Raw genomic sequence first — 55737 nt, forward strand, 5'->3', positions numbered from 1 at the left:
CTCCGCGGATCAGCCCCAAGAAGACCTGGGAGGGTTTCGCCGGTGCGGTCGTCGCCTCGCTGACCGCAGGTGTGTTGCTCGCGATGTACCTGCTCGAACTGCCGTGGTGGGGTGGGATCGTCTTCGGTGCCGCCATCCTGCTGTCGGCGACACTGGGCGATCTCGGTGAGTCGATGCTCAAGCGCGATCTCGGGATCAAGGACATGAGCTCCTGGCTTCCGGGGCACGGCGGTCTGCTCGATCGGCTCGACAGCATCCTGCCGTCGACGGTCCCCGCCCTCTGCCTCTACTTCCTCCTCTCTCCCTGGGTGGTGCTGTCATGAACGACCAGAAGACCGAAGAGCAACAGCCCTCCCGTGCGGCCTTCGCCGTCGCCTCGGGGCGCACCAAGGGATATCACCCCGCGGCCGTCGACACCTTCCTCGCCTCGGCGCGCGCCGCCTTCGAGCACGGGGGAGATCTCGGTGCGGCGGATGTCCGCACGGCCTCGTTCCCGCTCGTGAAGGGCGGCTACGTGGTCGCTGACGTCGACGCCGCGCTGAGCCGTGTCGAGGACGCGTTCGCGGCGCGCGAGCGCGATCGGGCCGTGCGTTCCGAGGGAGCGGGCGTCTGGGTCGAGCAGGCACGCGACGAGGCTCAGGTGATCCTCGACCATCTCGCGCGTCCGCGCCGTCACCGCTTCGCCCGCACGGGTGCACTCACCTTCGGATACCGCGTCGACGAGGTCGACCACGTGGCGACGCGCATCGTGCGCTACCTTCGCGACGGCGATGCGTTGAGCGCGGAACAGCTCCGTTCGGCGGCCTTCCGTATGCAGCGCGGCGGTTATCGCGAAGAGCAGGTGGACGCCCTGCTCGACGCGGCGATCGACGTGATCCTCGCCGTCCGCTGACCTTCTCATGGCCGTCCCAGGCAGTCTTGCGTAGACTGTCGACCATCGTGAACTCCCGAAACGACATGACACCCGCACGACGTGACGCCTCGCCGGTACCTGTGGCGACGGCGAATTCCGCGCATCGTGGTACTCGTCGATGGTCGCGTCGCCGCGGTGTGGTCGCGGCGTTCGCATCGCTCGCGGTCGTCGGTTTCGCGGCCGCGATGGTCGCACCGACCGCCGTCGCTCTCGCGGATCCGCCCGAGCAGGAGACGCCGGACAGCGCGTACTCCGTCGCACTCGAAGACACCCAGAATCTGACGGTGACGGTCGAAGGTGCCGAGATCGCTCCGGTCGAGCGCGGATCCTTCGAGGTCTACGTGACGCCGAAGCCGACTCCCACGCCCACGCCGACGACGGCCTCCAAATCGAACTCGGGAGGGACGGCCCCCGCGGCCCCGCTCTTCTACACCGGTGGCGGTGCGCCGGCGGACTGGATGGCTGCCGCGGGAATCGCCGAAGCCGACTGGGGCTACGTCGATTACGTCGTGTCGCGCGAGAGCGGGTGGAACCCGAACGCCACGAACAGCAGTTCGGGTGCCTGCGGCCTCGTGCAGGCTCTGCCCTGCAGCAAGGTGCCGGGCAACGGGTACGACCCGGTGGACAACCTGCGCTGGGCGAGCGGCTACGCGACCGGGCGCTACGGCAGTTGGGCCGGTGCCTACAACTTCTGGATCAACAACCACTGGTGGTGAGCAGGCACGATGCCCCGCTCCCGCAGGCGGCCTCCTTCGCGATCTGAGGCCGACGAGTCCTTCGAACGCCTCCTCGCGGGGTGGAAGCGTACCGAGACCCGTCGCGGTGCGGAGTGGACCGTGCAGCCCGTTTCGGCGATCCAGGCTCAGAAGTCCTACGTGTGCCCCGGTTGCTCCCGCACGATCGAACCGGGCACCGCTCATCTCGTCGCCTGGCGCGCCGATGGAGTCCTCGGCGATGCCGCCGACCTCGCCGCACGCAGGCACTGGCACACACACTGTTGGAGGCAATCGTGACCATCGAGATCCGCGGACCGCTCGAACTGCCCGCACAGCGGGACGACATCGAGCTGCGTACGGCCGACGGCCTCACTCTCGTCGGTGAACTCGCGCTCCCCGAAGCGGCCGATCCCGTCGCGACCCTCGTGACTCTGCACCCGCTCCCCACCGCGGGAGGGTTCATGGACTCGCACATCCTGCGCAAGGCCGCGGCGCGCCTCCCTGCCCTCGCGAACCTCGCCGTCCTGCGGTTCAACACGCGGGGGACGACGTCGCCGCGTGGCACGAGCGAAGGGGCGTTCGACGGGGGAGAAGCGGAACAGTTCGATGTGGCCGCCGCGATGGAGTTCGTCCACGAGCGCGAGCTGCCGCGCCCCTGGCTCCTCGGATGGTCGTTCGGCACGGAGCTGGCCCTCAAATACGGGCGGGATCACGACATCGCGGGCGTCATCCTGCTCTCTCCGCCCCTGCATCGCGCATCGGACGCCGAGGTCGCTGCGTGGGCGCAGTTCGATCGGCCGGTCGTGATCCTCGTCCCCGAGTTCGACGACTACCTCCGGCCCGAGCAGGCGCGTGAGCGCTTCGCCTCGATCCCGCATGCGACGCTGATCGCCGTCGACGGCGGCAAGCACCTCTGGGTGGGGGAGTCGCAGACGCGCCGTGTGCTCACCGAGATCGTCGCGGCCGTCCACCCGGCGGCCCTCCCGCTGCCGACAGAGTGGCCGGCATCGCGCTGAGCGGCGTCAGAGCTCGTTCATGCGGGGGATGAGCACCTGGCGGTAGATGATCAGAATGCTCGCGGCGACGGGGATCGCGATGAGCGCTCCGAGCAGTCCGAGCAGGCTGCCGCCGGCGAGGGCGGCGACCACGACGACCGCACCCGGTACCGACACGGCGCGGCTCATGATGCGCGGAGAGATCACGTACGCCTCGATCTGCATGTAGATCAGGTAGTAGATGCCGGCGGCGATCGCGGTCGCGGGGGATCCGAGACCCGGGATCAGGCAGATGAGCACGATGAGCGTGGAGCCGGTGAGCGTACCCACGAGCGGGATGAGCGAGAAGAAGAACGCGATGACCGCGAGCACGGCAGGGAAGGGCGCCTGGATGATCGAGAGGAAGATCGCGCTCAGCACGCCGTTGATCACGCCGAGCGAGACCTGTCCCATCACGTAGTACCCGACCGAGTCGGTGATCTGGTCGGCCAGGTCGATGAAGCGCTCCCGCTTCGAGGCCGGCGCGAGCTGGTAGACGGCGCGCTTGAGTGAGGGAGTGGATGCCGTGAGGTACACCGTGAGGATCAGCACGATGAAAGCGCCGAACAGGCCGGTGATGATCGAGGTGCCGACCACGATCACGCTCTCGGTTATCGTTCCCCAGTTCTCAAGCAGCCAGTCGGTCGCACGCGTGAACGTGTCATCGATGAACGAGGGCTGCAGGCCCGGGAAGACATCGCTGATCCAGTCCTTCACGTCGCCGATGTAGGTGCTCTGCAGGAACAGCGTGATGCGCCGGACGAGCTGGCTGATCTGATCGACCAGGATGGGGAGCACCATCAGGACGATGCCCGCGAAGACGCCCAGCACTCCGAGGATGGTGACGAGCACCGCGAGCCAGCGGGGGAGCTTGCGGCGTTCGAGGAATGCGACCACCGGGTCGAGTCCGAGGCTGAGGAACAGCGCGGTGCCGACGTACAGCAGGACGGTGGAGAGGTTCTGCAGGCTTCCGATCAGGAGGATGCCGAGGCCCACTCCGAGCGTCGCCACCAGGGCGGTGCGGAAGGGATTGTGGATCTTCATCTCGACTCCTCGTGTCGGGGTGCTGCCAGGCTACCGATCGTGCCACGCGCAGCCCGCGCGACGTGCCGTTCCACACCGGGGGAATCACCCTTGTGGGCAACACACAGGTGGTTTCGCTAGTCTGAAATGTCGAGTGTTGCGTCCCGGCCGATCGTGCGGGATGCGTGAGGAGACTATTCGTGCGTTTCGTATGGGCCGTCGTGGCCTTCGTCCTGGCCGCGGCCCTGATCGGTGCCGGCATCGCTCAGCGCACCATCTTCATGGGGCCGGATTCGGTGCAGGAGAAGGTGCAGATCGAAGAGCCTGCGCCGTTCATCCTGCTCGACGGGGATGTGCTGCGTGCCCACCCCGGCGCGCAGACGCTGCTGATCAGCGGCAACGGCGACATCTTCTCCGCTTACGGACGCACGGCCGACATGGAGGCGTGGCTCGCCGACTCCGACTACAACCAGGTGACCGTCGACGACGACGGATCCTTCCAGGTCGAACACATCGCCGCGCCTGCGGCCGAGGATGACGCGGTCGATTCGGGAGATGCCGCGACGGAGGAGCCGACCGCCGAGGACGACCCCGCTGCAGACAGCGGACGCAACCCCGTCGGATCCGACCTGTGGCTGAACTCCTTCAGCGACACCGACTCGCTGTCGCTCGACAATCTCCGTCTCCCTGAGGGAGTCAGCGTGCTCGTCGCCTACGACGGGACCGAGAACGCGCCCGACGACATCGTGGCGTCCTGGCCGCTCGACACGTCCACCCCGGCCGCAGGTCCGCTCATGGCAGGCGGCGGTGTGCTGTTGCTGGTGGGGCTGATCCTCTACGTGCTCGGCATCCGTCATCAGCGTCGCGGTCGTGGTCCGCGTCGCAAGGGCCCGGGTCCGCTCCCGGTGACCGAGCCCATCGACCTCGCCTCCCTACCCGCGGGCGAACGCGCAGCGATAGAGAGCGGAGCGACCCAGGCGAAGCCGCAGGCCACCGAGGACGACGTCCAGGACGCCGAGATCGTCGATGAGCCCGCTGTGCCCGCAGACGAGAAGCCCGGCGAGAAGACGGACGAGAAAACCGAGGGGAAGTCGACGATGAAGGCCGCAGATCCCGCTCGCCGGCGTCGCCGTCTCCTCGTCGTACCGATCCTCGGGCTCACCGCGGTGCTCGCGGCCGGTTGCTCGTCCGATTCGTGGCCGCAACTGGGCGCTCCCGAGGCGACTCCGTCGCCCACTCCGACGGTGATTGCCCCCGAGAACCAGAAGCCGCCGGCCGTCACCGAGGGTCAGGCCGAACGCATCCTCGGCGAGATCTCCACCACACTCGTGGAAGCCGATACGAACCGCGATCTCGATCTCGCCAAGACGCGGCTCGACGGACCGGCGCTGACGGCTCGCACGACGGATTACGCCCTGCGCACCGCGATCGCCGATTCTCCCGTTCCCGCCGCGATCCCCACCGACGACGTGGAGGTCGTGCTCCCCGAGGCGACCGATCGCTGGCCCCGCACGACGCTCCTGCTCTCCAAGAGCGCGGATGACGAGACCGTCCCGCCCGTGCTGCTCACCATGACGCAGCAGGATCCGTGGTCGAACTACAAGGTGACGAACATCGCGGAGATGTCGGCGGACGCGGTGTTCCCGGACGTCGCCGCCGCCTGGCTCGGCACCGCGCTGGTCCCGGATGACTCCGCCTTCCTCAGCATCGCTCCCGGCGAACTCGCCGCCGCGTTCGCGGACGTCGTCGACACGGGGGAGAAGAGCGCCTCCAACGGGCTCTTCGACGATCTCTCGCAGAAGCTCGCGACCTCGATCCGCGACAGTCGGCAGACGGTGGTCCAGAACCTCATCGACAACGGTGCGGCCGAGACGTCCGAGGTCAGTTTCGACATGGCGCCGACCGATACCCCCGCCGTCTCGATGACGACCCTCGACAGCGGAGCGATCGTCGGCATCACGCTGACCGACGCCGAGACCGTGAAGCCGACGTCCGCCGACGCCGTCATCCGCTTCGGGGACAACGCGAAGGCCAATGCTCTCACCGGCGTCTCGGAGTCCGCGAAGGGCGTCGTGACGACCTATGAGTTCCAGCTCTTCTTCTCGGTCCCCGCGCAGGGATCCACCGAGCAGATCAAACTCCTGGCATCGCGTCAGGATCTCGTCTCCGTAGAGGTGATCAAGTGACCGAGTTGTCTCCTGCGGCGCTGCGTGGTGCCGTCGACCTGTCGAGCCTGCGCAACCGGCCGGCCGCTCCCGCGCCCGGCGCCCCGGCGGCGCCCGCCGCGGGCACCCCCTTCGCCGATCTCGTGATCGATGCGACCGACGAGACGTTCGGCCAGGTGCTCGAGCTGTCGCGCACGGTGCCCGTCGTCGTCGACCTCTGGGCAGAGTGGTGCGGGCCGTGCAAGCAGCTCAGCCCCATCATCGAGAAGGTCACCCGCGAGCTGGGCGGGCGTGTGCTGCTGGCGAAGGTCGATGTCGATGCGAATCCGCAGCTGGCGCAGAGCTTCCGTGCGCAGTCCATCCCGATGGTGGTCGCCCTGATCGCCGGACAGCCCGTGCCGATGTTCAACGGCGCCGTTCCCGAGGAGCAGGTGCGCGCGGTCTTCGCGCAGCTGCTGCAGCTCGCCGCGCAGAACGGCGTGACCGGTTCGCTGGCGGTCGATGGCGCGCCGGTCGGCGAGGAGGCTGCGGCTCCCGAGGAGCCCGCACTGCCGCCGCTTCACGCCGAGGCCTTCGCTGCGATCGAGGCGGGCGACTACGCCGCCGCCATTATCGCGTACGAGAAGGCGCTCGCGGAGAACCCCCGCGACGAGGACGCGATCGCCGGGCTCGGACAGGTGCGGTTGCTCGATCGCGTGCAGTCGCTCGATCTGCAGACCGCTCGTGCCGCCGCTGCGGCGGCACCGCTCGACATCGCGGCACAGTTCGACGTCGCCGACCTCGATCTCGCGGGTGGGCACGTCGACGATGCCTTCGGACGCCTCCTCGATCTGTTCGCACAGCTCCCGTCGGATGAGCGCACACCGGTGCGCGAGCGTCTCGTCGAGCTCTTCGGACTCATCGGTGCCGGCGACCCTCGCGTCGTCTCGGCGCGGAACCGCCTGACCTCGCTCCTGTTCTGATCACCGCTTCCGGCTCGGGTCGCCCTAGCCGCGAGTGACGCTCGGAACGTGGGGGTCGGTCTGGTACCGGAGCCACAGTGTCGACAGCGCCGGGAGGGTGATCGTCGCCGTCGCCGGACCGCCGTCCTCCGCGTGGGCGACGACGACACCGAGATTGCCCGATCCGCGGCCTCCGAACGCCGAGGCATCCGTGTTGAGGATCTCCTCCCACACGCCGGCACGGGGGAGTTCGAGGCGGTAGCCGACGTGCTCGATGCCGGAGAAGTTGCTGATCACGACGACGCGTCCACCGTGACCGTCGCGGCGCTCGAACGCGATCACGGTCGGATCCCAGCTCGGCGCTCCCAGACGCGAGAACGACGAGGCATCGCTGTCGCGAGCCCACAGCGGCGCCTGCACGCGATACGCCGCGTTGAGAGAAGCGACGAAGTCCTGCAGTTGGGCGTGGGACGGCTGGTCGAGGAGCCACCAGTCCAACTCACGTGACTCCGACCATTCGGCGAGCTGACCGAACTCCTGGCCCATGAAGAGCAGCTTCTTGCCGGGGTGGCCCCACATGTAGCCGAGGTAAGCGCGCACATTGGCGAGCTTGTGCCAGTGGTCGCCGGGCATCTTGGTCACGAGGCTGCCCTTGCCGTGGACGACCTCGTCATGGCTGATGGGCAGCAGGTAGTTCTCGCCGAAGGCGTACACGAACGAGAACGTCATTTCGCCTTCGTGGTGCGCGCGGTACATCGGGTCGCGGGCGATGTACTGGAGCGAGTCGTTCATCCAGCCCATGTTCCACTTGAAGCCGAATCCGAGGCCGGCATGGTCGGTCGGTGCGGTCACTCCGGGGAAGCTCGTCGACTCCTCGGCGATCATCATGATCCCGGGGTGCAGCCGATACGACGTCGCGTTGACCTCCTGCAGGAACCGGATGGCCTCGAGGTTCTCGCGACCTCCGTGGATGTTCGGCTCCCACTCGCCCTCGTTGCGCGAGTAGTCGAGGTAGAGCATCGATGCGACGGCGTCGACGCGGAGGCCGTCGACGTGGAACTCGTCGAGCCAATACAGCGCGTTGGCCACGAGGAATCCCCGCACCTCGGGACGGCCGTAGTCGAAGATGAGGGTTCCCCAGTCCTGGTGCTCGCCGCGACGCGGGTCCGGGTGCTCGTAGAGGGGCTGGCCGTCGAAGCGGGCCAGCGCGAAGGCATCCTTCGGGAAGTGGCCCGGAACCCAGTCCATGATCACGCCGATGCCCGCCTGGTGCAGACGATCGATGAGATACCGCAGATCGTCGGGGGTCCCGAACCGGCTGGTGGGCGCGTAGTACCCGCTGACCTGATAGCCCCAGGATCCGCCGAACGGATGCTCGGCCACCGGCATGAACTCGACGTGGGTGAACCCCGTCGTCGTCACGTGCTCGATCAACGGCTCGGCGAGGTCCCGATAACCGAGACCGCCCCGCCAGGAGCCGATGTGGACCTCGTAGACGGAGAGAGGCTGCGCGACGGCATGCGTGGCGGCGCGTCGGGTCATCCACGCACCGTCGCTCCAGACGTACGACGATGCCGTGACGACCGACGCCGTGTCCGGCGGTACCTCGGCCCACTGCGCCATCGGGTCGGCCTTGAGGATCCATTCCCCGGAGCGCGTACGGATCTGATACTTGTAGCGGGTGCCGACCGCGAGATCGGGCACGAACAGCTCCCAGACGCCGCTGGCGCCCATGGAGCGCATGGCGTGGGACTCCCCGCTCCATCCGTTGTGGTCGCCGATCACGCGCACGGCCGTGGCGTTGGGCGCCCACACGGCGAACGCGACCCCCGTCTCTCCGCCGACGTCGCCGGAATGCGCCCCGAGCACGTGCCAGAGGCGTTCGTGCCGGCCCTCGGCGATCAGATGGATGTCGACGTCGCCGAGGGTGGGCGCGTGGCGATAGGGGTCGCCGACGACGGTCTCCTCGTCGTCTCCATAGGCCGTCGCGAGACGGTAGGGCACGGGCGGGCCGTCGTGCTGCGCCTCCCAGATCCCCTGAGCGACGTGGGCGAGGTCGAGCCGCTGGCCGTTGCCGAAGACGGCGGCGACCGACGAGGCGAGCGGTCGGCGCGCACGGATCACCGTGACGGTGCGGTCGGCACCATCCTTGTGCGGGTGGGCGCCGAGGACGGCGTGCGGGTCGTGGTGGGTGCCCGAGGACACCGCCTGCCATTCGGCGGATGCCGTCAGGTCGTCGATGGAAGTCATGGGCGGTGCCTCACCTTCAGGATGTGCACGGGCTCGGCGAAGGCGTCGAGGCGCACGTAGTTGTGATCCGACCAGGTCCACACCGCTCCCGTGAGCAGATCCTCGACCTCGAACTGCTCACCGAGGGGGACCCCCCAGCGCGAGGTGTCGAGGTGCACGGTGGTCTCGCGGACGGAATGCGGGTCGACGTTGGCGACGACGATCAGCGTGTCGGGGGAGCCGGTTCCGGTGAAAGCAGCATCCAGGTGCTTGCTGTAGACCAGCACGTGGTCGTCGTCGCTCCAGTGCACGTCGAAGTTGCGGAGCTGACGCAGCGCGGGATGCTGTCGGCGGATCTCGTTCAGTCGGCGCAACAGCGGAGCCAGGGACTCGCCGCGGGCCTCGGCGCCCTCCCAATCGCGGAACTTGAACTCGTATTTCTCGTTGTCGATGTTCTCCTCGGACCCGGGACGGGCGACGTTCTCGAGGAGCTCGTAACCGGCGTACACGCCCCACAGCGGTGCGGCGGTCGCGGCGATGCAGGCTCGTACCCGGTATGCCGCGCGCCCGCCGAACTGCAGGTACTCGGTGAGGATGTCGTGCGTGTTCACGAAGAGGTTGGGGCGCATGTAGTCGCTGGTCTCGTGCGACACCGAGGTCAGGAACTCCTCGAGCTCGGCCTTGGTGTTGCGCCACGTGAAGTAGCTGTAGCTCTGCTGGAAGCCCACGGCGGCGAGCGCGCGCATGACGGCGGGGCGGGTGAAAGCCTCGGCCAGGAAGATGACGTCGGGGTCCTGGGCGTTCACGGTCGCAATGAGCCACTCCCAGAACTGCAGGGGCTTGGTGTGCGGATTGTCGACCCGGAAGATCTTCACGCCCTGCGCGACCCAGTGCTGCACGATCCGGAGCATCTCGGCGTAGATGCCCGCCGGGTCGTTGTCGAAGTTCAGCGGGTAGATGTCCTGGTACTTCTTCGGCGGGTTCTCGGCGTACGCGATCGTGCCGTCGGGCAGCGTGGTGAACCATTCGGGGTGCGCGGCGACCCACGGGTGATCGGGAGACGCCTGGAGGGCGAGATCGAGCGCGACCTCGAGCCCCTCCTTCTTCGCCGCGCGGACGAATGCACGGAAGTCGGCGGCGGTGCCGAGCTCGGGATGGATGGCGTCGTGCCCTCCCTCGGCCGCGCCGATCGCGTAGGGCGACCCCGGGTCGCCGGGCTCGGTGGTCAGCGTGTTGTTGCGTCCCTTGCGATTCGTCGTACCGATGGGATGGATCGGCACGAGGTAGAGCACATCGAAGCCCATGGCCGCGACACCGGGCAGTCGCTTCGTCGCGCTGCGGAACGTGCCGCTCTTCACCGTTCCGTCCTTGAGGCGCTTGGCGCCTTCGGAGCGGGGGAAGAACTCGTACCAGGACGCGACGCCGGCGGCGGTGCGGTCGACCACGAGCCGATGGTCCGGCGTCGCGGAACGGAGGGTGGTGACGGGTCGATCGGCGAACGCGCGCGCGAGGTCGGCATCCGTCGACAGCGCCGAGGTCGTTGCGGCATCCCCGGTGGCGAGGGAGGCCGCCGCTGCGGTCAGCCGCTTGCGCTCCGCCGCCGGACGATCGCGCTCCGCCGCCGCGCGCTGGAGGATCTCGGCACCGAGCGCTGCCATCACCGGGACGTCGACCCCGGCGGCGACCTTGAGCTCCGCGGCGTGCGCCCACGTCGCGAAATCATCGGAGAACGCCTCGAAACGGTACGTCCACGATCCCTGGGCATCGAGCGCGATCTCCGCCGCCCAGGTGTCGGTGCCGTCCTGGCGGGGAGCGAGTCGGTGCAGGCTCTCGGCGCCGTCCGGTGCGGTGAGCCGGAGATGGACCCCGATGATGTCGTGACCCTCACGGAACGAGACCACGCTGAACGGGACGACCTCGCCGACGAACGCCTTGGGCGGGAACCCACCGGGAACGGAGGGCTGCACGTTCGTGAGCGGGAGTCTTCCGGTGGTCACCCCCTCGGCGATCGGTTCGTCCGTGCGGGGACGCAGGGGGATCTGGGCGGGGCTCCGAAGAGCCGAGGGAGAACTTCCGACGCGTGCAGCCACATCCCGAATGTACCGCTCCGGTCAGACCTCCGATACCGGGTGGACAAGCGCGTCGCGACCCGACATCATTCGACCAGGAAAAGTCGCATCGACGTGCCGGCGACGGGGAGGACGTCACCGGGGGCGAACACCTCGCGGTCGTCCGACGGACGCTCGTCGGCGCTGGACCAGAGCGACACGAAGCGGGTGGCGCCCTCGATCTCCTCCGGCAGCCGTACGTCGATCGGGGACTCGGTGCCGTGCACGATCAGAAGGATGCGATTCGCGTCCTCGGCATCCGGCGTGGATGCCGCGACGTACTGGAGCGTGCGGTTGCCCGGATCCGTCCACTGATCGCTCTCCATCGTCTCGCCGTTCTGGTCGAACCAGTCCATCACCGAGGCGTTCGGGATGTGCTCGCCGAGGCGCGCGTACCGGCTCGGGCGCAGCGCGGGGTTCTGCGAGCGCAGCTCGATCAGGCGTGCGACGTGCGCCTGCAGGTCGAGCTGCCACGGTTCGTAGTCCCAGGCCAGCCACGTGAGGGCGGAGTCCTGTGCGTAGGCGTTGTTGTTGCCCCGCTGCGTGCGACCGACCTCATCGCCCGCGGTGAGCATGGGGATACCGGCCGAGAGCAGCAGCGTGCCGAGGAGATTGCGCATCGCCTTGCGCCGGGCGGAGAGGATCGCGGCATCGTCGGTCGGTCCCTCGACACCGTGGTTGAAGGCGCGGTTCGTGTCCGCGCCGTCGCGATTGTGCTCGCCGTTGGCCTCGTTGTGCTTGACGTCGTACGAAACGAGATCGTGCAGGGTGAAGCCGTCGTGGGCGGTGACGAAGTTGACGCTCGCGAGCGGCCCGCGCTTCTCATCGAACGTGTTCGACGATCCGGCGAGTCGCGTCGCGAATCCGCCGATGCCGACCGGCGCCGACGCCCGACGCGCGTAGTCGATGTCGCTCAGCCAGAAGTTGCGCACGCGGTCGCGGTAGCGGTCGTTCCACTCGTGCCACCCCGCCGGGAAGTTGCCGGTCTGCCATCCGCCGAGCCCCACGTCCCACGGCTCGGCGATCAGTTTGGTGTCGCGCAGCACCGGATCGTTCGCGATCGCCGTCAGGAGCGGATGCTCGGGGGAGTAGGTGTGGTCCGCGTCGCGGGCGATCGACGTCGCGAGGTCGAAGCGGAACCCGTCGATCTGCATCTCCTGCGCCCAGTAGCGCAGGGAGTCGAGCACGAGGCGCGCACCGGCATCCGTCGACGTGTTCAGGGTGTTGCCGCAACCGGTCGTGTCGATGTACGCGCCACTCGCGTCCTGGCGGTAGTAGTTCGCGTTGTCGAGACCGCGCAGGCTGGAGCGGGGGCCGCCGATGCCCTCTTCCGACGTGTGGTTGTAGACGACGTCGAGGATGACTTCGAGCCCGGCTTCGTGGAGCAGACGCACCATCCCCTTGAACTCCGCGAGGACCGCTTCGGGTCCCTCCTTGCGTGCATCCTCCGAGGCGTAGGCGGTGTGCGGGGTGAAGAAGTTCAGCGTGTTGTAGCCCCAGTAGTTCGTGAGCCCGCGCTCGAGCAGGCGCGGCTCCGGGACGAACGCGTGCACGGGCAGGAGTTCGATCGAGGTAATCCCGAGCGTGTGGAAGTACTCGATCATCGCCGGGTGGGCGAGCCCGGCGTAGGTGCCGTGAAGGGCGGGCGGCACATCGGGCTGTCGCTTGGTGAGGCCCTTGAGGTGGCCCTCGTAGATGATCGTGCGGTCGAGCGGGACACGCGGCTTACGGGATTCCCCCCAGTCGAAACCGTCGACGATCACGACCGACCGCCACTCCTCGTACCCGCCGCCCTGGGCGAGGCCACGGGCGTAGGGATCGAGGAGCAGCGTCTCGGGGTTGAACGTATTGCCCGGTCCGTGCGGGCCACCGACGCGGATCGCGTACCGGGTTCCGGCCTGGAGGAGCGGTGTCGTGACCTCCCACACCCCGCCCGGAAGGCGCTCGAGGGAGACCTGGTCGGTCGCCCAGTCGAGATCGGTGGCGTCGAACACCACGAGTTCGACGGAGGACGCATTCTGCGACCAGACGCGCAGCGTGCCGACCCCGTCGTGCAAACGCACGCCGAGATCGTCGAGGGTGGTGCCGCCGGGCGCGGCGAAGACTCGGGTCTCGGGCATGAATACACCCTAGAGTGCTGCGCTCGGGTGTCGGACCAGTGAGAAGCGGGTTCCGTGCGCCGATGCACGTCGGAATGAGGGAGAGTGGAGAGATGCACTATCTCGACCACGCCGCGACGACTCCGCTGCGCCCGGAGGCGCGCGATGCCTGGCTCGCCGCGAGCGAGACGATCGGCAATGCATCGTCGACGCACGGCGCCGGACAGGATGCCCGTCGGCTCCTCGAGGAGTCGCGTGAACGGGTGGCCGAGGTGCTCGACGCCGACCCGATCGAGATCGTCTTCACCTCGGGCGGCACCGAGTCGATCAATCTCGCGCTCCAGGGGAGCTGGCGCGCCCGCGCTCAGGGACGCGACGCGATCGTCCTGCCCGACGGTGAGCACCACGCGACCATGGACACCGTGGAATCCCTCCAGAGCGAGGGGGCGGTCGTGCGCCCCGTCGCCCTGACCTCGACGGCGCTCATCGATCCGGTGCGCTTCGCCGCGGCACTCCCCGGAGCCGCCCTCGCCACCGCACTGGTCGCGAACAACGAAGCGGGCACGGTGAACTCCGCCGCAGAGCTGGCCTCCACTGCGGCGGAGGCCGGCGTGCCCCTGCACCTGGATGCCGTCGCCGCGCTCGGCCATCTGCCGCTGTCGTTCCGGCGACTCCGCGGTGACGCCGGAACGGGGGTCGGGCTCGTGGCCCTCAGCCTCGCCGGGCACAAGATCGGAGCGCCGGTCGGCGTCGGTGCGCTGATCGTCGCCCGGACCGCGCGCATGGCTCCGTTGCTCCGGGGCGGGGCGCAGCAGCGCGGCCTCCGCGCCGGTACCCAGGACGTCCCGGGTGCCGCCGCCTTCGCCACGGCTCTCGAGCTCGCCGAGCGTGAGCGTCCCGCCGAAGCGATCCGACTCGGCGCGCTGCGGGACCGGTTGGTCGCCGGCATCCGAGCGCGGGTGCCCGAGGCCGTGCTGCTCGGCGACCCGGTCGATCGGCTCCCGGGCAACGCGCACCTCCTCTTTCCTGGTGCGGTGGGGGAGAGTCTGCTCTTCCTGCTCGACACCGCGGGCGTCGCCGCCTCGACCGGGTCCGCGTGTCAGGCGGGGGTCGCGGAGCCCTCGCACGTGGTGCGGGCGATGGGGCGGAGCGAGCAGGATGCGCGGAGCGTCCTGCGGTTCAGCCTGGGACGAACGTCGACGGATGACGACGTCACCGCCGTCGTGGAGGTGATCGGAGACGCCTATCTCCGCGCATCCGGCTCCGGCTCAGCCGCACGATCGTAGACTGGATCCATGCGAATCCTGGCGGCGATGAGTGGCGGAGTGGACTCCGCCGTTGCCGCGGCGCGCGCGGTCGAGGCCGGCCACGAGGTCGTGGGGGTGCATCTCGCGCTCTCTCGTGCCGGTGGCACTCTCCGCACCGGCAGCCGCGGATGTTGCACGATCGAGGACGCCATGGACGCGCGCCGCGCGGCGGACCGGCTCGGCATCCCTTTCTACGTGTGGGACTTCTCGGAGCGGTTCCGCGACGACGTGATCGATGACTTCATCTCGGAGTACCAGGCGGGTCGCACCCCCAACCCGTGCATGCGCTGCAACGAGAAGATCAAGTTCGCGGCCCTGTTGGAGCGGGCGATCGAACTGGGCTTCGATGCGGTCTGCACGGGGCACTACGCCACACTCGTGGACGGCGAGGGCGGGCTCGAGCTGCATCGCGCATCCGACAACGCGAAGGATCAGTCCTATGTGCTGGGAGTGCTCACGGCCGAGCAGCTCGCACACACGTACTTCCCGCTGGGGACGACGCCGTCCAAGGCTCTGGTGCGCGCGGAGGCCGCGGAGCGCGGCCTGAGCGTCGCGCAGAAGCCCGACAGCCATGACATCTGCTTCATCCCCGACGGCGACACGCGCGGCTGGCTGGCCGAGAAGGTCGGCACCGCGACCGGCGAGATCGTCGACCGCAGCGGCGCCGTCGTGGGCTCGCACGAGGGGGCGCACGGTTATACGGTCGGACAGCGCAGAGGCCTGAAGCTCGGCATCCCGGCCGCCGACGGCAAGCCGCGCTTCGTGCTCGAGGTCCGTCCCGTGTCGAACACGGTCGTCGTCGGCCCCAAGGAGGCGCTCGCGATCCGCGAGATCTCGGGTGCGAGATTCAGCTGGGCGGGGGCAGCGCCGACGGCATCCGACTTCGACTGCCACGTACAGATCCGCGCCCACGCCGAGCCGGTCGAGGCGACCGCTTCTGTCGATGCAGACGGCGTGAGGGTGGTGCCGGTCGTGCCGCTCGACGGCGTCGCCCCCGGACAGACCGCGGTGCTCTACGTCGGTACGCGCGTGCTCGGCCAGTTCACCATCGACCGGACGGTCTCGGCGGTTCCGGTCGACGCCTGAGCGGAACCGCCGAATGTCGGTGCCCGCTCGTAGACTTGCCGGGTGCCCGACATCATCTCGCTCGAAGACGCCCGCATCGAGGCCGAGGAGCTGACCACCCGCATCCTCGAAGCGAAGGATGCCTACTACGGTCGCGATACCTCGCTGGTCGACGACGCGACCTACGACGGGTGGATGCATCGGCTCGAAGAACTCGAGCGTCTGCATCCCGAGCTGCAGGGTCAGGATTCGCCCACGCAGATGGTCGGCGCGGCCGAGACGACCGGGCTCGCGACGATCGAGCACGCCGAGCGCATGCTCAGCCTCGACAACGTGTTCTCCCTCGACGAGCTCCGGGAGTGGGCGGCGAAGACCCGCGCCTCCGCCGGTCGTGATGTCGCGTGGCTCACCGAGCTGAAGATCGACGGCCTCGCGATCAATCTCCGCTACGAGAACGGCGTCCTCACTTCCGCGGCCACGCGCGGCGACGGACGGGTCGGCGAGATCGTGACCGAGAACGCGCTGCGGCTGCCGGAGATCCCCGAGCGTCTCGACGGCGAAGGGCATCCCGCGATCGTCGAGGTGCGCGGCGAGGTCTTCATCCCGGTGGCCGCGTTCGAGCGACTCAACGCTGCGCAGGCGTCCTTCCGGGAACGCGCCTACTCCGATGCGCTCGCGCGCTGGGAGGCCCGCACCGGTGCGAAGCGCCCGTTCGACGAGGAGAAGGCGCGTACGGCGGCCGCTCGTCGTTTCCCCTCGTTCGCCAACCCCCGCAATGCCGCCAGTGGCGGGCTGCGCCAGCAGATCGACAAGAAGGACGGCCTCGAGCTCGAGGCGGGACTGTTGCGCATAGAATCCCTCGCTCTCTACGTGCACGGCATCGGCGCCTGGCAGAACCTGCCGGTCGCGGCTCAGAGCGAGGTGTACGAGCTTCTCTCGACCTGGGGCCTCCCGACGAGCCCGCACACGAAGGTCTGCGCGAGCATCGACGAGGTCACCGACTTCGTGGAGTACTTCGGCGAGCATCGTCACGACATCGAACACGAGCTCGACGGCATCGTGGTCAAGGTCGACGAGCTCGAACTCCACGACGAGCTCGGCGCGACGAGTCGGGCGCCCCGGTGGGCGATCGCCTACAAGTACCCGCCCGAGGAGGTGCAGACGAAGCTGCTCGACATCGTCGTCTCGGTCGGGCGCACCGGGCGCGCCACACCCTTCGCGGTGATGGCCCCGGCGCAGGTGGCGGGTTCCGTCGTGCGCCAGGCCACGCTGCACAACAAGGACGTGGTCAAGGCGAAGGGCGTGCTGATCGGAGACACGGTCGTGCTCCGCAAGGCCGGCGACGTGATCCCCGAGGTGTTGGGTCCTGTCGTCGAGCGTCGCGACGGGTCGGAACGCGAGTTCGTGATGCCGGAGGTCTGCCCCGAGTGCGGCACGGAGCTGCGGGCGATGAAGGAGGGCGACATCGATCTGCGTTGCCCCAACGCTCGCTCGTGCCCCGCCCAGGTGCGCGGTCGTGTCGAGCACATCGGTTCGCGTGGTGCGCTCGATGTCGAGGCGCTCGGTGAGGTGACGGCGGCCGCGCTCACTCAGCCGACGTCACCGGCGGAGCCCCCGCTCGTGACCGAGGCCGGTCTGTTCGACCTCTCGTTGGAGCAGCTGGTCCCGATCGAGCTGTTCGTGCGCGACGCCGAGACCGGCCTGCCCAAGCAGGACGACGACGGCATCGTCAAGACCCGTGCGCCGTTCCGTCGCAACCCGACGGCAGCCGAGAAGAAGTCGGGTGTCGAAGGTCCTCAACCGTCGTCCCAAGCCGTGACGCTGCTGGCGGAGCTGGAGAAGGCGAAGACCAAGGAACTCTGGCGCCTGCTGGTCTCGCTCAACATCCGTCACGTCGGACCGGTCGCGGCGCGCGCACTGGCCCAGTGGTTCGGCTCGCTCGATGCGATCCGTGGGGCGTCTCGCGAGGAGCTGGCGGCCGTCGAAGGAGTGGGCGGGATCATCGCCGACTCCCTTCTGGCATGGTTCGACGTGGATTGGCACGTCGCGATCGTCGATCAGTGGGCGGCGGCGGGAGTGCAATGGGCGACCCCCGGACACCCCGGCCCCGGAGCCGCCGTCTCGGCCGGAGGCGTGCTCGAGGGTCTCACGATCGTGGCCACGGGGTCGCTCGACGGGTACACGCGTGAAGGCGCCCAGGAGGCGATCATCCAGGCCGGCGGAAAAGCGGCCTCGAGCGTCTCGAAGAAGACCGACTTCGTCGCCGCAGGACCGGGGGCCGGATCCAAGCTCGGCAAGGCCGAGGAACTCGGCATCCGCATCCTCGACGCCGCGCAGTTCCACCTGCTGGTGACGGAGGGACCCGAGGCGCTCGGCGAGGTGTCTTCGGCGGAATGAGGCGTTACGGTCCGCTCATCGTCGCCGAGGGCGCGCTCGTCGTGGGTGACCCGGGGCGCGGCCACCTCCGCCTCACGGAAGACGTCGTCGTGCACCGGCACGGGGCCGGAGCAGGCCGGGTGTTCGCGTGGGAGCACCTCTCGTCGGTGCGGCTCGACGTTCCGACGACGGGATTCCGTTACCCGGGGCTGGCAAGCACGATCGGGCTGGGAATCCTCGCTGCGGCGGCGCAGGAGGATGTCGGTATCGGACCGGATGACGGTTCGGTGGAGCTCATCGTCCGCGGCGAGGTGCAGCGCCTCGATCTCGGACGCCACCACGTCGGAGGGTACTGGCGCCCGACGGTCGTCGGCGCTCAACTGCTGCTCGACCAGTTGATCGGTCACCCTGAGCAGCGCCTTCTGCTGGCGCGACCCGAGGTGCTGGTCGATCTCGCGGCGAAGCTCGCGCGGCGCGAGGCCGGCTAGCTCCGCCGCGAGCGCTCAGTTCTTGTGCCGCGGCTTGCGGAACGGCTTCTCCTCGCGGTCGCCACGCGGCGGACGGCTGTCGTCGTTGCGGCGCGGACGATCGTCACGGTCGCGCCGGTCGAAGCGAGCGCCGCCCTCACGCGGCCCGCCGCGTCGCGCACCCGGTCCACGATCCGGCTTGATCTCGATGAGCTGGCCCGAGATGCGTGTGCTGCTCAGCTTCTCGAGAACGGCCGGGTCGAGGTTCGCGGGAAGCTCGACGATCGAGAAGTCGGGGCGGATGTTGATCGCCCCGAAGTCGTCGCGTCCGAGGCCGCCCTCGTTCGCCAGCGCGCCGACGATCTGTCGCGGCTCGACACGGTGGCGCCGACCGACCTCGATGCGGTAGGCGGCGTAGTCGCCACGCCCGCGGCGCTCGGTGCGGGGCTCGCGGGTATCGCGCGCGTTGCGCTCGCGCGGCGGGCGGTTGTCGGCGGCGACGGCCTTCGCGAGAGGGTCGTCCGCCGGGTCGAGCAGCAGGGGAGTGTCCCCCTGGGCGACGATCGCGAGGGCCGCGGCGACATCGCCCTCGGGGACGTCGTGGTTGCGGACGTAGTGGGCGACCACATCGCGGAACGACTCGATCCGGGCGGCGTCTCCGAGAGCGGCCGTGATCGCGTCGTCGAACCGGGTGAGGCGCGTGGTGTTGACGTCTTCCGTGGTCGGGAGCTGCATCTGCGTCGGCTCCTGACGCGTCGCCTTCTCGATGTGCTTGAGGAGGTAGCGCTCACGCGGAGTGATGAAGCTGATCGCGTCACCGGTGCGACCGGCGCGGCCGGTGCGACCGATGCGGTGCACGTACGATTCCGTGTCGGTCGGGATGTCGAAGTTGATGACGTGGCTGATGCGCTCGACGTCGAGGCCGCGGGCGGCGACATCGGTGGCGACGAGGATGTCGAGCTTGCCGTCCTTGAGCTGGTTGACGCTGCGCTCGCGCTGCACCTGCGGCACGTCGCCGTTGATCGCCGCGGCCGAGTACCCGCGCGCACGTAGCTTCTCGGCGAGCGTCTCGGTCTCGTTCTTGGTGCGGACGAAGACGATCATGCCGTCGAAGTTCTCGACCTCGAGGATGCGGGTCAGCGCATCGACCTTCTGCGCATAGGACACCACCAGGTATCGCTGGGTGATGTTCGTGCCGGTCGCGGTCTTCGACTTGATGCTGATCTCTTCGGGATCGCGCAGGTACTTCTGCGCCAGACGGCGGATCTGCGGCGGCATCGTGGCTGAGAAGAGGGCGACCTGCTTCTCTTCGGGCGTCTGCGCGAGGATCTGCTCGACGTCTTCCGCGAAGCCCATCTTGAGCATCTCGTCGGCCTCGTCGAGCACGAGGTACTGCAGCTCGGAGAGGTCGAGCGTGCCCTTGGCGAGGTGGTCCATGATGCGGCCGGGGGTACCGACCACCACGTGCACGCCGCGGCGGAGAGCCGACAACTGGACGCCGTAGCCCTGGCCGCCGTAGACGGGCAGCACGTGGACGCCCTTCATCTTCGAGGCGTACGACTCGAACGCCTCGCACACCTGGAGCGCGAGTTCGCGGGTCGGGGCGAGCACGAGGGCCTGCGGCGTCTTCTGCGAGACGTCGAGACGCTCGAGGACGGGCAGCGCGAAGGCCGCGGTCTTTCCCGTGCCGGTCTGCGCCATGCCGACGACGTCGCGACCCGCGAGGAGCGTCGGGATGGTGGCCGCCTGGATGGGCGACGGGGTCTCGTAGCCGAGGTCACGGATGGCTTTGAGGACGGGCCCGGTGATGCCGAGATCCTCGAATCCGGGGGTCGCGGGGGAGTCCTCGGGGGCGTCGGTCAGCACTGCATCTTCAGGGGTCACTTCCCAAGGGTAGCGCCCCGCGGATGTTGCGCGCCTGTGAGGGCGTCCTCAGGAACCGCTGGTGAGTGCGAGAAGACGCTCCTTGACCTGCCGCCGGAGCACCTTTCCGATGAGGGATTTCGGCAGTTCGTCGACCACGAACAGCCGGCGCGGAACCTTGTAAGGGGTGAGGATCCCCCGCACGAACTCGCGGATCGCTTCGACGTCGACGTCGACACCGCCGTCGACGACGATCGCTGCGGCGACCTCTTCGCCGGAGTGCGCGCTCGGAAGGCCGATGACCGCGGCATCGACGATCTGCGGATGCTGCCGCAGCGCGTTCTCGACCTCGGTGGGGGCGACGTTGAACCCGCCCGTGATGATGAGCTCTTTGATGCGGTCCACGATCCGCACGAAGCCGGCGTCATCGATCGTGACGATGTCACCCGTGCGATACCAGCCGTCGGCGAAGACGGCATCCGTCTCCTCCGGCTTGCCGTAATAGCCCGAGAAGACCTGCGGACCGCGCACGACGAGCTCGCCCGCCGATCCGGCCGGGACATCGACCGTCGGATTCTCGGGATCGACCACGCGGCACTCGGTACCGGGCAGCGGGAGACCGACGGTGCCGGGCACGCGGTTGTCGGCGACGGGGTTGGCCATGAGCACGGGGGAGCACTCGCTGAGTCCGTATCCCTCGACGAGGAAACCGTGCGTCGCCGCCTCGAAGGGGACGACGAGTTCGTGGGGCAGCGCCATGGCGCCGGAGATCGCGACCTCGATGCCGTCGAGCGAGACGCCCTTCTGGTTCGCCGCCGCGAGCAGGCGATCGGCGATCGGCGGCACGAGGGGCAGGAACGTGGCGGGGTGCTTCTTCATCGCGTCGAGCACGAGATCGGGATCGAACTTGGGGAAGAGCACGAGGCGCGCACCCATCGACATCGCGAACGTGAGGCACAGCGTGAGGCCGTAGGCGTGGAACATCGGGAGGACGGCGTAGACGACGCATCCCTTGCCGCGCTGGATCGACGGGACCCACGCCTGGGCCTGCGCGGCATTGGCCAGGAGGTTGCGGTGGGTCAGCGAGGCGCCCTTGGGGGTGCCGGTCGTGCCCGACGTGTACTGGATGATGGCGAGGTCATCGGTCGCGGGGCGCGGATGCGACTCCGGGATCGGGTCGTGGGAGACGAGCGACTCCCAGGTCACCGTTCCACGGACGCGAGTGGTGAGAGCCGCGCGGGATTCCCGAGCCTTCGCCACGGGAAGGCGCAGCGCGATGCGGGTGAGGAACGGCATCGCCGTGGTCACGTCGACCGAGACGAGGGTCGACACCGCGAGATCGGACGGGAACTCCTGCACGGTCGAGACGACCTTGTTCCAGACGATCGCATGCTTCGCGCCGTGGTCCTCGAACTGCTTCCGCAGCTCGCGGGGCGTGTACAGCGGATTGTGCTCGACGACGACCGCTCCGAGCCGCAGGACGGCGTAGAACGCGACGATGTGCTGCGGGCAGTTCGGCAGCACGATCGCGACCGGGTCGCCCGCGCGCACGCCGAGATCGCGGAGTCCGCCGGCGACGCGGTCGATCGCATCCTGCAACTCGGCGTACGTGGTCTCGCGGCCGAAGAACTGCAGAGCCGGTGCATCGGGATAGTCCCGCACCGACTCGGCGACGATGTCGATCAGGGATCCCGAGACGGGAGCGAGGTCTTCCGGGACGCCGTCTGCGTAGCTGGCGACCCACGGGCGAGGAGGCTGGAACGTACTCACGCGCCCCAGCATAGGGGGAGGGATCGAACGCACGGAGGCGGCTGTGGAGGAAGCCGCTGACTAGACTTGCAGGCGTGTCTGAAATCACCCCCGAACTCGTGCGGCATCTCGGTGTGCTCGCACGCATCCAGCTGAACGACGACGAGGTGTCGCGGCTCACGGGCCAGCTCGACGCGATCGTCGACAACATCGCGAAGGTGTCGGAGGTCGCGACCGCCGACGTCGTCGCGACGAGCCACCCGATCCCGCTGAGCAACGTCTTCCGTCCCGACGTCGTCGGGCAGACGCTGACGCACGAGCAGGTGCTGCAGAACGCTCCGGATGCTGCCGACGGCCGCTTCCGCGTCACCGCGATCCTGGGAGAAGAGCAGTGAGCGACATCATCCGCCTGGACGCCTCCGACCTCGCGGCGAAGCTCGCCGCCGGGGAGGTGTCGAGCGTCGAGGCGACGCAGGCGCACCTCGACCGCATCGCCGCCGTGGACGGCGACGTCCACGCCTTCCTGCACGTGAACGCAGGGGCGCTCGAGGCCGCAGCGGCCATCGACGCGCGCCGTGCCGCGGGTGAGGAGCTGGGCCCGCTCGCCGGTGTGCCGCTCGCGATCAAGGACGTGCTGGTCACGACCGATCAGCCCACCACCAGCGGCTCGCGCATCCTCGAGGGATACCGTTCGCCGTACGACGCGACGGTCGTGGCGCGCTCGCGCGCCGCGGGTCTCGTTCCCCTCGGCAAGACCAACATGGACGAGTTCGCGATGGGCTCGTCGACCGAGCACTCGGCGTACGGCCCCACCCACAACCCGTGGGACCTGGAGCGCATCCCGGGCGGTTCCGGCGGTGGGTCGGCTGCAGCCGTCGCCGCTTTCGAGGCCCCGATCGCGCTCGGCTCGGACACCGGCGGATCGATTCGCCAGCCCGCGCACGTGACCGGCACGGTCGGCGTGAAGCCGACCTATGGCGGGGTCAGCCGGTACGGGGCGATCGCCCTGGCGTCCAGCCTCGACCAGGTCGGCCCCGTCTCGCGCACCGTCCTCGACTCCGGACTCCTGCACGATGTCATCGCCGGTCACGACCCGAAGGACTCGACGTCGCTGAAGGACGCCTGGCCGTCGTTCGCCGAGGCCGCCCGCGAGGGCGCGCGCGGCGACGTGCTCAAGGGTCTCAAGGTCGGTGTCATCCGCGAACTGCCCGACAGCGGCTTCCAGCCGGGGGTCGCGGCATCCTTCCGCGCCTCGCTCGCGCTCATGGAGGCGCAGGGAGCCGAGATCGTCGAGATCGGCGCACCGCACTTCGAATACGGTGTGGCGGCGTACTACCTGATCCTCCCCGCGGAGGCGTCGAGCAACCTCGCGAAGTTCGACTCGGTGCGCTTCGGCCTGCGGGTCACTCCGGACGGGAACCCGACCGTCGAGGACGTCATGTCCGCGACGCGCGACGCCGGTTTCGGCGACGAGGTCAAGCGCCGCATCATCCTCGGCACCTACGCGCTGTCGGCGGGATACTACGACGCGTACTACGGCAGTGCCCAGAAGGTGCGCACGCTCATCCAGCAGGACTTCGCCGCCGCCTTCGCGGAGGTCGACGTGATCGCGACGCCGTCGGCGCCGACGACCGCGTTCAAGCTCGGCGAGAAGATCGACGACCCGCTGCAGATGTATCTCAACGACATCACGACGATTCCCGTGAACCTCGCGGGTGTGCCGGGGATCTCGATCCCGAGCGGTCTGGCGGACGACGACGGTCTCCCCGTCGGCATCCAGTTCATCGCTCCGGCGCGTGAGGACGCCCGCCTCTACCGTGTGGGAGCCGCACTCGAGACGCTCCTCGTTGATTCGTGGGGCGCCCCGCTGCTCACCCGCGCACCCCAGCTCGCAGGAGGGAACCGCTGATGGCCGCCGCCAAGCTCATGGACTTCGACAAGGCCCTCGAACTGTTCGAGCCCGTGCTCGGATTCGAGGTGCACGTCGAGCTGAACACGAACACGAAGATGTTCTCGGACGCGCCGAACCCGGCGAACGAGGCGTATCACGCCGCGGAGCCGAACACGCTGATCGCGCCGGTCGACCTCGGTCTCCCCGGCTCACTGCCCGTCGTGAACGAGACGGCGATCCGGTCGTCGATCAGCCTCGGGCTCGCCCTGGGCTGCTCGATCGCGGAGTCGAGCCGTTTCGCGCGCAAGAACTACTTCTACCCCGACCTCGGGAAGAACTATCAGATCTCGCAGTACGACGAGCCGATCGCGTACGAGGGGTCGGTCGAGGTCGAGCTCGAGGACGGCACGCTCATCACGATCCCGATCGAGCGCGCGCACATGGAGGAGGACGCCGGCAAGCTGACCCACATGGGCGGCGCGACCGGTCGTATCCAGGGTGCGGAGTACTCGCTGGTCGACTACAACCGCGCGGGCGTGCCGCTGGTCGAGATCGTGACGAAGGTCATCACCGGCACGGAGCACCGCGCTCCCGAGGTCGCCAAGGCGTACGTCGCTGCGATCCGCGACATCGTGCGCGGACTCGGCATCTCCGAGGCCCGTCTCGAGCGGGGCAACCTGCGCTGCGACGCGAACGTCTCCCTGCGACGCCGGGGCGAGGAGAAGCTCGGCACCCGCACGGAGACCAAGAACGTCAACTCCATGCGCTCGGTCGAGCGTGCGGTGCGGTACGAGATCCAGCGCCAGGCGCAGATCCTCGCCGATGGGGGCTCCATCACGCAGGAGACCCGCCACTGGCACGAGGACACCGGAACCACGTCTCCGGGTCGGCCGAAGTCGGATGCCGATGACTACCGCTACTTCCCGGAGCCGGATCTCCTCCCCGTCGAGCCAGCCGCTGCACTGATCGAGGAGCTGCGGGCGGCACTGCCCGAGCAGCCCGTCGCGCGGCGTCGTCGTCTGATGACCGAGTGGGGCTTCACGGATCTCGAGTTCCAGGACGTGCGCAACGGCGGCATCCTCGACGAGGTCGAGGCGACGATCGCGGCCGGGGCCGCGCCCGCGGCCGCTCGTAAGTGGTGGACCGGCGAGATCGCCCGTCTCGCCAACGCCCAGGAGAAGGATGCCGCTGCCCTGGTGAGCCCGCAGAACGTCGCCGCCCTGCAGAAGCTGGTCGACGCGGGAACGCTGACGGACAAGCTCGCCCGTCAGGTACTCGAGGGCGTCATCGCCGGCGAGGGAACGCCGCAGGAGGTCGTCGACGCCCGTGGCCTCGCGGTCGTCTCGGACGACGGCGCGCTGATCGCGGCGATCGACGATGCGTTCGCCGCCCAGCCGGACGTGCTGGCGAAGATCAAAGATGGCAAGGTGCAGGCCGCCGGTGCCGTGATCGGTGCGGTCATGAAGGCGATGAAGGGTCAGGCGGACGCCGCGCGCGTGCGCGAACTGATCCTCGAGCGCGCCGCGCAGTAGGTCCTGTTCTCCTTCGGGCCGGTGTCGGTGGTCCGAGGGAGAATGTTCTCATGGGGCACGGAGACGGCAGAGGGCGCATGGTGTCGTCGGCGGGAGCCGACGACACGGGGACGCGCATCCTGCACGTCGACATGGATGCCTTCTACGCGGCTGTCGAGGTGCTCGACGATCCGGGTCTTCGTGGGCTCCCGATCATCATCGGAGCACCCGATGGGCGTTCGGTCGTCTCGAGCGCGTCGTACGAGGCCCGTCGCTACGGGGTGCGCTCGGCCATGCCGGTTTCCCAGGCGATCAGGCTCTGCCCCTCGGCGCGGATCGTGATGCCGCACTTCCACCGGTATCGAGAGGTCTCCCGACAGGTGATGGCGATCTTCGAGTCATTCACGCCGCTGGTCGAGCCGCTGTCCGTCGACGAGGCGTTCCTCGATGTGCAGGGCGTGCGCCGGTTGTGGGGGAGCCCGGGGGTGATCGCCCGGCTCGTGCGCGAGCGCGTGGCGGACGAGGTCGGTATCACGTGCAGCGTCGGCGTCGCGGCGACCAAGCACGTCGCGAAGATGGCGTCGACGATCGCGAAACCCGATGGAATGCTCGTCGTTCCGGCGGCACGCACGCTCGAGTTCCTCTCGCCGCGGCCGGTCCGTGCGATGTGGGGTGTCGGCCCGAAGGCTGCCGAAGCGCTCGAGGCGCGCGGCATCCGGACGATCGGCGACATCCGTGAGTCCTCTCCGGAGATGCTCGACCGCGCCGTCGGCTCGGCGCTGAGCGCCCGTCTGGCGCAGCTCGCCCGCGGAGAAGACGCCCGAGCCGTCGAAACCGAGCGTGTGGAGAAGAGCATCGGACACGAGGAGACGTTCGAGCACGACATCCTCGATCGTCCGTTCCTCCGAGCGGAACTGTTGCGGCTCGCGGACCGCGTCGCCGCCCGTCTTCGCCGTGCGCAGTGGGAGGCGGCGACGGTCTCGATCAAGATCCGCTTCGACGACTTCCGCACCGTGAACCGCTCTCAGACGCTGTCGGAACCCACCGCGGTCGGACAGCGCATCGGCGAGGCCGCTCAGGCGCTGTTCGAGCAGATCGACCGTCGTGATCCGATCAGGCTCGTCGGAGTGCGTGCCGAGAAGCTGCAGCCGGCGGGCGGCGGTGGAATGGGGCTGTGGGACGACGACGAGGACTGGAGGCGGGTCGAGGGCGCGGTCGACGATGCCGTGGCTCGCTTCGGGACTGCGACCATCACACGCGCGCGACACATCGGGCGCGGCGAAGGGCGCGGGGCTGCACAGCATCCTCGGGCGCACGGCGTGGATTGACTCTCCGCAATACGTTGCGGTCGACTAGCGTGGTCCCATGCCGAACATTGCACTGGAACTCGGAAAGCAGGCCGCGTCCATCGGGGTCAAGAGCGCATACGGAGAGCCGCAGGACGTCGACGGCGTCAGCATCACTCCCGTCGCCTTCACCTACTCGGGCTTCGGCGGGGGAAGCGGCGACGGCGCGGAAGGCGGTGGCGGCGGCGGGGTCTCCGTTCCCGTCGGGGTCTATGTGCGTCGCGAGGAGGGGCTGCGTTTCGAGCCCAACATCGTCACGCTGCTGGTCGTGGCAGTGCCGTTCGTCTGGGTCGCCGGCCGAACTCTCTCACGCATCATCCGTGCCCTCAAGAAGTGATGATCCTGTCGCTGCGGCGCTCGTCCGCGCGGCGGGGCTGATCTGCGACGATCTCCGCGCGTTGGCCGCGTCGAACCCGGTCGTCCTCATCGACGGCTGCAGCGGCGCGGGCAAGTCCACTCTCGCTGCGCGGGTCGTGGAAGAGTGGCCGCTCGTCGGTCGGGTGCAGGTCATCGCGCTCGATTCGCTCTATCCCGGGTGGGACGGCCTCGACGGGGGAGTCGAGCGGGCGCTGGAGGGAATCCTCCGGCCGCACGGGCGCGGGAAGCTCGGCGCATGGCAACGTTGGGATTGGGAACGCGCTACCGAGGCGGAGACGCACGCGGTCGACCCCGCGCTCGGGGTGATCGTCGAGGGCAGCGGACTGTTGACACCGGCCACGGCAGCCCTGGGCGATGTGCGGGTGTGGCTCGAGGCTGCGGAGCCGGTGCGCAAGCGCAGGGCGCTGACGCGCGACGGCGAGACCTACCGCCCGCACTGGGATCGTTGGGCGGCGCAGGAGCGCGCGCACATCGCGCGTGACGACCCCCGGTCGTTGGCGACGCGGATCATCGAGATCCCGTGACCCGTGGGCGTGTCAGTCGCCCATCTCCGCATCGATGAGGAGCTCGAGGCGGTACCCGATCCAGTCGTAGATCCCGAAACGCGGATCCTCGGGATCGTGGTCGTCGTCCTCGATGATCCCGAGGCCGGTGGCGAGGACCAGGCGGATCGCGTTCAGAGTGCGCAACCACGCATCGACCTCGCCGCGCGGGACCTCGAGGGTGTGGGCGCGGAGCATGTCGTCGTCGGTCATCGACGCGCGGAAGGATCGGAACGGGGCGAGTGCGCGGCGGACCACGTCGGCATCGGCGAGGCGGCGCTCGAGCAGATCGTCTCGGGTGGCCTCGGCGAAATCGCGTGACGCGTGCTCATCGTCGGGATAGGGGTTCGGTGCGAGACGATCGAGGGCCTCGTCGTTCGCATCCGCGGACGACAGCAACGTCGTGTACTCGTCGACGACTTCGTCCAGTCGCACGCCCTCGAGGGTGACGAGGGTGATCTCGACGGTAGCGGCGCTCACTGCGGGGCCTTCCGCACGGTCGCCCAGAGGCCGTACTCGTGCATGGCCTGAGCATGGACCTCCATGGTCTCGCGGGGCCCCGTGGCGACGATCGCGTGCCCGTCGTGGTGCACGGCGAGCATCAGCGACGTCGCGCGATCGATCGAGTAGCCGAAGTACGTGCGGAACACCCGTACGACGTAGCTCATGAGGTTGACCGGATCGTTCCAGACGACGACCTGCCAGGGCTCGAGCGGCGCGGCGCGGAGATCAATGTCCTCCACGACGTCCGGGACCACCGCAGGCGTGCTCATGCCCACCCCAGATCGTGGAGCTGGGCGTCGTCGAGGCCGTAGAAATGCGCGATCTCGTGCACGAGCGTGGTGTGGAGCTCGTCGCGGAGTTCCTCCTCGTCCTCGCACACGGCGAGGTGGGGTTCGCGGTAGACGACGATCCGGTCGGGGAGCTCGCCCATCCCGTACTGGGTGCGCTCGGTCAGGGCGAGCCCGTCGTACAGGCCGAGGAGGTCGAGGCTGCCGTCCTCCGGGCGGTCCTCGACGACGAACACGACGTTGTCGAGTCCGTCGACCATGTCGTCGGGCAGCCGATCGAGCTCGTCGACGACGAGGGTCTCGAAGGTCGTGGCATCCATTTCCATCGTCTTCAGCCTAGGGGTCCCGAGCAGGATCAGTGCAGGAAGACGAGGAGCCCGGCGACCGCGATGAAGAGGATGCCGAAGACGGTGTTGAGGGTGCGCTGGCCCTTCGCCGTGCGCGTGAAGCGTCGGAACGGCCGGGCGGCTGCGGCGAAGAAGCCCCACATCACGATGACGTCCACGACGACGACCGTGGCCAGGAGGATCAGGTATTGAGGCAGTTGGGGTTCGTCGAGGCGGATGAACTGGGGGATGAAGGCGAGGAAGAACACGATCGCCTTGGGGTTGAGCAGGTTGACCCAGAAACCCCGACGGATCATGGACCAGTGGCCCTCGTGCGCATCGACCAGGTCGAGTGCGTCGTCGGCGACGGGAGCCGTGGGCTTCGCGAGGATCAGCCGCAGGCCGAGGTAGACGAGGTAGGCGGCACCCGCGTAACGGATGCCGTTGAAAAGCAGTTCGGACCGCGAGACCAGCAGCCCGACTCCCGCCGCCACCACGACCACGTGCACGACGAGGGCGAGCTGCTGCCCGATGATGCCCCAGATCGATCGACGCCAGCCCTGGGAGAGAGCGTTCGACATCGTATTGATGGCGCCGGCGCCCGGGGTGAAGCTGATCACCACGGATGCCGTCAGAAGCGAGAACCAGACCGCGAGTGACACCTCGTCAGTCTAGGGGCGCGTTTCGGGGTGAAAGACCTCAAAGCGAAAGGCCCGAGTCCAGGGACTCGGGCCTTTCGTATGGGGTGAGTAACGGGACTCGAACCCGCGACATCCGGCACCACAAGCCAGCGCTCTACCAGCTGAGCTATACCCACCATGTGCCTACCGGAGCAGGCAACCAGACGAGTCTATTACATGTTTGGGGTGAACTCCGACACGGTGCGCTGAGCGATGGTCTTCGCGTCGTCGCTCGTGGGGCCGGGCTCGTCGACGAACACCGCCTCCCGGTAGTAGCGGAGCTCACGGATGGACTCGAGGATGTCTGCGAGCGCGCGGTGTCCGCCGTCTTTTGACGGGGCCTGGAAGAAGACTCGCGGGTACCACCGGCGCGACAGCTCCTTGATGCTGGACACATCGACGTTGCGGTAGTGCAGCCACTGGTCGATCTTCGGCATGTACTTCGCGAGGAACATGCGATCGGTGCCGATCGTGTTGCCGGCGAGGGGAGCCTTGCGCTCGACGGGGACGAAGCGACGGATATATGCGAGCGTCTGCGCCTCAGCCTCCTCGAGCGTCACCCCGAGCGGGATCTCCTCGATCAGGCCCGACTTCTCGTGCATCTTGGTGACGAAGTCGTTCATGTTCTCGAGCGAGGCGGCGCTCGGGCGGATCACGATCTGGAATCCGGGATCGACGGGTTGGAGTTCGAAGTCCGTGATGACGACGGCGATCTCGACGAGTTCGTCGATCGAGAGATCGAGCCCCGTCATCTCACAGTCGATCCATACGAGACGATCGTTCTCCGACGCAGATACCATGCCGTCATACTATCGACGGCTCCGACATCGGAGCGCGAGCACGGTACGGTAGTGCTATTCGCCTCCGTAGCTCAGCGGAAGAGCAGCGGCCTTCTAATCCGCCGGTCGCAGGTTCGAATCCTGCCGGGGGCACGACTGCGTCATCGGTTCACGAGTATCGCAGCGCGGATACCGCGTCGTCGACCCGCCAGAACTCGCCGATCAGTCGGAACGCGCCGGTCTCGAGGTGGAGACGCTCGGCGCGATAGCGCAGACCGAGCGGATCGGTGGCGACGCGAAGGTGGCCGAGGACTCGACCGGACGCGTTGTCCTGCACACGCCACAACTGATCGGCGGCGCGGATCAGGTGTTCACGCGTCGAGGCGATGCGGGGCGTCGTCCAGGGCTGTGCGGTGGTGGGTGCGATCAGTGTGTCGTTCATGAGTTCTCCTCTCACCTCGAACGTATGACCGACCACCGACATTCGGATCGATGGCCGGGGGCACTCTTCCTGCACGCTGACCGGGGATTCCCGTTCGTCCACCAACCGCGTGATCCGTGTCCCGCAGGGCCAGCTGCCTGCCGCAGTCTGGAGCGAGCCGAGCGGAAGACTCGGGAGCGAAGGAGAACGAGATGATGGATACCGTGACGATCGTCGGCAAGGTGGCGACCGAACCCAACCAGGCGCAGACGGGCGGAGGCGTCGCCGTGACGAACTTCCGTCTCGCGAGCACCCATCGCCGATTCGATCAGTCGGCCCAGGCCTGGGTCGATTCCGGTGTCAAGCGCAGATATGTCCTGTCGTGAGCGATGCGAGGGGAAGTGGGGTACGGCAGACTCGATTCTGAGGAGGTCGCACACATGCCGCGACAGTCAAAACCGGGCCGTGGAGAGGTCGATCCACCGCCCAGCACTGGTTACCCAAGCGCGTACGACATCCCTGATTTCAAGCACATGCGGGAGCAGATGGCCGGGATGCGTGCTCTTCTTGCCCTGAAGCCATCGCTACGGGCCGATTTCAAGAAAATCGAGCGGGAGCACCAACGCATCGTCGGCACCGTCGAATCTTTCTATCGAATCATTGGGGATCGGCATTGGGTGTTCCACGGTTCACTACACCTGGATTCCATGGCTACCGCGGTCAGCGCAGGGGATCCCGAGACCGTCGAGGAATCGCTTATTGCGCAGTACCAAGACGAACAGCGGATGAAGTACGCGCTGATGCGCGCCAAGAATGTCCGCGAGATGCGCCCGAGATCGCAGATGTTGGATGCTGCCTTCCGAGACCACCTTGAAGGGCGCTACTACGCGGTGGTACTTGTGCTTCTGGCGGTCATGGACGGTTTCGTCAACGACGTCGGCAGCCAGCGGCGGGGCTTACACACTCGTGACGGTGAGGAACTCGTCGCCTGGAACTCGGTGACCGCACATCACCAGGGCCTGGCGGCAACACAGAAGTCGTTCACGAAGAGCTTCAACAAGACCAGTGCCGAACCTGTCTATGAGTTGTATCGGAACGGGATCATGCACGGCAACCTCACGAACTTCAACAACGTCGTTGTCGCTTCGAAGGCCTGGAATCGCCTGTTCTCTCTGATCGACTGGGCGCAAGCCATCGAGCAGGCGAAGAAACCCATCGAACCCGAGCCGACCTTTCGCGAGTCCCTAGCGAAGATGGCGGACATTGCCGCCGACCGCAAGAAGATGGCTGCATGGAAGCCTCGTACGAGGAGCGTCGTGGCTGACGGCCTTGAAAAGGTTATGTCGGAGCCGGTCGTTGTGGCGGCAGCGTCAATGTTGGATGCGTGGATCGCGAGAAACTATGGCCAACTTGCTCCATTTTTGTACGAGTTCACTAAGCCGAAGTCGAAGAATGCCTTCATCGGTGAGGTTCGCTCACGCTTTGCGGCAACTCCACTCGAGAGCTTCCAGGTCTTGGGCGTCGATGTTCGAGGTCCCGGCCTTGCCCATGTGACTGTCGGGCTGACTGTCGACGGCGTACTCCACGAATCGGAGCTGCGGTGGTTGTATGTCGACGGAGACAAGCACACGCGGGTTGAGGGTGATCCGCGAGGAACATGGCAGGTCATACAGACGGACCCATTGAGCATCGTCGGCAGGAAGTGGTGAGGCTTCAGAACTCTGCGCCCGCGCTCGATTGCCCTACGCCGAGGCCAATCCGATCACCGGCATGGAAAGTCCTCGTTCGCATCGTCGGCGGCATCGAATAGGCTCCAAGACGTGAAACCGTGGGAACCGTGGGACGCATCCGATGCAGAGATCGCAGATCTCTACGTCATCCGTGAGCAGATTCCGGAGAGCTTGGAGGAACCGATCTTCGGGTGGCTCCGAAGCGTGTTCCTCCAAGCGACACAGTACGGCGAAGTAAATCCGCCCCTGGTGCATTTTATCGAAACCTCCCTCCGAACCCGCCTGAACCAGGCCCATCCAAGCCAGGACGAACTTGCGGCAGCAATCACATCTCGTGGAGAAAAGTTCACTCTTCGTGTTGTCGACCTTCTGCTGTCAACCTTCGAGCCGGAGCCGCCATACGGGTCCATGCCCGAGAGCGTAGCGATGCTGAATCTGCAAATGGAGCGTAGCGGCTCGGCGGTAGCGATCGTGGGGGAGGACCGTCACTACAGGCTTGCGCGACGAATGCCGGAAGGAGTCGAAGAGGCGGCGCAGATGGCAGTACAGAGTGCCAACGTCACCGCCGGTCGTCATCTGGTCAACGCGTGGCAAGAGATGCAAGGCCTCGAACCCGATGCCAGCAAGATCCTGCGAGAGGGCATTCAAGCGGTCGAGGCTGCGGCTGGAGGCCAGGTGATCCCGAAGGATAAGAAACCCCAGCTGTCCAAGATTGTCGGCGCACTCCGGCAGCAACAAGGATGGGGGCTTGCGTTCGCGCGGCGCGATGATGGCCATCCCGACCATCTGGCGGTCTTGATTGGGATGCTCGAAACTCTCGCTTTCGCGGAGCAGCATCGGCACTCCGGACATGGCTATTCCCTGGCTCAAGCGACCGGGCACGTTCAACTCGCCGCCACACTAGTTGGTTGGTTCTCCGCGGACGTTGTCGTTCGACACAAGCCCTGACTCGCTCCGGTGACGATGACAACTTCGTTGGCACTCTGTAGTCCTTGACCTGTGCGCGCCTGGAATCCAATATGCTCAGCGAGTGGCGCCGATCACCTGCCTTGTCTACCGACCCGCTGTCCCCGTAGGGGCGCGGTGTAGCCACGCCCGAATCTTCCATGACGGACGACCCGATAATGTTTGGCACTGGCACGTGGAAGTTCGCCCAGAGATGGACGCGCTCTGGGACAACCGGCTCGATCCTGAGTTGACGTGGGCCGAGCACCAGGATTACAAGGCGAAGCTGACCGACCTGCTCAAAAAGGGCAGGACGGGAATGGTGTATGTCGCGGAAGTGCGGGGCGAGGCTCACGTGATCCGAGACACGCTACTTGAACTCCGACCGCTCCTCGAAACCACGCGGCCCGCATTCAATCGCACTCAACGTCATCTCAGGTTGTACTTCGGCGAACCCGAAGGTGACCCCAGCGCCCTCTGGGCGCTGCACCTGGATACTAAGGGGGACGCTCAGTCCGGCAAGGACGAACAGAACAACGCCATCCACGAGTCGTTCCGCCGAGCGGATGCATGGCGGGCGGCATGACCAAGGCGGCTAGAGTGGGATACCTGGAGGTGGACGCATGACTCACAACGAGTTAGAAGCTCATTGGGAGTACGAAGCGCCAGCAGCCCACGGCGATGCCCGCGACATCGGCGAATGGACCGCGTCGTGCAACCTGCGATCTCAAGAGCAGCTATTTGTGGCCCTTGCTGTGGCGAACTCTGAGGCGGGTATCTCGTCTGGCGTCGTTGCAGAACGACTGGGCATCTCACCGGCGGATGTCGACGACATCATCCATGGCCGTACCGACCTCACACTCACTGAGCTTCGACTCTTTTCATTGGCTGCAGAAGTCGTTGTCACCTACCGAGTGACGCCAGCGAGGAGCGAATGGACTCGGGTGCGCTCGGCCTTTACAGAGATGACGGCGGCGCACCGAAGCTTTGTGACTAGGCACTATGACTCGTCCGGGGATAGCTCGACGATCGACCCACTAGAAGTTGCTCGCAAGGCACTCGCAGCACGATGAACACGACGTTGTCAGTTGTAAACCTGCAGGTGTTCCGGCTCCGGGCGTCGCGCGCCGATGACGTAGAACTGCATGTCGATTGGTCCGTGACATACAGCACTACAGCAGTGGCGACGGAGCTGGGAGATGCTTGGCCCCTTCTAGCCACGATTCACGCCGGAGGCGTCGGCGGATGGGCCGACATCACCGTTTCCGGCATTCTCAAGAACGCGGGATCCGCAACTGACGCGCATTGGGAAGATGAGCTTGGCTCCAGCGAAGCATTGGAAACGCTGTACGACTTCGCTCGAAGCCACCTTGGACCGCTTTTGATGACGGTAGACGCTGAAGTGCCGCTCCCTAAAACGTCGCCGCAGGTCGACCTTCGAGCCTTTGCACCATCTGACGAAGATGAGGACAACGTCGAGGTTCCAGGCGAGGCGGACTTCGCCGAACCTCGCTCGGTCGAAACAACCTGAGGGAAAGCCAACTACTTAGACGCGGAGTCCTTGGATGTTGCCCAGGCGCGCGAAACCGGCCCCGTTAGCATCTGAGGCAGGTCTTTGGGATCGTCGCTGTCGATGAAACTTCGGTACTCGTATCCAGTCGACGTCTTCCTGTACAGCTCGGCTATCGTGCGCGCACGCCCATCCTTCGACAGCCCGTAGACGACGAGGGCTTCGTCGCGGCCCCCTACGGGGTCCTTATCGTAGAAATCGTTATGCTCCGGCAAGTCGTTAGCCCAACGCTTCTTCGGCTTACCGGTACGTGGATCTAGCCTCGTGATCCACATCTCAGAGGCGAACATGACTCCGTCGAAGGCCATTGCCCCAAGCATTTCGACGGCATGCTGGAACATCAACTCCCTCGGTTGGTTGGCGGGAATCCGGAGCGGTATACCTCGAACAACCTCGTTGCCTCGATAGAACAGCAGGACAGATCCGGCATAGTCGTCTTTCTCAAGGAAGATCTTGGACACCGCCATGCGTGCGGGCACATCATCGATCACTCCGTTATTGAAGGCGATGGGGTCCCCGTACCGTTCCCGAGAGCGCTGCGCGGAGGCTTCGTCCATCTCGATGATTCCGTAGGCCACGTCATGGATCTCTCCAGTCGTGACATCGATGCTTGCCGATGGCGGGGCGAGTGGAAAGCATCGAGGGGAGTCGCTTGTGCTGGCGTCGACGCACGGACGTCGAAACCCGCCAAGTTCGCACACTTCAACCCCGGATTGCTCGTGAGCAACGCGAATCAGATGTGCGACCCCCGCGTAAAGCTCGCGGAGGGCGGCAATCAACTCATGCTGTGGGAGTTGATCGTCGAACCACTTTCGGGAGACGCGGATGGTGCCAGGACCGGCGGGGCGATCGCGAGCGATCAGATCTCGGTAGACGTTGATCATGTCGTCGACGGTGAACGACGGTGGGACGTTGACCACGTCCTCGCCCTCGCGAAGGCGCGGCCCGTAATACGTGACCTCCGCGACGCTTAGCGTGTGGAGATCCTCCTCCTTGACGATGCGATTTCTCGATTGAACGCCCCAGCGCATGACCTCGTTCGCGCGCGCTTCGTCCTGCCACTTGGAGTACCACTCATCGAAGTTGCTCCATCGAGACTTGCGCTTCTGGAGTAGGAAGCTCACTCCGCGGGAATTCTGTATAGCGGAGTTGAGGAATCGGCGAAACTCCTCGGCGTCGAAGTACGATTCGCTCGCACGATGGATGTCCTCATGGACGTCCATAAGTCGGCGGTGTGCGTCTTGGCACGGGCAGGCAGGCGGCATTCGATCTCCACAGGGCGATTCGGTCGACCCGCTCAGACTAGTGCGAGCGCCCGGCGGATTTCGCCCTTAGGCATCTACGGCCTCACTAAACCCGGTGTATTGCGTGGGTAGGCGCAAGTGCTCGGGAATCTCGCGGCATACACCGGTGGCGCACCGTCACCCCAAATAGGCATCCGGCTTTCGAGCGATAGGTAGAGGAATGAGAACCCCTGAAGCCCTCGCCGCCATCCGCGAACTCGACGCACTCCCCGAGGCTCGCCGCCGCTACCTCGCCGCGCTCGTCGGCACCGCCCCGACAGACGCAGACCGCGCTCTCATCGTGCTCGACGCGCGACATGAACGTCGCACAGTACGCGAAAAAACAGAAGCCGATCTGAAGGCCGAACTTGCCTCACGTAGGGTGTGGGCCGCGCGGAACCCCCAAAGGCCGCCAGAGGAGCGCACAGAGCCTTCCAGGAGGCGCTACACGATGGCGGAAGGCGTTAGATTCCCGGAGCACCGCCCCGTGAGCGTACGTTACGTCGCGCCGACGAAGACCGCCCCGGAAAAGTCCGAGCACCGACCACTCAATGCACCTGTGAGACATCACGGAAGCGAGAAGCAACAAGCTCCCGTTGTCTCCCCTCCGGTAATCCCAGAGGCGAAGAAAACTCCGGTGAGACGCGAACGCCAAAGCCGACCCGAGCCAAAGCACGGCACAGCCCACCGGTACAACGGCACAAAAAACCGCCCACCGTGTCGGTGTGATTCGTGTAAGGCATCGAAGGCCATTGCCAACGCGAAGGCACGCGAGAAAATGCGGCAGAAGAAACTAGAAAATATGCGCTCTGGAGAATCTCCCCAGTAACGCGTAAAGATGAAATGACCCCCGCGTTGCCGGGAAGCTCAGCGGGGGTCGGATGGAGAATTTGTAATGCCAATTGTACACGATTTTTTTGCTCAGGAAGATGATACCCGAGCAGTCCCATCGAATGTAAAGGAACTTAGGGGTACAGAGTGTAAAGCAACTTACTCTCACCCCGTGAGAGTACATAGGAAGAAGAGCTTCCGGCTACACACGAACTCGAAGGTACCTGCCCGAGAGCACAAGGAAAGGAATAGGGCATACATGTCGAGAGTGCTCTACACGCTCCTGGTCCAGGAAGGCTTGAAGTGGAAGAATCACCGGGTACACGTGGAGAAGAAAATACCTACCTGGGACGATTTGAGCAATCATCTCGATGAGTGGGCCATGGATGGGAAGTACGCCGAACACACCGAAGTGATTCAGTTTGCCGCTGACTACGAGATTGCGACCGGCAATGCGGACAGGAAGGGTTCGCTGAACTGGGATCAGCTCGAACACATCGTGAGCGGTGCCGTCGATTATGTAGAAGATACCTGGGATGAGACTTGGTATCCCCGGATGATCGCGAAGGCACGCAAGGGCGGGCAGGCTGGGCGGAAGTGGGACCTGGAGCAGTACCTCGACACGTACGACATGACCCCGACCGCAGCGGCTAGGCACTTGGGCGTTTCCCGACCGACCGTTTATGCCATGCGTAAGCACTTTGATTCAGTCTTCGACATGAGCACGGGAGAAGTACTCGATGAGGACGCTTTGTAGCCCCTCAGAAACCGCACGCGCGTTTTTGAGCGCCTGAATCCCTCTCTCCGATGCAGGGATACCTCACTCAAATTCAGGCCCGCAAATGACCGCAGAAGTTTCTCAAAAGATTTCGAGATTTCCCGATAGCTGAGGGACGGATTGAGCGATAGTAGTAACTAGAGATGAGAGCAAAAAGGTCTCCTTCAACCTACTGGGGCCTCATCTTCAAAATCGGGGGAATCCGTGGCGGTGTACCCGAGCCGAGCAAAAGTCCACGGATTCCGCAAGTTTCAAGGGAAGTGCAGCTTATGTCGCAGATCGGTAGACCGTCAACCGTAGAGAATCATAGCGCGCGTGCACGTATCGATACCGCCCTCGACTCAGGCGAAACTTACGAATCAATTCGCACGTGGACGGGCCTTAGCGTAAGCGCTCTCTCCAGGTACGCAATTTCTCGAAAAAGTGACCTCGCGAAGTTGGCAGACGATGAGCCAAGCGCTACCGACGTGATTGTGCGTGCCGTACAGATCGCGGACGACGCGCGAGACCTCCGCCGCAAGTCACGAACCTCTACACCTGTCGCACGAGCGCGGGCGATCAAGGTCGAGTCCGAAGCCCTGAGCGTGCTGATCCGGCACCTGGGCATCGATGACACTCACGCGGAAAGAGTCTTCGAAGAGACTGCCGAACTCGTAGCCGCGCTCGTCGAGCACACAAAGCGTGATCCTGAGGCCATGCGTGGCCTCCTGAAGACGATGGCGGAGCGTCCCGCCCTCCGCGAACTCAAGGCGGCGCTCCGTCGCCAGATTGGTACGACCGACCATGACTGATCGCATTTTTCATTGCCGCGCCACTGGCCTGACCCTCGCGCAATTCTCCGAGGCCGGGGATGCTCGCGCGGGCAAGGTGCTGTCCCGAGGCGAGAACTTCACAGTGACTGAGGCTGAGTACGAACTCTCGAAGGACCGTCTGGGCCGTTCGTGGCTCGATATGACGCCCGACGAACAGGTAAAGCGCTGGGGAATGCAGAAGTTCGGTACTGGCCCCGCTCCGTCCGACATGGCTTTCGGATCAGACGATGAGGGCTACCAGTACCGCCAGGGCACCCGCGCTCGCGAAGAGGCCCAGCTCATCAGCCACCCGAAAGAGCGTGCCGCCGCCCTGGCCGAAGTCGAGCGCAAGTATGGCTCCGCGTTGCATCCGGTCGCCCAGGGGCCTCAGCACATTCCGGGCCGATGACACTTACAGACGACGCTCTGAGCCAACTACTCGCAGTAGTGGGGGATGTCTACAGCGGGAAGCTATCGGCATCCGAGCACGAGATTGAGATTTTGGTGTGGGCGCTTGAAGTGCTCGCCGCTCTAGGAGACGACAATGAACGATGACAGTTACCTTCGCGCAGTGATCGCGTCCAACACCGATGCCGAACGTGCCGCCGCTGAGGAGAAGAAGAGTTTCTTCGAGTGGAGTCAGGCAGACATCGCCAAGGCCCTCGACCCGAACAACCCTGAAGTCCGCCGCCTCACATCCGAGCCGTCTCAGAATCCGGAAGTCGAACGGCTCGCCGGGCTACTCGGGGACATTCTTAAGAACTAAGAATCTCTGCGCGCTCTTCGTAGGGGCCGCGCAGACCCGTTACCCGTGTCAGGCCGGGTAACACCCTCCACAGCCCTCCCGGCTTTACTTCGTCAAGGTCCGCCGGGAGGGCTGTCTCATACCTAACCTGCGAGAATCGGGACATGGACACTGAGAGCATCCGGCGCTCTGCCGACACGCTCGCCGCAGTGCTCGGAGAAATCGAATCGGGCAATCTCGACGCATCCGCCGATCAGCGCGCGTATCTCTCCGGTGCCTTGGACACGCTCAAGGGGTTGCTCGACAACTAGGGTTATACATAAGAGGAACCTTTTATGTATGCTCGACTCATGAGCAAGCCCCTCGCACTCGCGTACGTTCGCGTCTCCTCCCTCATGCAGGTGGAGGAGGGCGCATCGCTCGATGCCCAAGAGAGCACACTGCGTGAGGAAGCTGACCGACGCGGCTGGGATGTCGAGATCGTGCGCGAGGAAGGCAAGAGCGCCAAGACCATCAAAGGCCGCGACAGGCTGACTGAGGCTCTAGAGCGCCTTGACCATGGCGAGGCTCAGTTCCTGCTCTCCGTCCGTCTGGATCGCGTCTCTCGCTCCGTTGCAGACTTCGCCTCGCTCATTGAGAGGGCACGCCGCAAGCAATGGGGCATCGTGCTCCTCTCGCCCAATCTCGATCTCTCCGACCCTTCCGGCGAGTTCGTGGCCAACGTCCTGGCGTCGGCGGCACAGTATGAGCGCCGCCTGATCTCAGTACGCACTCGCGAGGGGATGGCTCAGCGGAAGGCTGAGGGCGTCACGTTCGGGCGAGAAGTAGCCGCCGAGTTTCTGGCCACGTATCGGCGCGTCCTGACGATGCACAGCGGCGGTGAGAGCATGAACGCCATTGCCCGCACGCTCAACGCTGAGGGCGTGCCTACCGCGAAGGGTGGGAAGTGGTACGCCTCGACGGTGCGCGCCATCGTCACGAGTGAGACAGCGAAGGCTCTCTGAGCGTTAGCTGTTCTCGCCGTCCGCATCGTCGTCTAGCTGGACGAACAGGATCGAAGTCCACGGGTACCAGCGAAGGCTGTCATAAGCCACCGCCCATATTCCCGCATCTCCCCACGTGCGGACGATGACCTTCGCCCACTCCCCATCCACCGTACGAATGGTTACGGTCTGATCGTGCCGCGCATTGGTGCCGAAGTCGATGCTCATGAACTGAAGCTATCTCCCGACCCCACCGAAAGCTAGTTCGAATCTTTGTTCGAACGCGAGTAGCCTGACGAAGTGGGAGCAGGCGAGAGAGTCAAGGCGGCGAACGACGCCAGGGCTTACCGCGAGTCCGTGATCGCGGCATCGAAGCGTGGACGCCTACAGAGTCTTACAGACCGGGAGTTAGACGTGCGCAACGCTCCCGTGACCGTGTATCCCCCCGGCGCGCAAAGACGTGTGCAAGCGTGGGTGCGGTTCGGGGAGCACCCCCTGTTAGTTGATGCCAAGGTCGCTCGCTCGACCCCCTCCGCTGTCGGCATCGAGTTCAGAGTGGAAGGCCAGACTTTCCGGGCATGGATTTGGGGCAACGCGATCACGCTCGCGGATGACTAGCATCAGCACATGGCTACCGAGCAGCGCGATGTTCTCATCGATGACCTCGACGGGTCAGAAGCGCACCATACGGTCGCGTTCGCGTTCCGAGGCCGCGCGTACGAAATCGACTTGAGCACGGATCACGCCGCCGAGTTCTTCGAAGCGATCGCGAGGTACGTCGAGGCCGCGAGGCCGGTCGAGTATGTGAACCCGCGTGAAGCGCCTAGACCGCCGACCCCGGCAGAGGTAAGGGCTTGGGCCGCACAAGTGGGACTAAAGGTGTCGAGTGGTGGCCGGATTGCACACAGCGTTCAAGCCGCCTACGCTGCTGCGCACCCGTGAATCTCGGGCGATCTTTGCTACTTGGTATGACAACCAGCGCTGAGCAAACGCGGACGCAATGTCACCGGGGGAGTGGTCCGCGAGTGCGGGTATGTTGTCGGCAACGATGCGACGCTCAGCATTCGCCAAATTGAGTCGAGAGTTCGGCAAGAGTGCCTTGGTCAGCGCCCGACGGTCGTCAACTGCGAGCGATTCCCAGTGCGAAGACCACGCAATCGCCGACCCCTGCTCGACCTCCACGAATCTAAGGGCAGCAGACATCGCCGCTCCGCCGATGTCTGCTGACACGGCTTGATCGAATTCGATCCGGAGCCGGTCGATCTCCAGCCCGAGCGATGCGATCTTCGCTTTGAGGGTTGGGACGTTCGCTCCAGGTTCGAAGATCATCTCCTGGGCGAGGTCGCTCTGACGGCGAAGTTCCGCGAGCTCCAGTTGAATCTCTTTCATCGGTGCGGCGGTGTGGAAGTCACTCTCCGTCACTACGAGCGCCACGAGTCTCTGGAGGACCATCTCGGCTACCGTCTCTGATGCAGAAGTGAGAAGCATGGTTGGGTGGCGCTTGTCTTGGGAGGCTACCGGTCTCCCATCCGGTGCACACTTCAGATAGGCGCGCCCACGGCTTGATGCAAGGCGGAGGTAGTTCCCGCACACCCCGCACCGAATCAGCCCAGTCAAACTCTGTACGACTGGCTGACGACCTCTGCGAGGCCTCCGTGAGGGATCGTCAAGGATAGCCTTTGCGGCCTCCCACGTCTCGTTGTCCACGATAGGAAGCAGGTCTGTGCTGTAGAGCACCCCTTTGATGACAAGGTGACCCCTGTTGCGTTCGCGCAGAAGCATGGACCGAATTGTCTGAGGCCTCCATGAGTTGTCAGCGGCTCGATCACGGGTCAGGCCCCGTTTCGTGAACTCGCGAGCGATGGACACGAGTGTCTGTCCAGCAATCACAGCGTCATACGCCCATCGAAGAGCTGCAGCTTCCGCCTCGCGAAGCTCTGCGCAACCCGGTTCGTAGCCGAACGGTCTGACGCCGCGCATGTCGACCCCCTGATTCAACGCAGACTGACGAGCAAACCGGATTCGCTCTCCGGTGCGCTCAGCTTCTGCGGCGTCCCAAGCAGCAATGGTCAATGCAGTGGCTCTACCGTCGGCTGTCTGGAGATCGAATGTGGGCGAGACCTTGAACACGTATCGGAGGCCCCGGCGCTCTGCAACCTCGATGAGATGTACCCACTCAGTGGCCCGTCGAGTGAGGCGGCTCATTGAATAGGCCACGATGACATCGAGCTTCCCGGCTTCAGCATCTTTCATCATCTGCGCGAACTGGGGTCGCTTGGCTTTCGAGTGTTTGCTCGCGCCCGCATCGTTATCGCTGTAAAGACGTACTACCACCCCGCCCAGGCCCGCTGCAATCTCTTCGCAAGCTCGCTTCTGATTCTGCACGCCGATCTCGGTCCCCTCCCGGTCGCGAGAGATGCGCGTGTAGATGCCGATTCTGAGTTTCATGTGTCCTCCTGCCCTATGGATACGCTCGACTCGGGCGCGATCCAAGATCGAGGACAGGCTATTTTGGGGATTCGCCGGAACGAACTGGTACTCCGTCGCCGCGTATCGGCAGCTCGGCGAGCATGCGAAGGCCTCGCTGCGCTCCGGCGACAGTGTGATCGTCACCGGGCGTCTGCGGATCCGCAACTGGGAGAGCAACGGCAAGAGCGGCACGAGCGTCGACATCGACGCGGATGCGATCGGGCACGACCTCCGGTGGGGGACGACGGCCTACCTCCGTTCGAGCCGCACGACGCCGACCAGTGAGGCGCCGGCCGCGGCGAACGACACGCACGGAGACACTCGCGGCGACGAGGAGTCCGCGCCGCTCGCGCTCGACACGGCATGGGCCGAGACGGACACCCCCGCGGTGGACGAGGAAGCGACGGCGACGGCACTCTACTGAGCCCGCGAGAGGCCGCGACGCCCGCCGTGTCGTGTGACGGCGATCGTCGGCACGTCCCCGTAGACTCGGGGCGTGCTTCGACGATCGGTCCTCCCCGTCATACGCGCGGTCGTCGGTGCGTCCGTCGCTGCGGCCGCTGTCCTCGTGCTCGCGGGCTGCGTAGGCGGCCCCGAGCCCGCGCCCACGTCTTCGGCTCCGTCGCCCTCGACGACCGACGCCCCCGTGGAGGTCGCCTTCGTGCCCGACGGCTCCGCCGAGGACAACCTCCCGATCTTCACTCAGACCGCGCAGGGCGTGTGGGAATCAGAGCAGCGCGGCGAGGGGCGAGCGTACATCGACGCACTGGTGGGCGTCGGCTTCGACAAAGCGGCGATGCAGGTCACCAACGACCAGTCGACCGTGGGGAACGCGGCCGAGAGTCTGCAGTTCTCGGTGCGTTGGGGCGACACCGAGTGCCTCATCGGCCAGGTCGGTCCGTCGACGGGCCAGCTGGTGACGCAGGTGATGCCGCAACTCGCCGAGGGACGATGCCTCATCGGCACCACGCGCGCGATCGACTGGTGACCCGCACTCCAGCCGGTAGGCTGGAGTGTCGATCAGACGCCGACAGAAGGAGCGATTCCCGGTGGCAGAGTACATCTACTCGATGGTCCGTGCGCGCAAGGCGGTGGGCGAGAAGCTCATCCTCGATGACGTCACGATGGCCTTCCTCCCCGGAGCGAAGATCGGCATGGTCGGCCCGAACGGTGCCGGTAAGTCGACGATCCTCAAGATCATGGCCGGCCTCGACACGCCCTCCAACGGCGAGGCGAAGCTCTCGCCGGGGTTCAGCGTCGGCATCCTGATGCAGGAGCCGGAGCTCGACGAATCGAAGACGGTGATCGAGAACATCCAAGACGGCATCGCCATCAAGGCGAAGGTCGACCGTTTCAACGAGATCTCGGCGCTGATGGCCGATCCCGACGCCGACTTCGACGCTCTGCTCGCCGAGATGGGCACCCTGCAGGAGGAGATCGACGCAGCCGACGGATGGGACCTCGACTCCCAGCTCGACCAGGCGATGGATGCGCTCCGCACCCCGCCGGCCGATGCGGCGATCGCTCCACTCTCCGGTGGTGAGAAGCGCCGCGTGGCTCTCGCCAAGCTGCTGCTGCAGAAGCCGGATCTGCTGCTGCTCGACGAGCCCACCAACCACCTCGATGCCGAGAGCGTGCTCTGGCTCGAGCAGCACCTGCAGGCGTACAAGGGCGCGGTCATCGCGATCACCCACGACCGGTACTTCCTCGACCACGTCGCCGAGTGGATCGCAGAGGTCGACCGTGGTCGCCTGATCGGCTACGAGGGCAACTACTCGACCTACCTCGAGAAGAAGGGCGAGCGCCTCGAGATCCAGGGCAAGAAGGACGCCAAGCTCGCGAAGCGCCTCAAGGAGGAGCTCGAGTGGGTCCGCTCCAGCGCGAAGGGGCGTCAGACCAAGTCGAAGGCGCGTCTCGCCCGCTACGAGGAGATGGCATCCGAGGCGGAGCGCACCCGCAAGCTCGACTTCGAGGAGATCACGATCCCCGCCGGTCCTCGACTCGGCAGCATCGTCATCGACGCGAAGAACCTGCAGAAGGGCTTCGACGGTCGCTCTCTCATCGATGGACTCAGCTTCAACCTGCCGCCCAACGGCATCGTCGGCGTGATCGGCCCGAACGGCGTTGGAAAGACCACGCTGTTCAAGACGATCGTGGGCCTGGAGCCGCTCGACGGCGGCACTCTGAAGATCGGTGAGACGGTCAAGATCAGCTACGTGGACCAGTCTCGCGCGAACATCGACCCCGACAAGACGCTGTGGGAGGTCGTCTCCGACGGACTCGACTTCATCACCGTCGGCAAGACCGAGATCCCGTCGCGCGCCTACGTGTCGAAGTTCGGGTTCAAGGGGCCGGACCAGCAGAAGAAGGCCGGTGTGCTCTCCGGTGGTGAGCGCAACCGTCTGAACCTCGCCCTCACGCTCAAGGAGGGCGGCAACCTGCTGCTCCTCGACGAGCCCACCAACGATCTCGACGTCGAGACGCTGAGCTCGCTCGAGAACGCGCTGCTCGAGTTCCCCGGCTGCGCCGTGGTCATCACGCACGACCGGTGGTTCCTCGACCGCATCGCCACGCACATCCTGGCGTACGAAGGCACCGACGAGAAGCCCGACCAGTGGTACTGGTTCGAGGGTAACTTCGAGGCCTACGAGGAGAACAAGATCGAGCGCCTCGGGCCGGACGCGGCGAAGCCGCACCGGTCGACGCACCGCAAGCTCACGCGCGACTGAGCACCGATGTCCGATTCGAGCACAGCGGCAGGTCCTCGTCTGCACATTCCCATCCACCTGCGGTGGGGAGATCTGGACGCATTCAACCACGTTAACAACACCTCCATGCTCAAGCTCCTCGAAGAGGCGCGCGTGCGGGCGTTCTGGCGTGCGGGACCGGGGGAGGAAGCCCCCTCGACCGCTGTGCTCGATTCGGGGATCGACGAGGGCGTGCTCACGCTCATCGCCCGCCAGGAGATCGAGTACCTCGCGCCGGTGCCGTACCAGCGCCGGCCGCTCGAGGTGCAGATGTGGTTCGGCAAGCTCGGCGGATCGAGCGTCGAGGTCTGCTACGAGGTGCACAACGACCCCGCGTCCGAGCCGCGCACCATCTACGCCCGCTCGACCGCGATCATCGTGCTCGTCGATGCCCGCACCGGGCGGCCGACCCGCCTCACCGGAGAGATGCGCGAGGCGTGGGAACCCTACGTCGGCGCGTCGATCGAGTACGCGCACCGCTGAGCGGGTCGAGCCCTGGATCGGGGCTCAGGCCCCTTCGGGCACGCGGATCATGATCTCCTGCGCGACGCTCGCGACCAGAGCTCCGTCACGCGTGTAGATGCGTCCCGTCGCGAGTCCGCGACCCCCGCGGGCGTTCGGCGACTCCTGCACGTAGAGCAACCACTCGTCGACCCGCGCCGGACGATGCCACCACATCGCGTGGTCGAGGCTCGCCACCTTCAGCCCGGGAAGCGCCCAGTAGACGCCGTGCGCCCGCAGGATCGACTCCTGGATCGTCATGTCGCTGAGGTACGCGAGAGCCGCGCGGTGCAGGCGCGGATCGTCGGGAAGCGGTGCGCGCATCCGCATCCACACCGCCTGACGGGGTGCCCGCTCATCACGGCTCGGCAGGTAGAGCGGGTGGCCGACGTGACGGATGTCGGCAGCGCGGTCGGTCAGCATCCGCACCGTCCCGCCGGGTAGACCCTCGACCGTCGCCTCATCCGGGGCGAGTGTCTCCGGATCGGGGATTCCCTCGGGTAGCGGCTCGGCATGCTCGACGCCGGGATCCTCATCCTGGAACGAGGCGATCATCGAGAAGATCGGCACCCCGTTCTGGTACGCCTGCGACCGACGGGTGGAGAACGACCGCCCGTCGTGGATGCGATCGACCGCGATCGTTATCCCCTGCGCGGAATCGCCCGGGCGCAGGAAGTAGCCGTGCATCGAATGCACCGGTCGGTCCTCGGGGAGCGTGCGCTCGGCGGCGATGAGGCTCTGTGCGAGCACCTGGCCGCCGTAGATACGGCCGGTGGGCATCGGGTGCGACGCGCCGGTGAAGATGTCCTCCGTCGTACGCGCCTGCGTCGAATCGAGATCGAGCACCTCGAGCAACTGCTCGACGGTGCGGACGGCGTGGCTCTCCGCGCTCATATCTCCCTCTCTGCGGCCGGACCACCGCTCCGTTGATAGTTTAGAACCCGTGCCCCACGACCTCCTGCTCGCCGACCGCGAGACCGCGAAAGACGTCCTCACCTTCCTGGGACGGGCGGCGCGGATCACCGACGAGGGGGTGCGTCTGCAGGCGGCGAACGGAGTTCTCGCCCTGACCACCGCGGCGCTCGCTCCGCAGGGCCTGTTCGACCAGACCCCCACCGTGCTGGCGATGCGCATCGTCCATGCCGATCCCGAGCTGCAGTGCGACATCGTGGTGGACCGACTCACGGCCGGTGACGACGACGTTCGACTCGCACTGCCCGAGACGGGTCTCTCCCCGGCGTGGGCGGGTGTCGCGCCGCCGCGAAGCGGATGGGAGCAGATCGCCGAGCTTCCGGCATCCGTCATCGCGAATCGTGCCCAGTGGGGGATCTCCGCCGTCGCGCGCGGTGCGACTCCCGGCGCCGGAGAGGAAGCCGTCCGCGCGTTGCGTGCGGCCATCTGGGGCGAGCCGGACGAGGACCTGGCGGGCCTGCCGCGCGGGATCGCCTTCGCGGCCGACGCGCTGGGATTCATCTCGGGTGAGGAGCAGGTGCCGGTGACGCGCTCGGGGCGATGGTCGCGCCTCGCATTCCGTCGCGGGCATGTGCTCGCGCGCGGTCCCGTTGCGACCGGACTCACCGCCGTGCGGGATACGGGACTCCAGGGCCCGATCTAGCCGCCGGCTGCCGGTTCATCGCGCCGCGGCGCGTCCTGCCTGCCGTCCGGAGAACAGGCAGCCGCCCAGGAACGTCCCTTCGAGCGCGCGATAGCCGTGCACGCCACCGCCGCCGAAGCCGCTCGCCTCACCTGCCGCGAAGAGACCGGGGATGGCAGAGCCCTGGCCGTCGAGCGCACGCCCGTCGAGATCGGTCTGGATGCCTCCGAGCGACTTGCGGGTGAGCACATGGAGCTTCACGGCGACCATGGGTCCGGCGGACGGGTCCTGCAGGCGATGCGGTGCGGCTGTGCGGATGAGCTTGTCGCCGCGATAGCTGCGCATCGAGCGGAGCATGCCGATCTGGGCATCCTTGGTGAAGTCGTTCTCGATCTCCCGATCACGCGCCTGCACCTCGCGCCGCACGGTGTCGATGTCGAGGTGTTCTCCGCCCGGATGGGCCTGCATCTGCTCGAGCAACGACTCAAGATCGTTCTCGACGATGAAGTCAGCGCCCTCATCGAGGAACGACTGGACGGGGCCGGTCGGTCCCTTGGCGAGACGCGACTTCAGCAGCAGCCCGACGTCCTTGCTGGTGAGGTCCGGGTTCTGCTCGCTCCCGGAGAGCGCGAACTCCTTCTCGATGATCTGACGGGAGGTCACGAACCACGAGTGGTCGTGGCCCGTCGTGCGCAGATGAGCCAGGGTGCCGAGCGTGTCGAAGCCCGGGTACAGCGGTACGGGCAGGCGCGAGCCGGTCGCATCGAGCCAGAGCGATGAGGGACCGGGGAGGATGCGGATACCGTGCGACGGCCAGACCGGATCCCAGTTCGTGATGCCCTCGACGTAGTGCCACATGCGGTCGCCGTTGATCAGCCGGGCGCCGGCCTCGGCGGAGACGCGCTGCATCGAACCGTCGACGTAGGCGGGCACGCCGGTGAGCATGTGGGCCGGGGGAGTGCCGAGCCGCTCGGGCCAGGCCGCACGCACCAGATCGTGGTTGCCGCCGATACCGCCCGAGGCCACGATCGTCGCGCCCGCACGGATCTCGAAGTCGCCGACGATCTCTCGGGAGGAGGGGATGCCGCGCTCCTCGCCGTTCGAGGCGAGGATGTCGCCGCGGGCACCCGATACGGCGCCGTCGGCCGTGAGGAGTGCGGTGACGCGATGGCGGGGCAGGACGGTGAGCCGCCCCTCGCGCTCGCCCTGTTCGACCCGGGCCGCGAAGGGAGCGACCACTCCCGGACCGGTGCCCCAGGTGATGTGGAAACGCGGCACGGAGTTTCCGGGGCCGATCGCCCCGTAGCCTCCGCGTTCCGCCCATCCCACGACGGGGAAGAAGCCGACGCCCCGTTCGCGCAGCCAGGCGCGCTTCTCCCCGGCGGCGAACTGCAGGTAGGCCTCCGCCCATCGGCGCGGCCACTCGTCCTCCGGGCGGTCGAAACCGGCGGAGCCGAACCAGTCCTGCGTCGCGAGCTCGATCGAGTCGCGGATGCCGAGGCGTCGCTGCTCGGGGGAATCGATGAAGAACAGTCCGCCGAACGACCACCACGCCTGGCCGCCGAGGTTCGTGCGCGGCTCCTGATCGATGAGCACGACGCGGCGACCGGCGTCGAGCGCCTCGGAGGCGGCGACGAGTCCGGCCAACCCCCATCCGATCACCAGGACATCCGTGGACAGGGGTGAGTTCGTCATGGTGTCTCCGTTGATTCCTGACGTGAGCGGGTCTCGAGGGTGGGGCGTCCGTCGGCGCCGGCACCGATTCCCGACGGCTCGAACGTGTTCACCATCGCATATGCGGCGCGCTCGAGGTAGTCCCAGAGCGTGGATTCGTGCAGAGGCGACAACTCCGCCTCGTCGACGGCGGTGCGCATGCAGCGGAGCCAACGATCGCGGGCGTCGGGGTCGACGTGGAACGGCATGTGGCGCATGCGCAGCCGCGGGTGCCCACGGGTCTCCCCGTAGGTGGTGGGCCCTCCCCAGTACTGCTCGAGGAACAGCAGCAGGCGCTCTTCCGCGGGACCGAGATCCTCCTCGGGGTACATGGGCTTCAGCACCGGATCGATCGCGACCTCGCGGTAGAACACCGAGACGATCTTCGCGAACGTCTCGCGGCCGCCGACCTCGTCGTAGAACGTCACTTGTCCGTGCTCCCGTCGCCCGTGGTGGGCTTCTTGCGCCGCCAGATCCCGCGGTCGGGGATCACCGGAACGCCGGTCACGGCGTTCGGACGCGTCTTGGGGGGATTCGCTCCGCGGACGCGGCGCGCTCCGTCGAGGCCGGTGGGGATCACGGCGTGCATGCGGGGGATCGCGATCTCCTTCTCGGACAGCGCCGCGCGCAGACGCTTGCGCAGTTCTTGCGCGACGTCATCCTTCGCGTTCGCGCGGGCCTTGATCACGATGCGCACGACGAGGGCGTCGCCCTCGATCGATTCCAGGCCCCACAGCTCGGGCTTCTCGACGATCCGGGTGCGCCACTTCGGGTCCTTCGCGAGGGCGAGGGCGGTGTCGAGCATCGTCTGCTCGACCACTTCGAGATCGGAGTCGACAGGCACGCCGATGTCGATGATCGCGCGGGCCCAGCCCTGCGACATGTTGCCGATGCGCAGGACCTCGCCGTTGCGCACGTACCAGAGGGTGCCGTTGACATCGCGCACCTGCGTGATGCGCACGCTCACGTACTCGACCACGCCGGTCGCGAGACCGAGGTCGACGACGTCGCCGATGCCGATCTGATCCTCGGCGACGAGGAAGATGCCGTTCAGCACGTCCTTGACGATGTTCTGGGCGCCGAAACCGAGGCCGGCGCCGACCGCGGCGGTCAGCAGCGTCAGGGAGCCGAGCAGGCTGTTGTCGATCGCGTTCACGATGAGCACAAGCGCGATGATCACCAGCATCACGTTCACGATGTTCTGGAGGATCGACCCCAGGGTGCGCGTGCGCTGCACGAGGCGCATGTCGGCGAGCGGTGAGCGTTCCAGGGCCTGCGTGTCGTCGACGGATGCCTTGTTCTTCGCGCTGTCGACGATGCGGTGCACGACCCGACGAATGACCACACGCAGCACGAGGGCGATGAGCACGCAGCTCACGATGATGATCGCGACCAGGAGTGCTTTGCCTCCGACGATCCCCAACACGCGGAGCGTCTCCTCCCAGATCGCTGGGACGTCGGTCGGCTCGACGGGATCGGTGTTCTCGAACGGAATGATCATCGCCACCGATTCTAGCGATCGGGTCTCGGTGCGGGCTGGATACGAGAAGGGGCCCGGGGCGACGTCGTCAGACGCACCCCGGGCCCCGTCACGCAGACGCTCAGTCGTCGCTGTCGCGGGACTGCGCGGTGAGCGCGCGCTCGACGTCGGCGAGGTTCTCGAGCACGAGGCGGCGCAGCGCCGGCGCGGCATCCTGATGCTCGGACAGCCACGCGCGGGTCGCGTCACGAAGGGCGACATCGGCCAGTGCCGTCGGGAACAGACCCGTCACGAGGTACTGCGCGATCTGATAGGTGCGCGACTCCCAGACGGGCAGGAGCATCTCGAAATACGGCCCGACGAACTCGCGGAGAGCTTCGGCACCCGCGGGGTGCACGAAGCCGAGAGCCGCGGAGCGGACGATCGTGTTCGGGGCATCGTCACGGTCGACGAGGGAGGCCCACGCCGCCTTCTTGGATGCGACGTCGGGGAGAGCCGCACGTGCCTGCGCGGCGAACTCGCCACCCTTGGAGGTGTTGTCCGCGGCGAGAGCGGCGTCGATCGTCGCGGCATCCGTGGCCCCGATGGTCGCGAGGCCCACCAGCAGCTGCCAGCTCAGGTCGGCATCGATTTCGAGACCGGGCAGCGTCTCCTCGCCCGAGCGCAGGCGACCGACGATGCCCGCGTGCTCCGGCGTCACGAGAGAGGTGGCGAAGGCGGTGACGAACTGCAGCTGGCTGTCGCTGCCGGACTCGGCCGACTCGGCGAGTGCCCACAGGCCGTCGGCGACCTTGAGTCGCGCCGCGTCGCGTTCCTCGGGCGCGACGTAGAGCGTCGCCGCCGTGCGCAGCTGCGCGAGCGTGGTGCGCACCGTGGTCGACTCGGTCTCCCGGCCGATGTTGCCGAGCACGAGATCGATGTAGTCGGATGCCGCGCTCTCGGCGTCGCGGGTCTGATCCCACGCCGCACCCCAGACGAGCGAGCGCGCGAGCGGATCGTGGATGTCGGCGAGGTGCGCGATGGCCGTGGCGAGCGAGCGCTCGTCGAGGCGGATCTTCGCGTAGGCGAGGTCCTGGTCGTTCAGCAGCACGAGGTCGGGCTGGGCCAGGCCCTGCAGCTCCGGCACCTCGGTGCGATCGCCGTCGACGTCGACCTCGACGTAGTGCGTGCGGGTGAGTGCACCGTCGGTCAGGTTGTAGAACCCGATGCCCAGACGGTGCGGGCGGATCGTCGGGTAGTCCGCCGGGGCGGTCTGCGTCACGGCGAAGCGCGAGATCGTGCCGTTGCCGTCCTCCGCGATGACGGGCTCGAGGGTGTTGACCCCCGCGGTCTCGAGCCACTTCTTCGACCACGTGCTCAGGTCGCGTCCGCTGGTGGCCTCGAGCTCGACGAGCAGATCGCTCAGCTCGGTGTTGCCCCACGAGTGCTTCTGGAAATACTGCGAGACACCGGCGAAGAAGGCCTCGATGCCCACCCACGCGGCGAGCTGCTTGAGCACGGAGCCGCCCTTGGCGTACGTGATGCCGTCGAAGTTGACCTGCACGTCCTCGAGGTCGTTGATCTCGGCGACGATCGGGTGCGTCGACGGGAGCTGGTCCTGGCGATACGCCCAGGTCTTCTCCATCGCGTTGAACGTCGTCCATGCCTCGGTCCACTCGGTGGCCTCGGCGGTCGCGATGGTCGACGCCCACTCGGCGAACGACTCGTTCAGCCAGAGGTCGTTCCACCACTTCATGGTCACCAGATCGCCGAACCACATGTGTGCGAGCTCGTGGAGGATCGTGACGACGCGACGCTCCTTCACGGCATCCGTCACCTTGCTGCGGAAGACGTAGGTCTCGGTGAAGGTGACAGCGCCGGCGTTCTCCATGGCTCCGGCGTTGAACTCCGGCACGAAGAGCTGGTCGTACTTGGCGAACGGGTAGGGAACGCCGAACTTGGACTCGTAGTAGGCGAAGCCCTCACGGGTCTTGTCGAAGATGTAGTCGGCGTCGAGGTGCTGCCAGAGGCTCTTGCGGCCGTAGACACCGAGGGGGATGACGCGACCGGATGCGCTCGTGAGCTCCGAGAAGGTCGACTCGTACGGTCCGGCGATCAGGGCCGTGATGTACGAGGAGATGCGGGGGGTCGGCTCGAAGCCCCAGGTCGCGGTGACGTCGTCGTCGTGCACGATCGGCTCGGGCGTGGGGGAGTTCGAGATCACCTTCCAGGCGGCGGGCGCCGTGATCGTGAACTGGAACGTGGCCTTCAGATCGGGCTGCTCGAACACCGCGAACACGCGACGGGAGTCGGGCACCTCGAACTGGGAGTAGAGGTAGACCTCGCCGTCGACGGGGTCGACGAAGCGGTGCAGGCCCTCGCCCGTGTTCGTGTAGACGCAGTCGGCGTCGACGACCAGCACGTTCTCGGCCTGCAGGCCCGTGAGGGTGATGCGCGAGTCCGCGAAGACCTCGTTCGGGTCGAGCTGCTCGCCGTTGAGCGAGATCTCGCGCACGTCGCGCGCGATCAGGTCGATGAACGTGAAGCTGTCGGGCGTCGCGGTGAAGCGGACGACGCTCCGGGATCCGAAGATCTCGGCGCCCTTCGTCAGGTCGAGTGCGATGTCGTACGACTCGGTGCCGACGACGTCGCGACGCTCCTGCGCTTCGATACGGGTGAGGTTCTCTCCAGGCACAGCTTTACTCCCAGGGGTGAGGGGTCGTCGCCGGGGAATGGCGCAGTTGGCGCCGACGGCAACCATGACAGACTACGCCAGCGCGCGACCCTCGCCACTCCGTCGAGGTGAAAGGATAGGAGGGTGAGCGCGATCGAACCCGTAGTCGTCCCCTTTGCCTCTGCTGCCGCGGCCGCAGGTGCAGCCATCGTCACGACCCCCGTCGCCTACGACGGGATCCTCCTCGCCGGCTTCGGCGGACCGGAGGGGCAGGAGGACGTGATCCCCTTCCTGCGCAATGTGACGCGAGGACGTGGCATCCCCGACGAGCGGCTCGAAGAGGTCGCGCATCACTACCGTCACTTCGGCGGCGTGAGTCCGATCAACGGCCAGAACCGCGCGCTCAAGGCGGCGCTCGAAGCCGAACTCGCCGCGCGGGGCATCGATCTGCCCGTGTACTGGGGCAACCGCAACTGGACGCCGTATCTCGCGGACGCGGTGACGACGGCATCCGACAACGGTCACTCCACGCTGCTCGCCTTCGCGACGAGCGCGTACAGCTCGTTCTCGAGCTGCCGGCAGTACCGCGAGGACTTCGCGGGTGTTCTGCAGGAGACCGGCCTCGGTGACAGCGTCACGATCGACAAGATCCGCCCGTTCTACGACCACCCCGGATTCGTCGACGCCTTCGAGACCGGCGTCCGCGAAGCGATCGAGGGCTTCCTCGCCGACGGGATCGCGGCATCCGACATCCAGATCCTGTTCTCCACGCACAGCATCCCGACGGAGGACGCGCAGCGCTCCGGTGCTCGCGACATCGACTGGGGTGAGGGAGGCGCGTACGCGGCGCAGCACGAGGCCGTCGCGGCCTGGGTGATGGACCGCGTGCTGCAGACGCTGCCGACCGGTGCCGGTGTGTCGTGGGAGCTCGTCTACCAGTCGCGCTCGGGCCCCCCGTCGCAGCCATGGCTCGACCCCGACGTGTGCGACGTCATCGCCGAGCTGCCCGGGCGCGGACGCCGGGCCGTCGCCGTCGTTCCGCTGGGCTTCATGAGCGACCACATGGAGGTGCTCTGGGACCTCGACACCGAGGCCAAGGAAGCAGCGGAGGAAGCGGGACTCGCCTTCACCCGCACGCCCACGCCGGGCGTGTCGCCCACGTTCGTCGCCGGGATCGTCGACCTGATCCAGGAGCGTCTCGAGGGGCGTCCGCGGAGTGAGCGCCAGCACCTGACCGACCTTCCGGGAGGTTTCGACGTCTGCCGTCCCGGCTGCTGCGAGAACGTGCGCGCCGGCTTCAAGCCGGCGGCCGCGGGCGTCGCCCCGTAGTCCGACCCGATGTCGTCGGCGTCAATAGAATGAAGGCCATGCGCATCCACATCGCCACCGATCACGCCGGTCTCGAGTTCTCGACCCAGTTGCAGGAGCATCTGCGCGCGGCGGGCCACGATGTCACCGATCATGGACCGATCGCGTACGACGCGCTCGACGACTACCCGGCGTTCTGCATCCGTGCCGCACAGGCCGTCGTCGCCGACCAGGCCGCGGGGATCGAAGCCGCCGGCATCGTCTTCGGCGGGTCGGGCAACGGCGAGCAGATCGCGGCGAACAAGGTGCAGGGCATCCGCGCCGCGCTCGTCTGGAACCTGTCGACCGCCGAGCTCGCCCGCGAGCACAACGACGCGAACGTGATCTCGATCGGCGCCCGTCAGCACACGTACGACGAAGTCACGTCGTTCATCGATCTCTTCCTCGCCACGCCGTTCTCGGGCGAGGAGCGCCACGTTCGCCGGATCGGTCAGATCGCCGACTTCGAGCGCGACGGCTCACTGCTGCCGGACCCGCGGGCCTGACATGCCCGAGGGTCATTCCGTCCATCGGATCGCGCGCCAGTTCGACCGCAACTTCATCGGGAAGACGCTCTCCGCCTCCAGCCCGCAGGGCCGGTTCGCCGAAGGGGCCGCGGTTCTCGACGGCCGATCCGCCGTGAGCGTGCAGGCCGTCGGTAAGCAGATGTTCCTCGAGACCGAGGGCGACGTGTGGCTGCGCGTGCACCTCGGCCTCTACGGCGCCTGGGACTTCGCGGGGGAGATCCTCGTCGACCCGACGATCGCCTCGGCGAACGGTCGGATGGGGCAGACCAATCAGCGCGGCACGGTCATCGACGAGGAGATCCTCGATGACGCCGGAGAGAACTCGCTCGC

At 66.6% G+C, this 55737-nt stretch carries 58 protein-coding genes and 2 tRNA genes (2 of these 60 only partly in view); 39 read left to right on the forward strand and 21 right to left on the reverse strand.

Annotation, left to right across the window (positions count from 1 at the left end; translation table 11 throughout):
• The 5 genes in view from ACTJKK_RS02955 to ACTJKK_RS02975 are tightly spaced (at most 47 nt apart) and all read left to right on the forward strand, a layout consistent with a single transcriptional unit that may run on beyond the window.
• Positions 1–323: the 3' portion of a phosphatidate cytidylyltransferase gene (locus ACTJKK_RS02955; RefSeq protein ID WP_336640439.1), read on the forward strand. It extends 817 nt beyond the left edge of the window; the window shows 323 of its 1140 coding nt (coding positions 818–1140); the start codon falls outside the window, past its left edge; its stop codon occupies positions 321–323.
• Complete coding sequence (locus ACTJKK_RS02960; protein WP_247956089.1) at positions 320–892, forward strand: DivIVA domain-containing protein; 573 nt, start codon at positions 320–322, stop codon at positions 890–892. Before ACTJKK_RS02955 ends, ACTJKK_RS02960 begins: the two co-directional genes overlap by 4 nt.
• Before the next feature lie 47 nt (positions 893–939).
• Positions 940–1629, forward strand: coding sequence for a transglycosylase SLT domain-containing protein (locus ACTJKK_RS02965; RefSeq protein WP_440746942.1), 690 nt, complete (start codon positions 940–942; stop codon positions 1627–1629).
• Between the two features lie 9 nt (positions 1630–1638).
• Complete coding sequence (locus tag ACTJKK_RS02970; RefSeq protein WP_247956090.1) at positions 1639–1926, forward strand: hypothetical protein; 288 nt, start codon at positions 1639–1641, stop codon at positions 1924–1926.
• A gap of 2 nt (positions 1927–1928) precedes the next feature.
• Positions 1929–2645 (forward strand): alpha/beta hydrolase, encoded by a 717-nt coding sequence (locus tag ACTJKK_RS02975; RefSeq protein ID WP_247957601.1) that lies wholly within the window; start codon positions 1929–1931, stop codon positions 2643–2645.
• Positions 2646–2651: 6 nt separating this feature from the next.
• Here the strand turns inward: ACTJKK_RS02975 and ACTJKK_RS02980 are convergent, their stop codons facing one another.
• Complete coding sequence (locus ACTJKK_RS02980) at positions 2652–3707, reverse strand: AI-2E family transporter (protein WP_247622578.1); 1056 nt, start codon at positions 3705–3707, stop codon at positions 2652–2654.
• A gap of 179 nt (positions 3708–3886) precedes the next feature.
• Between ACTJKK_RS02980 and ACTJKK_RS02985 the strand changes: the two genes are divergently transcribed.
• Positions 3887–5872 carry a glycosyl transferase gene (locus tag ACTJKK_RS02985; RefSeq protein WP_440746943.1) on the forward strand — a complete coding sequence of 662 codons (1986 nt, stop codon included), beginning with the start codon at positions 3887–3889 and terminating at the stop codon, positions 5870–5872.
• Positions 5869–6813, forward strand: coding sequence for a tetratricopeptide repeat protein (locus ACTJKK_RS02990; RefSeq protein WP_440746944.1), 945 nt, complete (start codon positions 5869–5871; stop codon positions 6811–6813). The genes ACTJKK_RS02985 and ACTJKK_RS02990 overlap by 4 nt, the downstream gene beginning before the upstream one ends.
• Positions 6814–6837: 24 nt before the next feature.
• Here the strand turns inward: ACTJKK_RS02990 and glgB are convergent, their stop codons facing one another.
• The 3 genes from glgB to glgX all read right to left on the reverse strand — a co-directional run bounded on the left by glgB (position 6838) and on the right by glgX (position 13249).
• A complete protein-coding gene (gene glgB, locus ACTJKK_RS02995) occupies positions 6838–9042 on the reverse strand; it encodes a 1,4-alpha-glucan branching protein GlgB (protein WP_440746945.1) in 2205 nt (734 codons plus the stop codon).
• Positions 9039–11030: an alpha-1,4-glucan--maltose-1-phosphate maltosyltransferase gene (locus ACTJKK_RS03000; protein ID WP_440747200.1), complete on the reverse strand. Its 1992-nt coding sequence runs from the start codon at positions 11028–11030 to the stop codon at positions 9039–9041. The genes glgB and ACTJKK_RS03000 overlap by 4 nt, the downstream gene beginning before the upstream one ends.
• A 146-nt stretch (positions 11031–11176) precedes the next feature.
• Positions 11177–13249, reverse strand: coding sequence for a glycogen debranching protein GlgX (gene glgX, locus ACTJKK_RS03005; RefSeq protein WP_440746946.1), 2073 nt, complete (start codon positions 13247–13249; stop codon positions 11177–11179).
• A 92-nt stretch (positions 13250–13341) separates the two neighbouring features.
• On the opposite strand from glgX, the gene ACTJKK_RS03010 reads away from it, so the two are divergent.
• The 4 genes from ACTJKK_RS03010 to ACTJKK_RS03025 are packed head-to-tail and all read left to right on the forward strand — an operon-like array spanning position 13342 to position 18464.
• Positions 13342–14514 (forward strand): cysteine desulfurase family protein, encoded by a 1173-nt coding sequence (locus ACTJKK_RS03010; protein WP_440746947.1) that lies wholly within the window; start codon positions 13342–13344, stop codon positions 14512–14514.
• Positions 14515–14523: 9 nt separating this feature from the next.
• Positions 14524–15621, forward strand: a complete 1098-nt coding sequence (mnmA, locus tag ACTJKK_RS03015; protein ID WP_281731222.1) for a tRNA 2-thiouridine(34) synthase MnmA — start codon at positions 14524–14526, stop codon at positions 15619–15621.
• Positions 15622–15663: 42 nt separating this feature from the next.
• Positions 15664–17997, forward strand: coding sequence for an NAD-dependent DNA ligase LigA (gene ligA / locus ACTJKK_RS03020; RefSeq protein ID WP_440746948.1), 2334 nt, complete (start codon positions 15664–15666; stop codon positions 17995–17997).
• Positions 17994–18464: a hypothetical protein gene (locus ACTJKK_RS03025; RefSeq protein ID WP_440746949.1), complete on the forward strand. Its 471-nt coding sequence runs from the start codon at positions 17994–17996 to the stop codon at positions 18462–18464. The genes ligA and ACTJKK_RS03025 overlap by 4 nt, the downstream gene beginning before the upstream one ends.
• Positions 18465–18479: 15 nt before the next feature.
• On the opposite strand, the gene ACTJKK_RS03030 is transcribed toward ACTJKK_RS03025, so the two are convergent.
• Complete coding sequence (locus ACTJKK_RS03030; RefSeq protein WP_372491552.1) at positions 18480–20327, reverse strand: DEAD/DEAH box helicase; 1848 nt, start codon at positions 20325–20327, stop codon at positions 18480–18482.
• A gap of 48 nt (positions 20328–20375) precedes the next feature.
• Entirely contained in the window at positions 20376–22088 is a 1713-nt protein-coding gene (locus ACTJKK_RS03035; protein ID WP_440746950.1) for a long-chain-fatty-acid--CoA ligase, read from the reverse strand.
• Between the two features lie 62 nt (positions 22089–22150).
• On the opposite strand from ACTJKK_RS03035, the gene gatC reads away from it, so the two are divergent.
• Genes gatC through ACTJKK_RS03065 form a run of 6 tightly spaced genes read left to right on the forward strand, consistent with a single transcriptional unit; the run spans position 22151 to position 27705 of the window.
• Positions 22151–22450, forward strand: coding sequence for an Asp-tRNA(Asn)/Glu-tRNA(Gln) amidotransferase subunit GatC (gatC, locus tag ACTJKK_RS03040; RefSeq protein WP_029259178.1), 300 nt, complete (start codon positions 22151–22153; stop codon positions 22448–22450).
• On the forward strand, positions 22447–23964 hold the full coding sequence (gene gatA / locus ACTJKK_RS03045; RefSeq protein ID WP_440746951.1) for an Asp-tRNA(Asn)/Glu-tRNA(Gln) amidotransferase subunit GatA: 1518 nt from the start codon (positions 22447–22449) through the stop codon (positions 23962–23964). The genes gatC and gatA overlap by 4 nt, the downstream gene beginning before the upstream one ends.
• On the forward strand, positions 23964–25478 hold the full coding sequence (gatB, locus tag ACTJKK_RS03050) for an Asp-tRNA(Asn)/Glu-tRNA(Gln) amidotransferase subunit GatB (protein WP_247622567.1): 1515 nt from the start codon (positions 23964–23966) through the stop codon (positions 25476–25478). Before gatA ends, gatB begins: the two co-directional genes overlap by 1 nt.
• Before the next feature lie 50 nt (positions 25479–25528).
• On the forward strand, positions 25529–26785 hold the full coding sequence (dinB, locus tag ACTJKK_RS03055) for a DNA polymerase IV (RefSeq protein ID WP_440746952.1): 1257 nt from the start codon (positions 25529–25531) through the stop codon (positions 26783–26785).
• 37 nt (positions 26786–26822) lie between these two features.
• Positions 26823–27140 carry a hypothetical protein gene (locus tag ACTJKK_RS03060; protein ID WP_440746953.1) on the forward strand — a complete coding sequence of 106 codons (318 nt, stop codon included), beginning with the start codon at positions 26823–26825 and terminating at the stop codon, positions 27138–27140.
• Positions 27124–27705: a hypothetical protein gene (locus tag ACTJKK_RS03065; RefSeq protein ID WP_440746954.1), complete on the forward strand. Its 582-nt coding sequence runs from the start codon at positions 27124–27126 to the stop codon at positions 27703–27705. The genes ACTJKK_RS03060 and ACTJKK_RS03065 overlap by 17 nt, the downstream gene beginning before the upstream one ends.
• Before the next feature lie 12 nt (positions 27706–27717).
• On the opposite strand, the gene ACTJKK_RS03070 is transcribed toward ACTJKK_RS03065, so the two are convergent.
• The 6 genes from ACTJKK_RS03070 to orn form a co-directional block, all read right to left on the reverse strand.
• Complete coding sequence (locus tag ACTJKK_RS03070) at positions 27718–28203, reverse strand: DUF2017 family protein (protein WP_440746955.1); 486 nt, start codon at positions 28201–28203, stop codon at positions 27718–27720.
• On the reverse strand, positions 28200–28496 hold the full coding sequence (clpS, locus tag ACTJKK_RS03075; protein ID WP_247956104.1) for an ATP-dependent Clp protease adapter ClpS: 297 nt from the start codon (positions 28494–28496) through the stop codon (positions 28200–28202). Before clpS ends, ACTJKK_RS03070 begins: the two co-directional genes overlap by 4 nt.
• Positions 28493–28840, reverse strand: coding sequence for a metallopeptidase family protein (locus ACTJKK_RS03080; protein WP_440746956.1), 348 nt, complete (start codon positions 28838–28840; stop codon positions 28493–28495). Before ACTJKK_RS03080 ends, clpS begins: the two co-directional genes overlap by 4 nt.
• A gap of 29 nt (positions 28841–28869) precedes the next feature.
• A complete protein-coding gene (locus ACTJKK_RS03085) occupies positions 28870–29502 on the reverse strand; it encodes a LysE family transporter (protein WP_440746957.1) in 633 nt (210 codons plus the stop codon).
• Between the two features lie 79 nt (positions 29503–29581).
• Positions 29582–29657 (reverse strand) — tRNA-His (locus ACTJKK_RS03090).
• Between the two features lie 36 nt (positions 29658–29693).
• On the reverse strand, positions 29694–30320 hold the full coding sequence (orn, locus tag ACTJKK_RS03095) for an oligoribonuclease (RefSeq protein WP_440746958.1): 627 nt from the start codon (positions 30318–30320) through the stop codon (positions 29694–29696).
• Between the two features lie 60 nt (positions 30321–30380).
• On the opposite strand from orn, the gene ACTJKK_RS03100 reads away from it, so the two are divergent.
• Positions 30381–30452, forward strand: a tRNA-Arg gene (locus ACTJKK_RS03100).
• A 16-nt stretch (positions 30453–30468) separates the two neighbouring features.
• Here ACTJKK_RS03100 and ACTJKK_RS03105 read toward each other — a convergent pair.
• Positions 30469–30741 (reverse strand): hypothetical protein, encoded by a 273-nt coding sequence (locus tag ACTJKK_RS03105; RefSeq protein WP_247622558.1) that lies wholly within the window; start codon positions 30739–30741, stop codon positions 30469–30471.
• Positions 30742–30932: 191 nt separating this feature from the next.
• Between ACTJKK_RS03105 and ACTJKK_RS03110 the strand changes: the two genes are divergently transcribed.
• The 6 genes from ACTJKK_RS03110 to ACTJKK_RS03135 all read left to right on the forward strand — a co-directional run bounded on the left by ACTJKK_RS03110 (position 30933) and on the right by ACTJKK_RS03135 (position 34926).
• On the forward strand, positions 30933–31106 hold the full coding sequence (locus ACTJKK_RS03110) for a single-stranded DNA-binding protein (protein ID WP_440746959.1): 174 nt from the start codon (positions 30933–30935) through the stop codon (positions 31104–31106).
• A 54-nt stretch (positions 31107–31160) separates the two neighbouring features.
• Positions 31161–32429, forward strand: coding sequence for a hypothetical protein (locus ACTJKK_RS03115; RefSeq protein WP_440746960.1), 1269 nt, complete (start codon positions 31161–31163; stop codon positions 32427–32429).
• Positions 32430–32540: 111 nt separating this feature from the next.
• The gene (locus ACTJKK_RS03120; protein ID WP_440746961.1) at positions 32541–33398 is read left to right on the forward strand and encodes a hypothetical protein; all 858 of its coding nucleotides are present in this window, start codon (positions 32541–32543) and stop codon (positions 33396–33398) included.
• Positions 33399–33609: 211 nt separating this feature from the next.
• Entirely contained in the window at positions 33610–33981 is a 372-nt protein-coding gene (locus tag ACTJKK_RS03125) for a hypothetical protein (RefSeq protein ID WP_440746962.1), read from the forward strand.
• Positions 33982–34018: 37 nt separating this feature from the next.
• Positions 34019–34468, forward strand: a complete 450-nt coding sequence (locus tag ACTJKK_RS03130; protein ID WP_440746963.1) for a helix-turn-helix domain-containing protein — start codon at positions 34019–34021, stop codon at positions 34466–34468.
• Entirely contained in the window at positions 34465–34926 is a 462-nt protein-coding gene (locus ACTJKK_RS03135) for a hypothetical protein (protein ID WP_440746964.1), read from the forward strand. Before ACTJKK_RS03130 ends, ACTJKK_RS03135 begins: the two co-directional genes overlap by 4 nt.
• A gap of 11 nt (positions 34927–34937) precedes the next feature.
• Here ACTJKK_RS03135 and ACTJKK_RS03140 read toward each other — a convergent pair whose 3' ends face one another.
• The gene (locus tag ACTJKK_RS03140; RefSeq protein WP_440746965.1) at positions 34938–36188 is read right to left on the reverse strand and encodes a hypothetical protein; all 1251 of its coding nucleotides are present in this window, start codon (positions 36186–36188) and stop codon (positions 34938–34940) included.
• 955 nt (positions 36189–37143) lie between these two features.
• Between ACTJKK_RS03140 and ACTJKK_RS03145 the strand changes: the two genes are divergently transcribed.
• The 6 genes from ACTJKK_RS03145 (at position 37144) to ACTJKK_RS03170 (ending at position 40397) form a co-directional block, all read left to right on the forward strand.
• The gene (locus tag ACTJKK_RS03145; RefSeq protein ID WP_440746966.1) at positions 37144–37836 is read left to right on the forward strand and encodes a hypothetical protein; all 693 of its coding nucleotides are present in this window, start codon (positions 37144–37146) and stop codon (positions 37834–37836) included.
• A gap of 458 nt (positions 37837–38294) precedes the next feature.
• On the forward strand, positions 38295–38648 hold the full coding sequence (locus tag ACTJKK_RS03150; RefSeq protein WP_440746967.1) for a hypothetical protein: 354 nt from the start codon (positions 38295–38297) through the stop codon (positions 38646–38648).
• On the forward strand, positions 38641–39057 hold the full coding sequence (locus tag ACTJKK_RS03155; protein ID WP_440746968.1) for a hypothetical protein: 417 nt from the start codon (positions 38641–38643) through the stop codon (positions 39055–39057). Before ACTJKK_RS03150 ends, ACTJKK_RS03155 begins: the two co-directional genes overlap by 8 nt.
• Positions 39058–39192: 135 nt before the next feature.
• Complete coding sequence (locus ACTJKK_RS03160; protein WP_440746969.1) at positions 39193–39414, forward strand: hypothetical protein; 222 nt, start codon at positions 39193–39195, stop codon at positions 39412–39414.
• A 143-nt stretch (positions 39415–39557) separates the two neighbouring features.
• Positions 39558–39704 (forward strand): hypothetical protein, encoded by a 147-nt coding sequence (locus ACTJKK_RS03165; RefSeq protein ID WP_440746970.1) that lies wholly within the window; start codon positions 39558–39560, stop codon positions 39702–39704.
• 39 nt (positions 39705–39743) lie between these two features.
• Positions 39744–40397: a recombinase family protein gene (locus ACTJKK_RS03170; protein ID WP_440746971.1), complete on the forward strand. Its 654-nt coding sequence runs from the start codon at positions 39744–39746 to the stop codon at positions 40395–40397.
• A gap of 3 nt (positions 40398–40400) precedes the next feature.
• On the opposite strand, the gene ACTJKK_RS03175 is transcribed toward ACTJKK_RS03170, so the two are convergent.
• Entirely contained in the window at positions 40401–40604 is a 204-nt protein-coding gene (locus tag ACTJKK_RS03175; RefSeq protein WP_440746972.1) for a hypothetical protein, read from the reverse strand.
• 399 nt (positions 40605–41003) lie between these two features.
• On the opposite strand from ACTJKK_RS03175, the gene ACTJKK_RS03180 reads away from it, so the two are divergent.
• Positions 41004–41318, forward strand: coding sequence for a histone-like nucleoid-structuring protein Lsr2 (locus tag ACTJKK_RS03180; protein ID WP_440746973.1), 315 nt, complete (start codon positions 41004–41006; stop codon positions 41316–41318).
• On the opposite strand, the gene ACTJKK_RS03185 is transcribed toward ACTJKK_RS03180, so the two are convergent.
• Positions 41250–42824 carry a recombinase family protein gene (locus ACTJKK_RS03185; RefSeq protein WP_440746974.1) on the reverse strand — a complete coding sequence of 525 codons (1575 nt, stop codon included), beginning with the start codon at positions 42822–42824 and terminating at the stop codon, positions 41250–41252. The genes ACTJKK_RS03180 and ACTJKK_RS03185 overlap by 69 nt on opposite strands.
• Here ACTJKK_RS03185 and ACTJKK_RS03190 point away from each other — a divergent pair.
• From ACTJKK_RS03190 to ACTJKK_RS03205, 4 genes are all read left to right on the forward strand, one after another.
• The gene (locus ACTJKK_RS03190; RefSeq protein WP_440746975.1) at positions 42823–43269 is read left to right on the forward strand and encodes a single-stranded DNA-binding protein; all 447 of its coding nucleotides are present in this window, start codon (positions 42823–42825) and stop codon (positions 43267–43269) included. The genes ACTJKK_RS03185 and ACTJKK_RS03190 overlap by 2 nt on opposite strands.
• 72 nt (positions 43270–43341) lie before the next feature.
• Positions 43342–43833: a DUF6993 domain-containing protein gene (locus ACTJKK_RS03195; protein WP_440746976.1), complete on the forward strand. Its 492-nt coding sequence runs from the start codon at positions 43342–43344 to the stop codon at positions 43831–43833.
• Positions 43834–43894: 61 nt separating this feature from the next.
• A complete protein-coding gene (ettA, locus tag ACTJKK_RS03200) occupies positions 43895–45574 on the forward strand; it encodes an energy-dependent translational throttle protein EttA (protein ID WP_247622555.1) in 1680 nt (559 codons plus the stop codon).
• A gap of 6 nt (positions 45575–45580) precedes the next feature.
• A complete protein-coding gene (locus ACTJKK_RS03205; protein ID WP_247622554.1) occupies positions 45581–46075 on the forward strand; it encodes an acyl-CoA thioesterase in 495 nt (164 codons plus the stop codon).
• 24 nt (positions 46076–46099) lie between these two features.
• Here the strand turns inward: ACTJKK_RS03205 and ACTJKK_RS03210 are convergent, their stop codons facing one another.
• Complete coding sequence (locus tag ACTJKK_RS03210; RefSeq protein WP_247622553.1) at positions 46100–46987, reverse strand: acyl-CoA thioesterase; 888 nt, start codon at positions 46985–46987, stop codon at positions 46100–46102.
• Positions 46988–47036: 49 nt separating this feature from the next.
• Here ACTJKK_RS03210 and ACTJKK_RS03215 point away from each other — a divergent pair, with 49 nt between their 5' ends.
• The gene (locus ACTJKK_RS03215) at positions 47037–47708 is read left to right on the forward strand and encodes a hypothetical protein (RefSeq protein ID WP_440746977.1); all 672 of its coding nucleotides are present in this window, start codon (positions 47037–47039) and stop codon (positions 47706–47708) included.
• 15 nt (positions 47709–47723) lie between these two features.
• On the opposite strand, the gene ACTJKK_RS03220 is transcribed toward ACTJKK_RS03215, so the two are convergent.
• From ACTJKK_RS03220 to pepN, 4 genes are all read right to left on the reverse strand, one after another.
• On the reverse strand, positions 47724–49382 hold the full coding sequence (locus ACTJKK_RS03220; RefSeq protein ID WP_440746978.1) for an FAD-binding dehydrogenase: 1659 nt from the start codon (positions 49380–49382) through the stop codon (positions 47724–47726).
• Positions 49379–49828 carry a globin gene (locus ACTJKK_RS03225; protein WP_247622550.1) on the reverse strand — a complete coding sequence of 150 codons (450 nt, stop codon included), beginning with the start codon at positions 49826–49828 and terminating at the stop codon, positions 49379–49381. The genes ACTJKK_RS03220 and ACTJKK_RS03225 overlap by 4 nt, the downstream gene beginning before the upstream one ends.
• The gene (locus ACTJKK_RS03230) at positions 49825–50901 is read right to left on the reverse strand and encodes a mechanosensitive ion channel family protein (RefSeq protein ID WP_440746979.1); all 1077 of its coding nucleotides are present in this window, start codon (positions 50899–50901) and stop codon (positions 49825–49827) included. Before ACTJKK_RS03230 ends, ACTJKK_RS03225 begins: the two co-directional genes overlap by 4 nt.
• Positions 50902–51001: 100 nt before the next feature.
• A complete protein-coding gene (gene pepN / locus ACTJKK_RS03235; protein WP_440746980.1) occupies positions 51002–53554 on the reverse strand; it encodes an aminopeptidase N in 2553 nt (850 codons plus the stop codon).
• A 123-nt stretch (positions 53555–53677) separates the two neighbouring features.
• Between pepN and ACTJKK_RS03240 the strand changes: the two genes are divergently transcribed.
• The 3 genes in view from ACTJKK_RS03240 to ACTJKK_RS03250 are tightly spaced (at most 38 nt apart) and all read left to right on the forward strand, a layout consistent with a single transcriptional unit that may run on beyond the window.
• On the forward strand, positions 53678–54862 hold the full coding sequence (locus ACTJKK_RS03240) for a ferrochelatase (protein ID WP_440746981.1): 1185 nt from the start codon (positions 53678–53680) through the stop codon (positions 54860–54862).
• Positions 54863–54900: 38 nt separating this feature from the next.
• Positions 54901–55386, forward strand: a complete 486-nt coding sequence (locus ACTJKK_RS03245; RefSeq protein WP_247622546.1) for a ribose-5-phosphate isomerase — start codon at positions 54901–54903, stop codon at positions 55384–55386.
• Between the two features lies 1 nt (position 55387).
• Positions 55388–55737, forward strand: partial view of an Fpg/Nei family DNA glycosylase gene (locus ACTJKK_RS03250; protein WP_440746982.1) — the start only. The gene runs 649 nt beyond the window's last position; the window shows 350 of its 999 coding nt (coding positions 1–350); its start codon is at positions 55388–55390; the stop codon falls past the right edge of the window.

This window comes from Microbacterium sp. 22179 (assembly GCF_052045715.1).
Classification (GTDB): domain Bacteria; phylum Actinomycetota; class Actinomycetes; order Actinomycetales; family Microbacteriaceae; genus Microbacterium; species Microbacterium galbinum.

What these genes read in the sequence shown, in the direction of transcription:
- ACTJKK_RS02960 (WP_247956089.1), top strand. Translation starts at nt 320, where the DNA reads ATGAACGACCAGAAGACCGAAGAGCAACAGCCCTCCCGTGCGGCCTTC.
- ACTJKK_RS02970 (WP_247956090.1), top strand. Translation starts at nt 1,639, where the DNA reads ATGCCCCGCTCCCGCAGGCGGCCTCCTTCGCGATCTGAGGCCGACGAG.
- ACTJKK_RS02980 (WP_247622578.1), bottom strand. Translation starts at nt 3,707, where the DNA reads ATGAAGATCCACAATCCCTTCCGCACCGCCCTGGTGGCGACGCTCGGA.
- glgB (WP_440746945.1), bottom strand. Translation starts at nt 9,042, where the DNA reads ATGACTTCCATCGACGACCTGACGGCATCCGCCGAATGGCAGGCGGTG.
- glgX (WP_440746946.1), bottom strand. Translation starts at nt 13,249, where the DNA reads ATGCCCGAGACCCGAGTCTTCGCCGCGCCCGGCGGCACCACCCTCGAC.
- ACTJKK_RS03010 (WP_440746947.1), top strand. Translation starts at nt 13,342, where the DNA reads ATGCACTATCTCGACCACGCCGCGACGACTCCGCTGCGCCCGGAGGCG.
- mnmA (WP_281731222.1), top strand. Translation starts at nt 14,524, where the DNA reads ATGCGAATCCTGGCGGCGATGAGTGGCGGAGTGGACTCCGCCGTTGCC.
- ACTJKK_RS03025 (WP_440746949.1), top strand. Translation starts at nt 17,994, where the DNA reads ATGAGGCGTTACGGTCCGCTCATCGTCGCCGAGGGCGCGCTCGTCGTG.
- ACTJKK_RS03035 (WP_440746950.1), bottom strand. Translation starts at nt 22,088, where the DNA reads ATGCTGGGGCGCGTGAGTACGTTCCAGCCTCCTCGCCCGTGGGTCGCC.
- gatB (WP_247622567.1), top strand. Translation starts at nt 23,964, where the DNA reads ATGGCCGCCGCCAAGCTCATGGACTTCGACAAGGCCCTCGAACTGTTC.
- dinB (WP_440746952.1), top strand. Translation starts at nt 25,529, where the DNA reads ATGGGGCACGGAGACGGCAGAGGGCGCATGGTGTCGTCGGCGGGAGCC.
- ACTJKK_RS03060 (WP_440746953.1), top strand. Translation starts at nt 26,823, where the DNA reads ATGCCGAACATTGCACTGGAACTCGGAAAGCAGGCCGCGTCCATCGGG.
- clpS (WP_247956104.1), bottom strand. Translation starts at nt 28,496, where the DNA reads ATGAGCACGCCTGCGGTGGTCCCGGACGTCGTGGAGGACATTGATCTC.
- ACTJKK_RS03080 (WP_440746956.1), bottom strand. Translation starts at nt 28,840, where the DNA reads ATGGAAATGGATGCCACGACCTTCGAGACCCTCGTCGTCGACGAGCTC.
- orn (WP_440746958.1), bottom strand. Translation starts at nt 30,320, where the DNA reads ATGGTATCTGCGTCGGAGAACGATCGTCTCGTATGGATCGACTGTGAG.
- ACTJKK_RS03105 (WP_247622558.1), bottom strand. Translation starts at nt 30,741, where the DNA reads ATGAACGACACACTGATCGCACCCACCACCGCACAGCCCTGGACGACG.
- ACTJKK_RS03110 (WP_440746959.1), top strand. Translation starts at nt 30,933, where the DNA reads ATGATGGATACCGTGACGATCGTCGGCAAGGTGGCGACCGAACCCAAC.
- ACTJKK_RS03115 (WP_440746960.1), top strand. Translation starts at nt 31,161, where the DNA reads ATGCCGCGACAGTCAAAACCGGGCCGTGGAGAGGTCGATCCACCGCCC.
- ACTJKK_RS03125 (WP_440746962.1), top strand. Translation starts at nt 33,610, where the DNA reads ATGGACGCGCTCTGGGACAACCGGCTCGATCCTGAGTTGACGTGGGCC.
- ACTJKK_RS03130 (WP_440746963.1), top strand. Translation starts at nt 34,019, where the DNA reads ATGACTCACAACGAGTTAGAAGCTCATTGGGAGTACGAAGCGCCAGCA.
- ACTJKK_RS03135 (WP_440746964.1), top strand. Translation starts at nt 34,465, where the DNA reads ATGAACACGACGTTGTCAGTTGTAAACCTGCAGGTGTTCCGGCTCCGG.
- ACTJKK_RS03140 (WP_440746965.1), bottom strand. Translation starts at nt 36,188, where the DNA reads ATGGACGTCCATGAGGACATCCATCGTGCGAGCGAATCGTACTTCGAC.
- ACTJKK_RS03145 (WP_440746966.1), top strand. Translation starts at nt 37,144, where the DNA reads ATGCCAATTGTACACGATTTTTTTGCTCAGGAAGATGATACCCGAGCA.
- ACTJKK_RS03155 (WP_440746968.1), top strand. Translation starts at nt 38,641, where the DNA reads ATGACTGATCGCATTTTTCATTGCCGCGCCACTGGCCTGACCCTCGCG.
- ACTJKK_RS03160 (WP_440746969.1), top strand. Translation starts at nt 39,193, where the DNA reads ATGAACGATGACAGTTACCTTCGCGCAGTGATCGCGTCCAACACCGAT.
- ACTJKK_RS03165 (WP_440746970.1), top strand. Translation starts at nt 39,558, where the DNA reads ATGGACACTGAGAGCATCCGGCGCTCTGCCGACACGCTCGCCGCAGTG.
- ACTJKK_RS03170 (WP_440746971.1), top strand. Translation starts at nt 39,744, where the DNA reads ATGAGCAAGCCCCTCGCACTCGCGTACGTTCGCGTCTCCTCCCTCATG.
- ACTJKK_RS03175 (WP_440746972.1), bottom strand. Translation starts at nt 40,604, where the DNA reads ATGAGCATCGACTTCGGCACCAATGCGCGGCACGATCAGACCGTAACC.
- ACTJKK_RS03180 (WP_440746973.1), top strand. Translation starts at nt 41,004, where the DNA reads ATGGCTACCGAGCAGCGCGATGTTCTCATCGATGACCTCGACGGGTCA.
- ACTJKK_RS03190 (WP_440746975.1), top strand. Translation starts at nt 42,823, where the DNA reads ATGTGTCCTCCTGCCCTATGGATACGCTCGACTCGGGCGCGATCCAAG.
- ACTJKK_RS03185 (WP_440746974.1), bottom strand. Translation starts at nt 42,824, where the DNA reads ATGAAACTCAGAATCGGCATCTACACGCGCATCTCTCGCGACCGGGAG.
- ACTJKK_RS03205 (WP_247622554.1), top strand. Translation starts at nt 45,581, where the DNA reads ATGTCCGATTCGAGCACAGCGGCAGGTCCTCGTCTGCACATTCCCATC.
- ACTJKK_RS03210 (WP_247622553.1), bottom strand. Translation starts at nt 46,987, where the DNA reads ATGAGCGCGGAGAGCCACGCCGTCCGCACCGTCGAGCAGTTGCTCGAG.
- ACTJKK_RS03220 (WP_440746978.1), bottom strand. Translation starts at nt 49,382, where the DNA reads ATGACGAACTCACCCCTGTCCACGGATGTCCTGGTGATCGGATGGGGG.
- ACTJKK_RS03230 (WP_440746979.1), bottom strand. Translation starts at nt 50,901, where the DNA reads ATGATCATTCCGTTCGAGAACACCGATCCCGTCGAGCCGACCGACGTC.
- ACTJKK_RS03245 (WP_247622546.1), top strand. Translation starts at nt 54,901, where the DNA reads ATGCGCATCCACATCGCCACCGATCACGCCGGTCTCGAGTTCTCGACC.